The organism is Actinoplanes sp. ATCC 53533, from assembly GCF_003947245.1.
Window position 1 is genome coordinate 1 of record NZ_QHHV01000127.1, and the last position, 41,098, is coordinate 41,098.

Consider the following 41,098-nt stretch of genomic DNA (forward strand, 5'->3'; position numbering starts at 1 on the left):
CACCTCGGTCATGTGCATCTCCGCCACCACCCGCTTCATCACCTCGACCGGGCAGGGCGAGCCCGCCATGATTCCGGTGCGCAGCGACGACAGGTCGTGCGAGCTGAAGTCCGGCAGGCCCAGTTCGGCGATGAACATGGTCGGGACCCCGTACAGGGAAGTGCACTTCTCCTCGGTGACCGCCCGCAGCGTGGCCGCCGGGTCGAAGCCCTGGGCCGGCAGGACCATGCACGCGCCGTGGGTGGTCGCTGCCAGGTTGCCCATCACCATGCCGAAGCAGTGGTAGAGCGGCACCGGGATGCAGATCCGGTCCGACTCGGTGTAGCCGACCAGTTCGCCCACGAAGAAGCCGTTGTTCGCGATGTTGTGGTGCGACAGCGTCGCGCCCTTGGGAAAGCCGGTCGTGCCGGAGGTGTACTGGATGTTGATCGGGTCGTCGAAGGCGAGCGTCGCGGCCCGCTCCGCCAGCGACCGGCCCTCCCCCGCCGCGATCAGGGCGTCCCAGTCCGGGGTGCCGATGAAGATCGTCTCGGTGAAGCCGATCTCGGCGATCATGGCGCGGTAGTCGCTGGTCTTGAAGGCGGCCGCGCTGATCAGCAGGCGCAGGCCCGACTGGCGCACCACGTATGCCAGTTCGTGCGTCCGGTATGCCGGGTTGACGTTCACCAGGATCGCGCCGATCTTGGCTGTCGCGTACTGCGTGATCACCCATTCCGCGCAGTTCGGTGCCCAGATTCCCACCCGGTCGCCCTTTTCGATCCCGCGGGCCAGCAGGCCGCGGGCGACCTCGTTCACCGCGGCGTCGAACTCCGTGTACGTCCAGCGGCGCCCGGACGGCAAGTCCACCAGCGCCTCGCGGTCGCCGTGGGCCGCGACCGTGCGTTCGAGGTTCGCGCCGATCGTCTCGCCGAGCAGCGGCAGGTCGGAGGTCCCGGCAGCATAGGAGAGCATCTCCGCAGCATGAGCCGGTCGAAGCCGCCGCACTACCCCCGTTCAGGGGTGGAGCGCCGTGACATGCTGGTGACGTGCCCGAGACAGCCGACCTGTCCACCGCCGTGGGCCGCGTCCGGCGGGTCACCGGGCTGCCGGTCGCCTTCGGCGGGGCGGTCGCCGCCGACGGGCGCGCCCTGCGGCTGACCGACTTCGCCGGCACCATGACCGGCGCGCTGCACGGGCTGGTGGTCAGCGCCGGCCACGGGCTCGGCGGGCGGGTGGTCAGTTCGGCGCGGCCGGGCCGGGTCGACGACTATGCCACCGACCCCCGGATCAGCCACGAGTACGACAAGCCGGTCACTGTCGAGGGGCTGCGTGCCATCGCCGCGGTGCCGGTCGCGGTGGGCGGTTCGGTCCTGGCGGTCCTGTACGCCGGCACCCGCGAGCCGCTGTCGGTCGGCAACCGCGCGCTCGACGCGATGAGCCGGGTGGCGGCGCGCGTCTGCACCGAGCTGACCGTACGCCGGGAAGTGCAGCGCCGGATCGAGGAGCTGGAGACGACCGCGGTCCTGACCCGTGCGGCGCCGACGGCTCCCGAGTGGGAGGACGTCCGGCAGGCACACGCCGACCTGCGCACGATCGCCCAGGAGGTGGCCGACCCGGCCCTGCGGTCGCGCCTGCAGGAGGTGTGCGCGCTGCTCGCCCAGTCCGGCAGCCCGGCGCGCTCGCCGAATCCGTTGTCGCCGCGCGAGCTGGATGTGCTGGCGATGGTGGCGGTCGGCTGCGGCAACGCGGAGGCAGCCCGCCGCCTCGGCCTGCTGCCGGAGACCGTGAAGAGCTATCTGCGCAACGCGATGCGCAAGCTGGGCACGCACGGCCGGATGGAGACGGTCATGACCGCCCGCCGCCTGGGCCACCTGCCCTGAGATGCGTCTCGGCCGCCCGCGCCGCGGCACGGGCCTGGATCTGCTTGACGAACCTGACGTTCCGCAGGGGCAGCAGCGCCATCGTCGCGGTGATCGCGACGGATGTGGACAGGGCCCAGCACCAGCGGGATCCGGGCGATCGCGTCGAGGAGCAGGCCCGCGGCCCAGGCTGCGGAGTTCGGCCGGCGACACTACGAGCTGCGGCGCGACTGGGCGCGCTGGGTCCTCGAACAGCTGGAGCACATTCGCGACACCGAGGATCTGACTAGGGTCAGCAGGGTGAAGAGACCGACGATCGCCGATATCGCCCGGGAGGCCGGGGTGTCCAAGGGCGCTGTCTCGTACGCGCTGAACAACCGGCCCGGCGTCTCCGACCAGACCCGGGCGCGCATCCTGGCGATCGCCGACCGGATCGGTTTCCGGGCCAGCGCGGCCGCCCGGGCCCTGGCCGGCGCCCCCGCCAACATGGTCGGCCTGGCGTTGCGGCGGCCCGCCAGCACGCTGGGCGTGGAGCCGTTCTTCATGGAGCTGGTCAGCGGGTTGGAGGCCGAGCTGTCCCTCCGCTCGTACGCCCTGCTGTTGCAGTTGGTCCCCGACGACGACCCGGACGCCGAGATCGAGGTCTACCGGCAGTGGTGGATCGAGGGCCGGGTCGACGGGGTGCTGCTCTGCGACGTGCGCGCGGCCGATCCGCGGATCCCGGCGGTCGCGGAGATCGGTGTCCCCGCCGTCGTCATCGGGCCGCCCACCGACGGCGAGCTGCTGCCGAGTCTCTGGTCCGACGACGCGGTGTCGGTCGCCGAGGCGGTGGAGCACCTGGCCGGGCTGGGCCACCGCCGGATCGCCCGGGTGGCCGGCATCCCCGAGCTGGCGCACACGGGCGCGCGCGGCCGCGCGTTCGCCGAGAGCTGCGACCGGTTGGGGGTCGCCGCGGCACCGACGGTCTGGACCGATTACACCGGGGAGGCCGGCGCGCAGGCGACCCGCGAGCTGCTGGCCGGCCGGCCCCGGCCGACGGCGATCGTGTACGACAACGACATCATGGCGATTGCCGGACTGGCCACCGCGCAGGAGCTGGGCTACGCGGTACCGGCCGAGCTGTCCATCGTCGCCTGGGACGACTCGCCGGTCTGTGGGCTCGTGCATCCGCCGCTGACCGCGCTGACCCGCGACATCGTCGCCTATGGCGCGAACGCCGCCCGGCTGCTGCTCTCCGTCATCGCGGGTGAACAGGCGAACAGCCGACTCGACGAGCCCGCCCACCTGATCGCCCGCGCCAGCACAGCGCCCCCGCCAAGGGAGAGGTAGCCCCGCGCAGCGCCCCCGCCCGGGAAAGAGCAGCCCCGCGCAGCGCCCTCGCCCGCGAAACAGCAGCCCCGCGCAGCGCCCCCGCCCGGGAAACAGCAGGCCCCGCGCAGCAACCCGCCGGGGCACGGGATGACCGGGCTCAGGCGGGGAGGTGGGCCGGACCGGTGCTGCGGCGTACCTCGAGACGACCGCTCTCGGCCCGTACCGGCGGCCGGACCTCGCCGTCCAGCGCCGCGAAGAGCTGCGCCGCGGCCAGGCCGCCATAGGCGGCGATGTCCCGCCTGATCACCGTCAACGGCGGGCCCACGACCTGGCAGAGCGGGGAATCCTCGCACGCCACGAGCGACAGGTCCGCGGGTACGGCGAGACCGAGCTCGCCCGCGACACCGAGCCCGGCGACGGCCATGACGTCGTTGTCGTACACGATCGCCGTGGGCCGTTCCCGGCCGCGGAGCAGTTCGCGGGTCCGCTCGGCGCCGGCGATGCCGGTGTAGTCGGCCCGCACGATGGTGAGCGCGATGCCCCGCTCCGCGCAGGCCCGCGCCATCGTGTCGTCGCGGATCGTCGTGTGCACCATCCCGGCCGGCCCGCTGACCCGGGCGACCCGGACGTGACCGAGCCCCGCGAGGTGCTCGACCAGCTCCAGGGTCCAGCCGGTGTCGTCGCACCACGCGCCCGGCAGGCCGTCGTCGGGCGTACTCGCGATCAGCGCCGCCGGCAGCCCCAGCCGGCGCACCACGGCGATCCGTGGATCGTCCGGCCGCGGATCGCAGATCAGCACGCCGTCCACCCGGCGCTCGGCGCTCCACCGGCGGTGGACCCGCGCCTCCTCGTCGAGGTCGGCGACGAGCTGCAGGGCCAGCCCGAAACCGCGCCCGGCCAGCTCGGCCTGGACCCCGGCGATGAGGCAACGCCGGAACACCTCGACGGTCAGCGCGGCCGACGAGCGCAGCAGCACCAGCCCGATCGCGTTGGCCGCGGCGCCGTGCAGGGCCAGCGCCGCGCCGTTCGCGCGGTAGCCGAGCTCGTGGGCGATGCCGAGGATGCGCTGGCGCAGGTCCGCGGAGACGCCGGGACGGCCGTTGAGGGCGTACGAGACGGCGATCCGGGACACCCCGGCGCGCCGGGCGATGTCGGACATTGTCGCTGCACGCACGGTTCAGCGTAAACCCGGGCTCTATGCTCCAGCCATGATGCGCAAGGTCGTCGTGCAGCCGGACGGGGTACGGGTCGTCGAGGCGGAGATCCCGGCACCCGGTCCAGGCGAGGCACAGCTCCGGATGGTGGTGGCCGGCGTCTGCGGCTCCGACACGCACGCGTTGCGCGGCCGGCACCCGAACGTGCACCCGCCGTACGCGCCGGGACACGAGGTGGTCGGCGTCGTCACGGCGGTGGGCGCGGACGTGACCACGGTACGCGCCGGCCAGCGGGCCACCGTGGAGCCGGACCTGCCGTGCTGGGAGTGCAAGCAGTGCTGGGCCGGCCGGCAGAACCTCTGCGAGCGCCTCGGCTTCTTCGGCTGCGGCTCGGCGCAGGGCGGCATGGCCGACACGTTCACGATCGACGTCCGCCGGCTGCACCTCGTGCCGGACGACCTCGACGACCCGACGGCGGCCCTGATCGAACCGCTGTCGACCCCGGTGCACGCGATCCGGCTGGCCGGCGGCGTCCGGGGCCGGACGGTGGCGATCCTCGGCGTCGGGACGATCGGCCTGCTGACGCTGAAGGTGGCCCGGGCCTACGGCGCCCGGCGCATCGTCGTGACGGCCCGCTCGGCGCAGCGCCGCAAGCGGGCGCTGGCCTTCGGCGCGGACGCGGCCGTGGACGCGACCGCACCGGACGCGGCGGATCAGGTACGCGCGGCGCTGGCCGAGAGCGCCGACGTGGTCTTCGACTGCGTGGCCGAACAGTCGACCACGACGCAGGCGCTGGCGATCGCGAACAAGGGCGGCACGGTCATCGTGGTGGGCGTGCCGGCCGGCGAGGTGACGGTGCCGCTGGCGCTGCTGCAGGACAGCCAGCTCAGGATCCAGGGCAGCGCGACGTACCTGCCGGAGGACTACGCCGACGCGATGCGGCTGCTGCGCGACGGGGTGGTCACGGCGGCGGATTTCGTGACGGCGATCCGGCCGCTCCACGAGGCGGCCGCGGCGTTCGCCGACGCGGAAAGCGGCGACCACATCAAGGTTCTGCTCAAACCGCGCTAACCGCGGTGACTAGATCGATCGGCGCCGACGTGGTGAGCTGGGCGGCATGACGGACTACGACATCGTTGTTGTAGGCAGCGGGTTCGGCGGGAGTGTCACCGCGCTGCGGCTGACCGAGAAGGGCTACCGGGTCGGCGTGCTCGAGGCCGGCCGGCGCTTCACCCCCGACACGCTGCCCCGCACGTCCTGGGATCTGCGGGCCTTTCTCTGGGCGCCCGCGCTCGGCCTGCGGGGCATCCAGCGGATCACTCTGCTCAAGGACATCGTCGTGCTGTCCGCGGCCGGGGTCGGCGGCGGTTCGCTGGTCTACGCGAACACGCTCTACCGGCCGCCGGCCACGTTCTTCGCCGATCCGCGCTGGGCCGGGATCACCGACTGGGCCCGGGAGCTGGAGCCGCACTACGCGCAGGCCGCCCGGATGCTCGGCGTCACCGAGCAGCCGTCGATCACCCCCTCCGACGAGGTCATCCGGGCCGTCGCGCAGGACATGGGGGTCGGCGACACGTTCCGGCGTACCCCGGTCGGGGTCTTCTTCGGTGAGCCCGGCCGGACCGTGCCGGATCCCTACTTCGGTGGGGCCGGACCGGCCCGGACCGGGTGCACCGAGTGCGGCGATTGCATGATCGGCTGCCGGCTCGGCGCGAAGAACCGGCTCGACCTGAACTACCTCTATCTCGCGGAACGGGCCGGCGCGGTCGTGCACCCGGACACCAAGGTCTCCGCGCTGCGGCCGGTCGCGGACGGCTGGGAGCTCAGCACCTCGCAAGGCACGTTCACCGCGCGGGAGGTGGTGCTGTCGGCCGGGGCGCTGGGCACCCAGCGGCTGCTGCACGCCATGAAGGACACCGGGGTGCTGCCCGCGCTCTCCGACCGGCTCGGTGCGCTGACCCGGACCAACTCGGAGGCGCTGCTGGGCGCGCAGACTGTGGCCGTACCGGAGAAGCCCTTCTCCCGGGGGGTCGCGATCACCTCCAGTTTCCACCCGGACGCCGAGACCCACATCGAGCCGGTCCGGTACGGGCCCGGCAGCAACGCGATGGGCCTGCTCACCACGCTGCTGGTGGACGGCGGCGGCCGGGTGCCGCGGCCGATCCGCTTCCTCGGCCAGGCGCTGCGCCATCCCGGCATCCTGCTGCGGTCGCTGTCGAAGCGGCGCTGGAGCGACCGGACGATCATCGCGCTGGTCATGCAGACCGTGGACAACTCGCTGACGGTGCGGCGCACCAAGCGCGGCCGGCTCACCACCGGGCCCGGCCACGGCCCGGTCAACCCGACCTGGATCCCGGTCGGGCACGAGGCGGTACGCCGGATCGCCGCCAAGATCGGCGGTCATCCGGGCGGCTCGGTGGGCGACGTCTTCAACATCCCGATGACCGCGCACATCCTCGGCGGCGTGACGATCGGCGCCTCGGCCGGCACCGGCGTGGTCGACCCCTACCAGCGGGTGTACGGCTACCCGGGCCTGCACGTGGTGGACGGCTCGGTGGTCCCCGCGAACCTCGGGGTGAACCCGTCGCTGACCATCACCGCGCTGGCCGAGCGGGCAATGTCGCTGTGGCCCAACAAGGGCGAGGCCGACCGGCGACCGGCGCTCGGCGCACCCTACGAACGCGTCGAGCAGGTCGCGCCCCACTCCCCCGCGGTGCCTGCCGACGCACCGGCGGCACTACGGATCACGCCGGTCCCGCGACCGGCGACCCAACCCGCCGAAACGCCGCCGGCTTAGCTCGCACGGCAGCAGCCTTTGTGATCAGGGCTGGAGTTCGAGGTATTGATGGTGGTGGTCATCGCCCCCTGACGAGTACGGACGGTGGATGGGGTCGCGGACGACTCTGATGATGTTGGGGTGTTGATCAGTCGGCCGGGGTTTGGCTGACGGTCAATCCGGTCAGGGTGCGCCGGACGGCTCACTTCCGCCGGGTCGTGCCGAGGATGACACAACGGATCCAAAGCAGCAGTAACCGCCGCAGCACCAGACGTATCCAGGTAGCCACTCAACCGGACCTGACCGTTACCGAGCGGGCTCAGCGTAAACCCACGCTTACCGTGCGCCTGAGCCTATTGGCCGGCCAGGAACTCGGCTGCGCGCTGCTCAGCGACCTCGGGGGCGACATGCTCCAGGATCCGCGCACCCAGCTTGCCCAAGGCCACCGCGATGCGACGATTGCCGTACCGGGCGAGGCGCGATGCCCACGAAGACCTTCAGGCCGCGCGAAACGGCCAAGGTCTGGCTCGGCCAGCGTCGGCACACCAGGCACGCCGCCTCGACCTCGAACTCCGAACACGATCCCGAACGACGGCCGCCGTACCAGGGAAGCAGAGCTGCAGAACAGGGAAGCAGAGCTGCAAGCCGTACGCCGGCCGCCCCGCCGCCGGGTTGATCGGCGACGGGGCGGGGCATGCTGGGATGCGCGAAGATCAGGCCTTCGTGCAGGCCGACCCGTTCAGGGTGAAGGTCGATGGGCTGGCGAAGCTGCCGCTGTAGGTGCCCTGGAAGCCGAACGACGTGCTGCCGCCGGCCGGGATGCTGCCGTTGTGGGCCACGTTGCGAGCGGTCACCGCGCCGCTGTTGCCGGAGAGCATGGTGTTCCACGAACTGGTCACCGCCTGGCCACCGGGGAGGGTGAAGCCGAGCGTCCAGTCGTTGAGCGCGCTGCTGCCGGTGTTGGCCACGGTCACATTCGCCACGAAGCCGCTGCCCCACGAGTCCGCCGCGTACGTCACCTTGCAGGCCGAGGTCCCCGTCGGAGGCTGGGTGGTGGGCTGGGTGGTCGGACCGCCGCCCCCGCCGTTGACCGACGCGGAGAAGTTCGTGACGGCCAGGCCCGTGCCGCCGATCCACGGTTCGAAGCCGGCCTGGATGCTGGTCAGGTACCACGCGCTGGTGATCGCGCCACGGTTCCGGATGTCGGTGATGAAGTCCAGGACGCTGAAGCTCCAGCTCGTGATCGCCGACGGGGCGACGTACGAGATGACGTTGTTCGCGCCGTTGTTGCCCTGCCAGACCTGCCAGCTGCGGCCGCCGATGGTGGTGCTGCCCACGACCGAGCCGATCGGCTGGATCGAGCCCTGCCGGTTGAACCAGATCATGATCTCCATGGCGTTGACGCCGTCCCGTTTCGGCGACGGGTCGAGCCAGATGTCGTACGCCGCGTCGTAGGTGGCGCCGGAGACATAGTTGTAACTGATGCTGCTGTTCGCGCTGCTGATCGCGCTGACCTGCATCGGCAGGGTGGTGCCGGGTGAGCAGTTCGTGTAATGGCAACCGAGGTAGACGGCCGGGTAGGACACCGGCGCGCCGCTGGTGTTGCCGACGCCCTGTTGAGCGGTGATGGCGAATCCACTGTCGGTGACATTGATGCACTGTTGGGCCGAGGTGCCCCAACGGTTGTTCATCACCACGTAGCGACCGCCGATGGTGGTCGAGCCGTACTGTTCGCAGATCTGCGTGTCTGCCTGGGCGGGACCGGCGACTGCGAATGCCGTGATCGTGCCCGCGGCCAGCAGAGCGGCCGCCGTGACAGCGCGGATGACGCGTCTCATGACTGCTCCTGAAGGTGGGGGATCCCTCGGGGAAGGGCTGCGTGGGAGCGCTCCCACGCAACGTACAACACATTGACGGGCGTGAGAAGTGTTGCCGGGAAGTTTCATGAATTTATCGAGCTGGCGCGCGCACCGGGGCGGGCCACCGCCCGTTTTCGGCCGCGCTCCGCAGGCCGGGCGCGGCGAATGGAACGGATGATCTGCGCGACATGCAGCGCGGACAATTTGCACACCTCGGCACGGACGGACAGAATGAATACGCAGGAATTCTCATAGACAATGGCGCCGTCCCGGGAGCAACCACTCATGGCCAAGCAGGTAATTACCCTTCTGACCGATGACCTCGACGGGGGCGAGGCCGACCGCACCGTCGAGTTCGGACTCGATGGTGTGAACTACTCGATCGACCTGTCGGAGAAGAACGCCGGCAAGCTGCGTAAGGCGTTGGACCCGTACCTGTCGGTGGCGACGCGGGTCGGTCGCTCCGGCGTCGATGCCCGTTCCGGCCGGCGCACGGCCGCCCCGGCGAGCACCGGCCGGGCGAGCCGCGACCAGAACCAGGCCATTCGCGAGTGGGCCGGGAAGAACGGCTACGAGGTTTCCGAGCGTGGCCGCATCCCGAGCTCCATCGTCGAGGCGTACCACAGCAAGCGATAGATTTCGCGGCGCGGAAAATCGGCGCCGCCGGTCCGGCGGCGCCGATTTCTGCTTAGGGGTGGGTTAATTCTCAGGCGGCAAGCCGGCCCGGACGGCGGCAGGCGCCGCAAGGTCAGTTGTGGCCGCCGATGCCGATGTGGACACCGACGCCGACGCTGATGAGGCCGTGGCCGTGGCCGTGCCCCATGCCGCGGTGACGGTGGCTGTGACAGACGCGGCGCCGCATGGGACCCCAGTCGTCACCGTCGTCCCAGTCGTACCAGTCGTTCCAATGGCCGTGCCCGTTGTACCAATGGCAGTGATAGCCGCGGGGGCGGTCGGCGCCGGAGTCCGGGGCGGCCGCCGCGGGGTTCGCCACGGCGAGACCCGCTCCGGTCACGAGGAACATGCCGGCGATCAGGAGGCCTGCACGTCGCATGGTGTGTCCTTTCAGGGTGGAGTGATTGACACCCGAAAGCCTTACTCGCTGTCACTCTTTTTTCCGATTTTTCGGAAAAATATAGAATGCAGGGGAAAAATCTGACGCTGCTCCCGAGGCTGACGTTTCCGCTGGTGCCCATGCAGCGAACTGCCTAGGTCATCCGCCGCGGATGGGCTCAGACGGCAGCGAGGGGCAACGGATTGCGGAGCCAGGCCAGCGCCTCGGTCGCGTCCAGCGGCTCCGAGTAGTAGTAACCCTGCCCCAGCGGACACCCGAGCTGCGCCAGCAGCATCCGGTGCGTAGCGTCCTCGATGCCCTCGGCGACCACGGTGAGGTTCAGCGTCTGCGCCAGGCTGATGATGCCCGCGACCAGCGCGAGCTGCTGCTCGCTGCCGACCATGTCGTCGATGAAGGTCTTGTCGATCTTCAGGACGTCGATCGGGCGCTGGCGCAGGTAGCCCAGCGACGAGTAGCCGGTGCCGAAGTCGTCGATGGCGATCCGCACGCCGGCCTCCTGCAGGGTGGCCAGGTCGGTCCAGATCTGCTCGTCGTCGCCCATCAGCAGGGTCTCGGTGATCTCCAGCATCAGCGCCCGCGCGGGCACGCCGGCATATTCGAGCGAGGCCTTGACCTGCTCGACGAAGCCGGACTGGCGGAACTGGCGGACCGAGACGTTGACGCTGACGTACGGCTGCTGGATGCGTGGCAGGATGCGCCGCCACTGGGCGACCGTGTGCAGGGCCTGGTCGAGGACCCAGCGGCCCATCGGCACGATCAGCCCGCTCTCCTCGGCCACCTCGATGAACTGGTCCGGCGCGATGACCCCGCGCTGCGGGTGGTGCCAGCGCACCAGCGCCTCGAAGCCGACCGCCTCGTCGGTGCCGAGGTCGACGATGGGCTGGTACTGCAGCAGGAAGTGGCCCTCGTTGACCGCGTGGTCCAGCGCCGAGCGCAGTTCGAGCCGGTCCACCATCGCGCTGTGCAGGTGGGACTGGTAGCGCCGCCACTGGTTCTTGCCGGCGCCCTTCGCCACGTACAGGGCCAGATCGGCCTGGCGCAGCAGCGCGTCGGCGGTGTCCGCCTCCGGCGTGGTGGTGATGCCGATGCTCGCCACGGCCTGCAGCGGCCCGCCGTCCACCATGATCGGCTCGGCCAGGGCGGCCAGGATCCGGGTGGCGGTCTCCTCGACCGCGCCCGGGTCCTGCACGTTCTCGACCAGCGCGGCGAACTCGTCGCCGCCGAGCCGGGCGGCGGTGTCGTCGGCCCGCAGCGCGCCCGCGATCCGGGCCGCCACGGCGATCAGCAGCTGGTCGCCGGTCGCGTGGCCCAGGGTGTCGTTGACGATCTTGAAGTCGTCCAGGTCGATGAAGAGCACGCCGACCACCGAGCCGTCGCGGGCGCCGCGAGCCAGCGCGTGCTGCAGCCGGTCGGCGAAGAGCACCCGGTTGGCCAGTCCGGTCAGCGAGTCGTGGAACGCCTGGTGGGTCAGTTCGCGTTCGAGCTGGCGGCGGTCGGTCACATCACGCAGGGTGACGACCAGGCCGGCGACCGTCTGGTCCGCGCGCAGGTCCCGGCAGTGCATCTCGAGCATCACTTCGGTACGGCGCCGCCCGACAGCGCGGAAGTCCAGGCCTTCCGGCGTGCCCTCGCCGCCACGGACGGCGGCTAGCACGTCGGCGAGCCGAAGCCGGTCGCCGGGGTGGATGAGGTCGGGCAGGGAGGCGCCCACCGGGTCGCCGCCCAGCACGTGTCCCGCGGACGGGCTCGCGTACCGGACCCGTTCGTCCTCGTCGACGATCAGGATGACGTCCGAGGTGTTCTGCACCAGGGTGCGGAAGTAGGCCTCGCTGTTGCGCCGGGTGACCTCCTTGCTCAGCCCGATCCGCTCCAGCGCCAGGGCGACCTGGTGGGCCAGCACCTCCAGCGCCCGTTGCAGGCCGAGCAGCGCCCAGGTCGGCCCGCCCACGTGCAGCACCCCGACGAGCGGGTCGCCGTTCGGGCGGTCCCGCAGCACCAACGGGCAGCGCAGCACCATGTTGAAGTGGGTGAGCCGGACCGCGACCGCCCAGTCGACGTCGCGGGTGGCAACGAGGCGGGCGGCCGTACCGGTGGCGCGGTCGAAGTCGGACTGGGCCGCGACCTCGGGGGCGACGGGCCCTTCCGGTTCGGTGATGGCCATGGCGAGCACCACGCCGTGCGGCACGTCGGCGGGCAGGAGCTGGGCCACGGCCGTACGGACCGCGTTGCCGACCTCGTCCGCGTCGGCCGCGGAGACCAGCGCGGCCGAGGCCTCACGCAGGCCGCGCTCGCGGGCCAGGGCCAGCCGGTGGCTGGCCATGATGCCCGCCATCCGCGCCAGGACCAGCAGGAACGTCAAGGCGCTCAGCGCCGCGACCACGGTCAGGTCGGGCACCTCCCCGTCGACACTGACCTGGAAGACCAGCACGGCCGGGGCCACCAGCGAGGCCAGCGCCAGCAGGCCGAGCCGGACCCGGCCCAGCTCGGCCAGCGGTGTGGCGACCGGCCGGGTCAGCTCGGCCATCGAGGGGCTCAGCGCGGCCAGGCCGACGGCCGCGTACATCGGGACCCGCCCGAAGGTGGCCAGGAAGGCGAGGTCGTCGCGCAGCGAGACCAGGTTGCCGCCCACGTCCGCGAGCAGCAGCGCCAGCACACCGGCGGCCAGCCAGCCGGCGGCCGGCAGCCGGCGGCCGGAGGCGGTCAGCAGCCGGGTCAGCAACGCCAGGCAGAGCAGGTCACCGACCGGGAACGCCACCGCGACCCACTGCTGGGCCAACGACAGGTCCGTGTCCCGCAGGTGCGGCCCGATCACGAAGGTCCAGGCCAGCAGGGCCACGCCGGAGGTCAGGGTCAGGGCGTCGAGCAGCCCGCCGGTGTCGCGACGGCCGCCCGTGCGCAGCCGGACGAACCGGTAGAGCACCAGCGCCAGCAGTGGATAGCCGGCGAGCAGGAAGCCGGTGCCGATGGTGTGCATGTGGGAGAAGACGGGCCGGGCGGTGTAGGCGGGGACGCCGGCGAACGAGAGCCCGACCGCGAGGGCGAGCAACTGCCAAGGCCCGCGCCGGATCGGGTAGTGCCGGCGCAGGCCGGCGAGCACGGCCAGTACGGCGGAAGCCCCGGCGAGCACGCCGACGGGCGGCTGCCAGGCCGGCACCACCGCGAAGACGCACCCGAGCAGGGCCATCCAGAGGCCGAAGAGGGCGGCGGTCAGCCTGGTCGGCATGCGGCTCCCTCCGGGATGAACGTCAGACGCTGCCCTGATCGGTCCCACACCGGAGCAACTGAGCAGAATCGGCACGTGTCCACCGACTTCATCCGCGCCAACACACGACTCGCGCCCGTGCCCTTCCTTCCCGAGCTGCTGCTACACCAGGCCGAGGAGCCGATCGAGCTCTGGGAGCGGACCGAGGCGGCGGGCGCCGAACAGCCGCCTCCGTTCTGGGCTTTCGCCTGGGCGGGCGGCCAGGCCCTGGCCCGGCACGTGCTCGACGAGCCGGAGCTGGTCAGCGGGCGCGCGGTGCTGGACCTGGCGACCGGCTCGGGCCTGGTCGCGGTGGCCGCGGCCCGGGCGGGGGCGCGCACCGTCACGGCCAACGACATCGATCCGCTCTCGCTGGCCGCCGCCGAGGCCAACGCCGAGGCCAACGGGGTGCCGATCCGGCTCGTCGAGGGCGACCTGCTCGCCGGCGGGTATCCGGAGGCGGACGTGATCCTGGCCGGCGACGTCTTCTACAGCCGGGAGATGGCCGGGCGGGTGCTGCCCTTCCTGCGCCGCGCGGCCGGGCGGGGCGCGCTGGTGCTGGTCGGGGATCCGGGGCGGGCCTACCTGCCGACGGACGGGATGGTCCGCCGGGCCACCTACGAGGTGCCGGTGCTGGAGTCGCTGGAGAGCGTGCCGGTGCGGCGTACCAGCGTGTGGCAGGTAGTTCCGCAGACCCGGTAATCGCAGATTGTTCAACAACTCTTGTGCGATCGTTGAACAATCCCTACCGTCAGGGGTGCCTCCAATCGAACTACCCCGATCGAGGAGAGCCCATGACGACGCAGACGACCGCGCCCGCCCGCACCCGCCGAACCGCCCTGATCGGTGCCATCTTCCTGATGGCGACCAGCGCCATCGGGCCGGGTTTCATCACGCAGACCACCACCTTCACGGCGGCCCTGGGTGCCGCGTTCGCGTTCGGCATCCTGATGTCGATCCTCGTGGACTTCGTCGTCCAGATGAACATCTGGCGGATCATCTCGGTCAGCGGCAAGCGGGCGCACGAGCTCGCCAACGCCGTGGTGCCCGGGGCCGGCTACCTGCTCGCGGCCCTGGTCATCCTCGGCGGCCTGGTCTTCAACATCGGCAACGTGGCCGGCGCCGGCCTCGGCCTGAACGCGGCCCTGGGCCTGGACCCCAAGCTCGGCGGCCTGATCAGCGCGCTGATCGCGATCTCCATCTTCGTGGTCAAGCGGGCCGGGATGGCGATGGACCGGCTGCTCATCGTGCTCGGCGTGGTGATGATCCTGCTGACCCTGTACGTCGCGATCGTCTCCGGCCCGCCGGTCGGTGAGGCGCTGCGCCAGACGGTGCTGCCCGACGAGATCGACTTCGCCGCGATCACCACGATCATCGGCGGTACGGTCGGCGGCTACATCACCTACTCCGGCGCGCACCGGCTGCTGGACAGCGGCACCACCGGCCCCGAGCACGCCCGCGAGGTCACCCGCGGCGCGCTGACCGGCATCGCCGTCACCGGCCTCATGCGCTTCCTGCTGTTCCTGGCGATCCTCGGCGTGGTCAGCGGCGGCGTCGCGCTGAACACCAAGGGCAACGCCACCGCGCAGGCGTTCGAGTCGGCGGCCGGCGAGTTCGGGCTGCGGGCGTTCGGCGTGATCCTCTGGGCGGCCGCGATCACCTCGGTCATCGGCGCGGCCTTCACCTCGGTGTCGTTCTTCGACGCCTTCTCGAAGCGGTTCAGCGAGCCACGGCCGCGGTCCTGGGCGACGGTCGGCTTCATCGCCTTCACCACGGTGATCTTCCTGCTGATCGGCACCGCGCCGTCGGCCCTGCTGGTCTTCGCCGGCGGGTTCAACGGGCTGATCCTGCCGATCGGGTTCACCATTCTGTTGTACGCCGCCTGGCGCCGTCGGGAACTGCTGCGCGGCTACGCGTACCCGGTGTGGCTGCTCGTGCTCGGTGCGGTCGTGGCGGCCCTGACCTGGTACATGGGCATCACCTCGGCCCGCACGATCTTCGACTATCTCGCCGGCTGACCGGCGCGAGGAGACAGACATGGACCTCAACAGCGATCTCGGTGAGGGCTTCGGCGCCTGGCGGCTCGGTGACGACAACGCGATGCTCGACGTGGTCAGCAGTGCCAACGTCGCCTGCGGGTTCCACGCCGGCGACCCGCGGACCCTGCTGGCCACCTGCGAACGCGCGGTACGCCAGGGCGTCGTCATCGGCGCCCAGGTCGGCTACCGGGACCTGGCGGGCTTCGGCCGCCGGTTCATCGACTACGACAGCGCCGACCTGGTCGCGGACCTGATCTACCAGCTCGGCGCGCTGGACGGGCTGGCCCGGGCGGCCGGCGACCGGGTGCTCTACGTCAAGCCGCACGGCGCGCTCTACAACGCGATCGTGCACCACGAGCAGCAGGCCGCCGCCGTGGTCGACGCCGTCCGCCGGTACGACCCCGACCTGCCCGTCCTCGGCCTGCCCGGCTCGGTCTTCCTGGACCTGGCCGAGGAGGCCGGGCTGACCACCGTCCGCGAGGCCTTCGCCGACCGGGGCTACCGCCCGGACGGCACGCTGGTGCCGCGGCGCGAGCCGGGCGCCCTGCTGCACGACCCCGAGATGGTGGCCGAACGGATGCTGCGGCTGGTCACCGACCGGACGCTGGTCGCGGTCGACGGTTCGGTGATCAAGGTGGAGGCCGACTCGATCTGCGTGCACGGCGACTCGCCGGGCGCGGTCGCGATGGCCCGCGCGGTCCACGACGCCCTCACCGGCGCGGGCGTGCCGATCACCGCGTTCGCCGGATCCGGCCCGTGAGCCCGGCCGCGGAGCAGCGCACCACAGACCCGCGCACCACAGACCTGAGCGCCACAGACCTGAGCGCCACAGACCTGCGCGCCGCGTTCCGGGCCGGGCTGGTCCGGCCGACCGCCGGGCTGGCGCCCGGCGCGGCCCAGGCGAACCTCATCGCGGTGCCGCGCGACTGGGCCTGGGACATGCTGCTGTACGCCCAGCGCAACCCCAAGCCGTGCCCCGTGCTGGACGTGAGCGACCCGGGCTCGCCGGCCACCGTGCTGGCCGCCGGCGCGGACCTGCGCACCGACCTGCCGCTCTACCGGATCTGGCGGGACGGGCGGCTCGTCGAGGAGGTCCCGGATGCCACCGCCGCCTGGCGCGACGACCTGGTGGCGTTCCTGATCGGCTGCAGCTTCAGCTTCGAGGCGTCACTGCTCGCCGCCGGCATCGACGTCCGGCACATCTCCACGGGCCGCAACGTGCCGATGTTCCGTACCTCCCGGGCCTGCCGCCCGGCCGGCCGGCTGCACGGCGAGCTGGTCGTCTCGATGCGGCCGGTCCCGGCCGGCCGGGTCGCCGACGCGGTCACGATCAGCGGCCGGTTCCCGGCCGTGCACGGCGCTCCGGTGCACGTCGGCGACCCGGCCGGGCTTGGCATCAGCGACCTGGGACGGCCCGACTTCGGTGATCCGGTGGAGATCCGGCCGGGCGAGGTCCCGGTCTTCTGGGCCTGCGGCGTGACCCCGCAGGCCGCTGTGATGGCATCACAGGTGCCGTACGCGGTCACCCACGCGCCCGGCCACATGTTCGTGACCGACATCCCCGACACAGAATATGAGCGATGACGAGTTTTCTCCGCTGCGGCCGCGAGGCGCTGCTGGCCGAGGTCGACGACCTCGACACGGCCCTGGCCCTCTACGCCGCCCTACGGACGGCCGCGCTGCCCGGGGTCGTCGACCTGGTGCCCGCCGCCCGGACCGTGCTGATCCGCCTCGACCCGGCGGTCACCTCCCCGGCGGAGGTGGAGAAGGCCACCGCCGGGCTGCACGTCGCCGGGCAGCGCCGCATGGGCACCTCGACGGTGGAGATCCCGGTGCGGTACGACGGGCCGGACCTCGCCGAGGTGGCCGAGCGGACCGGGCTGAGCCCCGACGAGGTGATCGCGCTGCACACCGGTGCCCGGTGGACGGTGGCGTTCGCCGGTTTCGTCCCCGGCTTCGGCTATCTGACCGGCGGCGACCCGCGCCTCGACGTGCCCCGGCGGGACTCACCCCGGACCCGGATCCCGGCCGGCTCGGTCGGGTTGGCGGGCCGCTTCTCGGGCGTCTATCCCAGCGACAGCCCGGGCGGCTGGCAGCTGATCGGCAGCACCACCGCACGCATGTGGGACCTGAACCGGCCGGAGCCGGCGCTGCTGGTCCCCGGCGTCGAAGTGATCTTCAAGGCGGTGGACCGATGACCATGACGATCCTGCGCGCCGGCCCGCTGACGGTCCTCAAGGACGAGGGCCGGCCCGGCCACGCCGGGCAGGGGGTGGCGCCGTCGGGGGCGGTGGACCGGTCCGCGTACGCCCGGGCGAACGCGCTGGTCGGCAACCCGCGCGGCGCCGCGGCGCTGGAATGCACGCTCGGTGGGCTACGGGTCCGCTTCGACGAGCCGGCCGTCATCGTGCTGACCGGCACCGACGCGGTCCTCACCGTGGACGGCACGCGGACGGCGGTGGAGGAGGTCGTCACCGTCGCGGCCGGCGCCGAGGTGGCGGTGACCATGCCGCGCCGGGGTCTGCGCAGCTACCTCGCGGTCCGCGGCGGTTTCGCCGCGCCGGTCGTGCTGGGCTCCCGCTCCACCGACCAGCTCGCCGGGGTCGGCCCGCCCCGCCCGGCCCCCGGCGACACCCTGCCGATCGGTCCCGCCCCGTCCTCGCCAGCGACTGGCACGGCCGCGGATGACACGGTCGCGGACGGCACGGTCGCGAGTGGCATGGTCGCGGTCCCCGACGAGGACGGCCCGCTCGAGGTCGATCTCGGACCGCGCGACGACTGGTTCACCGCCGCGGCGATCGAGACGTTCCTGAGCGCGGAGTTCACCGTCTCCCCGGCCAGCAACTCGGTCGGGCTGCGGCTGGACGGGCCGGTCCTGGCCCGCGCCCGCACCGAGGAACTACCCAGCGAGGGCGTGGTCCGCGGCTCGGTGCAGGTGCCACCGGACGGGCACCCCATCGTCTTCCAGGCCGACCACCCGGTGACCGGCGGCTACCCGGTGATCGCCGTGCTGACCCCGGCCGCCGCCGATCGCGCCGCCCAGGCCCGCCCGGGCGCCCGGCTGCGGTTCACGGTCGCGCCCGCGTGACGGGCCCGCGCCGGCGGCTGATTGACTGACCGGGTGACGACGGTGGAGAAGCCGGGCTCCGCGACCAGGGCGGTGGAGCAGCTGCGCAATTCGATGATCAACGGCGAGCTGGCGCCGGGCACCCGGCTCTCCGAGTCATCGCTGACCGGCCCGCTCGGCGTCTCGCGCAACACCCTGCGCGAGGCCTTCTCGACGCTGATCGAGGAAGGGCTGCTGGTCCGCCAGCCGCACCGGGGCGTCTTCGTGGCGACCCTGACGTCGGCGCAGATCGCGGACATCTACCGGGTGCGCGTCCTGCTGGAATGCTCGGCCCTGGAGCAGGCCCCGACCGATCCGCCCCGGGCCACGGGCATGCGGGCGGCCGTCGACGAGGCCGGGCGCGGCGTCGCGGCCGGTGACTGGCGCGCGGTCGGCACCGCCAACATGCACTTCCACGAGCAGATCGTGGCGCTGGCCGGCAGCCCTCGGCTGGACGCCTGGATGCGCCAGCTGACGGCGGAACTGCGGCTCGCCTTCGTGGCGGCGCCGGACATCGAGGCGCTGCACCGGCCGTTCGTGGCGATGAACGCCGAGATCGCCGCGAGCTACGAGGCCGGCAAGGCGCACGAGGCGGCGGAGATGCTGCGCGACTACCTGCTGACCTCCGAACGCATCGTCCTCGGCCACCTGCCCTAGCGAGTCCCCGGCCACCTGCCCAAGCGAGTCCCCGGCCACCTGCCCAAGCGAGTCCCCGGCCACCTGCCCTAGAGAATCCTCGGCCACCTGCCCTGGAGCGGGCGCCTAGAGGAGCAGGTCGCGCAGGCCGAAGCCGTCCTCCACCACGGCGTCCGGCTCCGGGAGGCCGGTCGGATCCTCCCGGTCGGTGCGCGGGGAGCGCATCAGGACGGCGGCCGCGGCGTCGGCCCGCCGGGCGCAGACGATGTCGCGCCGGCGGCTGTCCCCGACGAACCAGCATCGCTCGGCCCGCACCCCCAGCTCGCGGGCGGCCTTCCAGATCATCTCCGGGTTCGGCTTCCGGACGCCCGCCTCGTCGCTGTAGACCTGCGCGGCGAACAGACCGGCGACGCCAGCCTTGGCGAGGAAGTCCCGGTGGGCGGCGCCGCAGAGCGTGTTGCTGACCACGGCCAACGGCAGTTCCGCCGCCCGGGCCGCGTGCAGCGCCTCCGGGATGCCCGGGCGCAGCGCCCACGTCGAGCGCCAGGCCCAGTCGTAGCTGAGCTTCGCGGCGTGCAGGCGTACGGCGTCCCGGGCCCGCGGCGGCCAGCCGGCGGTGACGAAGCGCTGCCAGACCTCGGCCTGGCTCAGCTCGTCGGGGTGGTCTTCGTCGCGCCAAGCGGCGTACGCGTGGTCGCCCGCGGTCAGCGCCCGGTTGATCTCGCCCGGCGTCAGCGTGCCCCCGGTCAGGTTGTAGAGCCGCAGCACCAGCTCGGGCGGCGCCGGATCCTGCCGGGGCGCGTCGGCGAGCACGCCGCCGAAGTCGAGCAGCAGGGCGGCCGGAACGCTCAGCATGCCTGCCAACCTATCGAGCCGAACCTACCGGCTGTCGTCGGCCCGCAGGGTCCAGGCGCGGACCCCGCCGACGATGCCGGCCGTGTTGGGCACCACCACGACGTCGTCGCCCATCCGGGCCAGCTGGGTGGGCGTGATCAACCGCGAGTTTCCGCCGCCCAGGTAGATGCGGTCCCAGAGGAAGACCGGGCGCAGCCCCTCCACCACGTTGCGGACCCGCCGCGACCAGAGCGCGTCGCCCAGCCGGCGCCGCTCGTGCTCGCCGATGTAGGTGTCGTAGCTCATCCCCCATCGCACCGGCGCCTGCGACATCTCCAGGTGCGGGGCGAGCTGGCCGCCGTCGAACAGCGCGCAGCCCAGGCCGGTGCCCAGGGTCAGGATGAGCTCACAGCCGGTGCCCGCGACCACCCCGGCGCCGTGCACCTCGGCGTCGTTGAGCACCAGCGTGGGCAGTCCGAACGCCTCGGCCAGCGCGGTCCGCGCGTCGAAGCCGTGCCAGGCGTCGACCAGCTCCGGGTCGACCTTCGTCCGGGGGCCGCTGCGGGTCACGTAGTGGGGCGTCGCCACCACTACGCCGTGGCGGAGCATCCCCGGCATGCCGACGGTGACCCGGTCCGCGGTCGGCAGCCGGGCGCCCAGCTCCACGAGCGTCTTGACGAACAGGTCGGGGGGCAGCGGATACGGCGTCGGCACCCGCAGCGGATGCGCGCGCATCGTGCCGGCCTCGTCGAGGACGGATCCCTTGATCCCGCCGCCACCGCAGTCAATCGTTAACGTGAAAGCCACGCCCAAGTGTGCAACGCGCGTCCCGGAGGCGACACCTAGAACCGTGCGAAGGATCTGACCGGCATCCGGGGGCCGAAGCGGGGCGCGCTGATCCCACCGGCCGCCAGCAGCTCGCACACCCGCCCCCGCTGGCCGGTGAACGGTTTCAGCAGCTCAAGCATCCGGGCATCGGTGCCGCGTGGCTCGCCGGCCAGCGCCCACGCCACCGTGTTCGGGATGTGGTAGTCACCGACGCTCACCGCGTCCGGGTCGCCGTATGTGGTGCGGATCACCTCGGCCGCGGTCCACGGGCCGATGCCCGGGATCGCGGTGAGCCGGCGGGTGGCCTCGGCGCCGTCGGCGCATCTCTCCAGCCGGTCGGCGACCAGCGCGGCCCGCTGCAGGGCCTGGGTGCGGCGCTGCTCCACGCCGAACGGGTGGAAGGCCCAGTACGGCGTCGCGGCCACGGCCCGCGGGTCGGGCGGCAGCACCAGGCCGGCCGGTCCGGGCGCCGGCTCACCGAAATGCCGGACGACCTTCCGGTACGCCCGGTGCGCCTCGACGCCGGTCACCTTCTGTTCCAGGATCGCCCGGATCAGCCGGTGGAAGATCTGCCCGCTGGCGGGGAAGCGTACCCCCGAGAAGGTCTTGGCCAGCCGCGCGACCAGCGGATGCGCGGCCGCGAGGGCCGGGAAGTCGCCGAGGTCGTCGCGCAGGCCGGCGATCGCGTCCGCGCGATCGACCAGCCAGGCCGCGCCGGGTCCGTGCCCGGTCGCGGTGAGCTCCGCGCCCACGCGGGCGAGGTGCAGGGCTCCAGGACCTTCAGGGGTACGGGCGGAGAGCCGGAAATCGCGGTCGTCGAGCGTGCCGCAGGGGTCGTGGCCGACGACGAGCAGGGAACGCAGCGTACGGGTGAATTGGTAGCCGTCCGGCAGCTGCAGCCGGCGCGTCGTCATCACCCGGGCCACTGTGCCACCTTCCCATCGCCCCGCCAACCATTCGCCCCGCCAACCATTCGGGGCATAGACGTGCCGATGGCCCTGACCGCGCTCCCGGTCAGGGCCATCGTGCGGGTTGGCGGACACCCGAGTCGGTCCGCGTCACCCGTAGCGGAGCTGCGTAGCTCGGCTCGAGCGGTCCCGCGCCTCCTTTCGTCAGCCGTTTCCTTACTCGTGCCGCCTGCCGCAGGTCTTGCCGTCCTCAGGGGGGTGGACGGCGGCCGGTCCCGACGGGGGGTCCCACACGGGGGCGTCACCTGGGCGACGCTCCCCCGCGGGGGTTCGGTACCGGATGCGGCAGGGCTCCGTACTCAGTTGTTCAGGTTCTGGTCGTACTAGTTGTTGTTCTGGCCGTTGTTGTTGCCGCCCTGGTTCTGCTGCTGGTTCTGGTTCTGCTGGTTCTGGTTCTGCTGCTGGTTGCCCTGGTTGCCCTGGTTGCCACCGCCGCCGCCGACCTCGATGCGAACCGCGTCGAAGGCGGGGGTCTGGTTGGCGCGCTCCATCATCGGGATGCGGTGCGAACCGTCACCGGCCCAGGAAGCACACTGCGCGGTGCCGTTCTGCGGGAGCCCGGCGACCTGGATGGTCACCACGTCCGGCGCAGCGCCGCCCCTCTGGTCCTCGGTCGCCACGAAGAACGCGGGGGCCGGGGCGGGGTCGGGAGCCTCGTCGGTGTTCGCCAGCATGCGGCAGGCGGTGTGGAAGTGACCGCGGACGATGCCGCCCTGCAGGATCGAGCTCTCCACGTAGTAACCACCCTGGCCGGCCGCGAGGAAGCGGTCCCGGATCAGGTTGCGGGTGCTGACCTTCAGGGTGAACGCCTGGTTCACGCCGACCTGCTCCGGAGCCTCGGTGATCAGCAGCGACGCGTTGTTCGCCGCGGCACCGACCTCACCGAACTCGGTGGAGACGCAGCGGTTGCCCTTCTGGAAGCCGTCGTGCGGCTCCAGCTGGCTGCCCTCGCAGCTGTTGGCCAGAACGCCCAGACCGGCGCCCGGAGGCGGAGTCACGGCGCCGCCGTTGTTGCCACCGTTGTTGCCGGCGTTGCCCCCCGCGTTTCCACCGCCGGCGTTGTTGCCACCGTTGTTACCAGCGTTGTTGCCACCGTTGTTGTTACCGGCGTTGTTGTTGCCGCCGTTGTTGTTGCCACCGTTGGCCTCACCGGCATTGGTGTTCCCACTGACAGCCGGCGCCGGGCTGGCCGCGCCACCGTTGTTGTTGCCACCGGTGTTGTTGCCGGCGTTCTGCATGACCCACTGGCGGCAGCGGTTGCGCATCTCCGCAGCGGTCGGCACGCTTCCCGCGCCGTCGTCCGCGTGCTGGGTCACCTTGCCACCGTTGGTGGTGTAGGTGCCCTTGCGGGTCTTGCTCGACAGCTTGGTCGACTTCGGAGCCTGGAGGTTGTTACAGGCGGCCAGCGCGCGCTGGGTGGACTTCTTGGTGCTCGCGTCCGAAACCTGCGTGACGGTGACGATGCCGCCGAAAGCAACCAGAGTGGCTACCGCGGCGATGATCCGGCGCCGACCGGTGAACCACTTTGACTTCGAGGATTCGCGCCGGTACTGGGACCTTCGCATGGTGACACCTTTCTCTGTCGCACACGTGGCGGGCGGTGGAGCAGCCGCCTGGGGTGATGCCGTACGGCCTGGTCGGCTGGCCAGGTCGGACCGTTCGCGGGCTATCGCGTCCGGAAGATGCGCATTGTGGTAATCACACCGGCGACCAGGGCGCCGGCGAGAACAAGGAGGATGACCGAGGTGTTGACGCCGGGGACGCCACCGGCGCCGGCTGCCGCGAGCATCTGGTTGTCGACCGGCACCGGACCACCGGCGGCCGCGGCCGGAGCCGGAGCGGTCGGCAGCGAGCCGAAGTCGACGATGCCGCTGCTCTCCAGCAGGGTCATGTGGGTCATCACGAACTGGTTCGTCTGCTGCGCCAGCTTGCGGACCGAGTCGTTGCGGGTGCTGGCCCGGATCGTCGCGATGGCCGGGAAGATGTTGCCGTGCGCCGCCCGCAGCCGGTCGATGTAGATCTGGTTGAACGTCTCGCTGGACGTGGCGTTCTTCATCTCGTTCAGCCAGCCCTGCTGGTTGCTGTTCGGCTGGTTCGGCAGCGCGACGCCCAGCTTCTTGGCGACCGCGATGTCGAGCTTGTCGAGCACCACGTGCTGCTGCGCGATCGTCCGGCCGATGCTCACCACGCGCGGGTCTTCCGACTTCTCGATGGCCATGTTGCCGGCCGGGATCTCCCAGAGCCCGGCGAGCCGGACCTTGATGATGAAGTCGCGATCCGCGGCGCTGACCGCGCCGGCGCCCTTGTCGGTGAGACCGGTGTTCGGCGGTACGGGTACGGGGGTGGCGTCCGCGGCACGGGCCATTCCGGCGGGAGCCAGCAGGACCGTCAAGGTCATTGCCAAGACCCCCACCGACCAGCGGTGCAGCCGGCGCTTGGAGCGGGCGGCAATCATCTCTCACACCTCCGACGTCGGTTCGGATAAACAATTCCGGTGGCGGCCGGGCGGTCTAGCGAAATGCTATAAGAAACATTTCCCGCCAGGCCGTTTGTACGGAATACTTAGGCCCGATTTAACGAAGACTTATGGACTCTGATCATGAGCGGCGGTGGCCGGCCGACGCCGGTTGGGGCATCGACCGGCCGCACCCATGCAGTCGATCAGTAGCTGTAGTCGGAACCCTCGTCAGCGGCCGCGTCGCCGCCGGACTCGTTCGCGGCGCCCTCTTCCTCGTCGTCCGCGGGCGGCGCTACAGCCTTGGACGGTGCCGGGAGGCAGGTGAGGTTCTTCTTGCCGTCGGGGGTGATGACGAACCACTTCTTCCCGACGTTCTGGCCCTTCCACTGCCCGGCCTCGGTGTCACCGATGTAGGTGTACACCGGCCACTTGTCGATCGTCAGCTGCAACGTGCCGTCCTTGCGGGTCACTGTGCCCACAGCGCTGGCCTCGACACCGTCGAGCTTCGGCTTCTCGCCCTTGTTGATCACAGCGGGCGGCCACACCTTGGCGCAGTCGTCGTTGCAGTTGGAGACGACCTCAGGCTTGACCTTGTCGTCGTCGAAGCGGTAGAGCACGAAGCCGTCCTCGTTCTGGACGGTCTCGCCCATCCGCTTCACCTTCGCGGCGTTGAGCTCGGTGGTGACCTCGTCGTCACTGAGCTCGGGACCCTCGGCGGCGTCGTCGTCGCCCTCCGCGGCGTCCTCCGGCTCCGCACCGGGGCTCGGGGTAGCGGCCGCGTCGACGGCGTTGGCGGCCGGCTCCGCGCCATAGTCACTCGCGTTGTCCAGTCCCGCCGGGGCGCAACCGGTCAGCGCAAACGCCGCCGCGATAGAGGCGCCGACGACCTTCAACTTTCGCTTCTCCGGTACCACTGGGTGCCCTCCAACTGGATCGTCGATCTCTGTGTCCGGGCTGTAGTACGCAACCGCGCTGCCAGCGGTTGAAGAATCGGGCCAATCAATTTCCTGGAATTTAGATTGAACCGAACGGCCGCGCGGTACGTAATTGACTGGCCCACCTGCGGCTTTGTCGCACAGCGTACCGAGCTGATTAGCAACGAGTAATTGCGTAGCGGCTCCGCTACTTCATACGCGGAGGACATTCGCCTTACGCACTCACGCAATCACCTCGGTCGACGTCCCGGCCCCCGCATTCCCACCCTGCCGGGCCGGCCGCACCGTCCCGCGTCTCCGGTCGACTGCACGATCTTGCGTCGTCCAGGCGAGCTCCCGGGGCCCACCGCCGCGGGCGGCCGTCCCCGCGCACCCGGCAGTCCGACCCGGCAGTCCGTCTGTGGGAAACGGCGAAGCCCGGCCGCGTTCCCGCGGCCGGGCTTCGTGGTGCTGGTGTCCTTGGTAGTGCTGGTGTCGCCTCGGATCAGGGGACGCGGACCAGGTTTTCGCTGGCGCCCTTGCTGTCGACGGCCTGGATCTGCAGGTGGGCGATGTCCTCCCGCGGCAGTGCCGTGACGGCCTGCAGCAGCAGCGGGTCCGGCTGAGCCGCCGTGCCCCAGCCCTTCTCGCCGACCTTCCAGGTCGACAGGACCTCGGACGCGCCGTCGGTGCGGACCACCACGAGCCGGCAGAGCAGCGGGCCCTTGATGTTCGCGACCGCGAACGAGACCTGGGTGCCCCAGTCCTTGCGCTCCAGGCCCACGTCGGCGGTGACCCCGCTGCGCGGGTCGGTGCCGGTGAGGTGCTCGCCCGGCAGCTTCGTGCCACCGAGGCCGGTGCCGCCCTCGGCGATCGGCAACGGGTCGAGCTGCTTGCTGGACCGCGCCGCCTGCTGGGACGGGGCCTGGTCGTCGGAGCTCCCGAGCCACTGACCGCCGGCGAAGAGCGCGCCGATCGAGAGCATCGCGAAGACCACGACCGCCGCGGCCAGCGAGTAGAGCCGCCGGCTGTTGGCCCGCCGGCGCTCGCGCTTCACCTCGCCGATCATCGTCTTGAGCATGAGCCCGTCACGACGGGACTGCTCGGTCGCGACCAGTGCGTCGGCGTCGACATCCGAGAGGATGTCCACCACCGGCAGCAGCGACTCGAGCTCGATGGCGCAGCTCGGGCAGTCGATCAGATGGTCCTCGAAGCGGGAGGCGTCTCGTTCGTCGAGCACACCCAACGCATACGACGCGACGTCGAAGTGCTGTTCCTGTGTCATTCCGTCACCCCCCGCTGCTGCAGAGCCGTACGCAGGGCCCGCAGGGCGTAGTACACACGAGACTTGGCAGTGCCCAGCGGCAGGCCGAGCACCTCGGCCGCCTCCGGGACAGTCTTGCCGCGAAAATACGTCTCGACCAGGATCTCACGGTGCGACTGGCTGAGCGTACGCAGCGCGTCGGTCACGGTCATGAGCTGCAACACGCGGTCGGTGTCGTCGGCCGTGCTGGGGAAGCTCTCCAGTTCACGGTCGTACGTTTCCGGCGGTCGGGCGCTGACGCTGCGGTGGTCGTCGATGGCGATGCGCCGGGCGACGGTCACCAGCCAGGGCCGGAGCGACTGCTGACCCTGGGCACCGAGCCGGTGCGCGTTGCGCCAGGCCCGCAGGAGCGTCTCCTGCACGATGTCCTCGGCCCGCTGCCGGTCGCCGCCGGTGAGCCGCAGGACGAACATCAGCAACGGACCCGCATGCTCCTCGTACAGCATGCGGACGAGCGTGTCCTCGTGGCTCGCCGCTTCCGACGCAGCCCCGTGCCGGGCCTGTCGTGGGATCACGGCATCATCATTGTCCGCACCACGGCCTCCGTCGAGAGCCTGCCACCTGCCACCGGACCGCTGCTGCGTCATCGCGCACACCCTGTCCGGCGTGAGCCGCTCCATGACCAACGCATGCATCGATTCCTCCAGCCGGTGCTTTCCCCGTCGCCTGTCATACGGCTGGGGGCACCGGCCGGGATCAAAGCGAACGGGAAAATTTCCGGAAGCCCCTGGGGCCGGCCGGCATGGACGAGCAGTTGCAAGAGATTCCTCCGGGCTCAAGCCGCGAGAGCGCGCGACTTTCATGCATAGACACCGATATGTACTCGGGGGCACGCGAATAATACTCAGCAAGCCTGCCCGTACGACAGACGCGGAGTGCGCCACCCACCCGGAAGAAGGAGGCATTCGTCGCAGCAGGTGCGGTTACCCTCACCCACTGTTGGCGATTGGCCAAGAAGGCGACCGCCGCCTGAGCCGGCCGCGACCCCGGCGGGGACACCTGGCCAGCGGAAACGATCCAACCCGCCAACGGTAGGGAAGCGAACGGCCGACCGCACGGTCATCCTGGAAAACTCGCAAAAAAACCTAATCGCCCACCACCATGCCCAAGCCCGGACACCGGGCAGCGAAAACCGGGCATCGGATACGGCCGCGGCCCGAAACCGGCCAGCCCCCCGACCCCGCACGCACCGGCAGAAACGCGACCAGAACCGGCCGGCACCGACCAGACCCGAAATCGCCGGACCCCCAACCGGAACCGACAGGACAGCGACCGGGACCGGCAGCCCCCGCGAGGACAGCGACCGGGACCGGGCAGCCCCAGCGAGGACCGCATCCACGACCGGGCCAGCGGGCCCCGAGCAAGACCGGCAGCCCCGGGCAGAAGCGCACCAACGACCGGGCCAGCAGGCCCCGAACAGGATCGACAGCCCCGGCCAGGAGCGCACCAACGACCGGGTCAGCGGGCGGCAGGGGCGGTCAGCGGGTCCTGGCGGTGGCGATCGCCAGGGCGCGGTGCAGCACCCGGGCGTCGCCCAGCATCCCGCGCAGGCGCCGTTCCAGCCCGGCGATCGGCACCAGATTCTGCGGCGCCCGGGGGTCCTTGTACGACGACGAGGCGAACCGCGGCAGGGTCGCGGACGACAGGTCGGCCAGCTCCACCGCCTCGGCCGGGGTCAGATCCGGCGAGCACTCGATCCGCACGATGCCGGACCACGGCGCTCCCGAGGCGCCCGGCAGCCGGAGATACCACGACCAGCCGCCCCAGACCGTGCCCAGCTGAAACACCGGGGTCCGCTGAGTGGGCCGCAGGGACGTGACCACGGCCGTCAGCGCCGCGGGCAGATATTGCTTCTGCTGGGTCTTCACATAGCCGATCGTGCGGGGCAATTGCCGCCTGTTGCGCAGCGGCCCGTCCACCACCAGCAGGTCTGCGCCGTCCGAGCCGCCGTCGCGGGCCGCGCCGGAGATGTCGATCTCCAGCGCCGTCAGCGGCGCCTGGACCGCCGCCGGCAGTTTGCTCGCCTCGCCCGTGCCGCTGACCCGGTGCACCTCGTATCGCACCGATCCCGCCTGCAGGTCCTCCGCGCTCGGCGAGGCGGTGAACAGGCCGCGGGCGACGCGCGCTCCGGCCAGCTCCGCCACGCCGTTACGCAGGTCGCACCGCACCACGCCGGCGGCGTAGGAGGCGGCGAGCCCGGCGTAGGACAAGCCGTCCTCCTCGGCCGTCCAGAGGCCCGCGTCGTTGCGGCGGACGCCGTCGACTAGGAAGACCACGTCGGGGCAGCGGACCCGGGACGAGACGTCGATCGGCGCCCACTGGCCGGCGGGCACCTCGACATCCGTGTCGACCTGGGCGCTGCTGGGCGACGCCGGCCCGTCCGACGAGTCGCCCTCGAACGACGCACCGTACGACGGATCCCAGGCGTCGACGAACATCCGCGTCACAGACCAACCCTCTCTACATGAGCCGTTCGGGCGTCCTTGTGCACCTCGAAGCGGACCGGCACCCGTTCCGCCAGGGCGTTGACGTGCGTGACCACCCCGACCATCCGGTCGCCGCGCGCGGCGAGGTTTTCCAGGGTCGCCGCGACCACGTCCAGCGTCGCCGCGTCGAGGGTGCCGAAGCCCTCGTCGAGCACGATCGACTCCAGGCTCGCCGCCGTCGTCGACATGCCGGCCAGCTGCTCCGAGAGAGCGAGCGCCAGCGCCAGGGACGCCTGGAACGTCTCCCCGCCGGAGAGCGTGCGCACCCCGCGCCGCAGCCCCGCGTCGTGGTGGTCGACGACGAAGAACTCGCCCTTGTCGTGCATCAGGTCATATTGGCCGCCGGTCAGCTCGCGCAGGATCCGCGACGCGCCGCCGACCAGCAGATCCAGCGCCTCCTCGAGCAGCCAGCGCTCGAAGTTGTTGGCCCGCAGGTGCCCGGCCAGGGCCTTGGCGACCCGGCCGTCGCGCAGCAGCCCGGCCCGCTGCTCGTTGAGCTCCCGGGCATGCTCGCGGCGGTCGACCAGCCGCTGCCAGGCCGCACCCGCCCGCTCCGCGGCCACCGCCGCCGAACGGATCAGGTCGGCGTCGGCGCCCCCGGACGGCGCGCTGACCCCGGCGCCGGTGAACAGCGCCAGCACGGCCGCGCGGGCCTGCTGGGTCTCCGCGTGCGCGGCCTCGACCGCCGCTGCCGCCTCGACCCGGGCCTGCTCGCGCTGCCGGGCCGACGTGCGGGCCCAGTCGACCAGGGTGGACCAGGCCGCGGCGAGGTCGTCGCGCTCGGCGGGCGGCGGGGCGAAGCGGGCCACCGCGTCCCGGATCGCGTCGAAGGAACGCCAGGCCGTCCGCTGCTGCTCGTCGGCCGCCGCGACCGCCGCCTGGGCGTTCCGCTGGGCCTCGCGGGCCTCGCGGACCGCCGCACCCGCGCGGTCCAGCTTCTTCTGCAGCGTGGTGAGCTCGGCCAGGCGCCGGCGCAGGGCCTCGACGCCGGGTGAGTCGGTCAGCGCGGCGCGCACCTCGGCGAGCCGGGTCCGGTGCTGTTCGAGCTGGGCGCGCTTGCGGTCGAGCCCGCGCTCCAGCTCGCGGGCCACCGCGTCGCGCTGCTTGAACGCCGTCGACGCGACGTCCGCCGCCGCCCGGGCGGCCTTGCCGGTGCGCTCGGCCGCCTGCACGGCCGAGCCCTCCGGCACCGGCGGCACCTCGGCGACCGGCTGGGCGCAGACCGGGCAGTCGTGGCCGGCGGTCAGGTGCGCCCGCAGGGCGGCGGCGCGGTCCAGGGTCTGCGCCTCGGCGTATTCCAGCCGGGCCTGCTCCAGGAGCTGCTCGGCGCCGTTGTGCGCGGCCCGCGCGAGGTCGGCGGCCGCGACGGCGTCCTTGTGCTCCACCTCGACGACCGAGACCTCGCCCGCGAACCACTCGGCCTGCCCGGTCAGCCTCTCCAGCTCGATGTGGCGGTCGAGCAGCAGCCCGAGCGAGCCCGCGTCGCCGGCCGCGGCCAGCTCCCCGCGGACCTTCTCCTCGCGCTCCTCGGCCGTGCGCACACCCGCCGCCGCCTCGGTGGCGCCGGCGCGGGCGGTGGCCGTTGCCTCGGCGACCTTGGCGCTGCCCGCCGGCATCTTGACCCGGGCGAGCGCGGCCAGCTCCCCCGCGATCGCGTCGCGGGCCGCGGCGAGCTCGGCCTCGCGGCCGCGGACCGTGCTGAGCTGCGGCACCGCCTGCTCGACCGCCTGGGTCAGCTCGCGCATCGCGGTCAGCCGGGTCTCGGCGGCCTCGACCGCGTCGTCGTCGGCGTCGGCCAGCCCGGCGAGCACCTGGTCGACGGTGGCGAGCTGGGCCTCGGCCTTCGTCGCGCGGGTGGAGGCCTTCGCCTGCACCTCCTCGTAGACGTGCAGGCCGAGCAGGTTGACCAGGATCTGCTGGCGGGTGGCCGGCTTGGCGTGCAGGAAGTCGGCGAACTGCCCCTGCGGCAGCACCACGCAGCTGGTGAACTGCTCGTACGGCAGCCCGACCGCCTCGACGATCGCGCTGTCCATCTCGGCCGGGGTCCCGGCGAGCACGTCGCCCAGGTCTTCCAGGCTCATCCCGGTGTCGAGCCGGGTGACGTCGAAGCCCGGCGGCATGAGCTGCAAGCCGGCGCCGGCCGTCTTGACGTTGCCCCGGCCGTCGCGGCGCACCACCCGGGTGGCCACATACCGCGAGCCGGCGGACTCGAAGACGAGCCGGACCCGGGCCTCGGTGGCCGAGGGGGCGAGCGCGTTGACGATGCCGCGGCTGCCACCCCAGCGGGGCACCGTGCCGTAGAGGGCGAAGCAGATGGCGTCGAGCACCGTGGATTTTCCGGAGCCGGTCGGACCCACCAGCGCGAAATAGTCCGCGTCGGTGAAGTCGACAGTGGTCTCCTCGCGGAAGACCGTGAATCCGGCCATGTCGAGCCGCAGCGGCCTCATGAGTTGGTGCTCACCTCGTCGTAGAGCTCGTCGAAGAGTTCCCGGACGCCGTCCTCGGCGGTGCCCCGGCTGTCCAGATAGTCGCCGAAGAGCTGGCGTGGGGACCGGCCGGCGCGCTGCGCCATCCGCTCGCCGGCCCGGTCGGGCACCATGTCGGGATCGATGCGCACCTCCAGGGCGTTGGGCAGCAGCTCCTGGACATCCTCGCGCAGCCCCACCCGGGGCGTCTCGCGCACGAAGACCCGCAACCAGGCGTCCGGAAGCTGCACCGTGGCGAGCTGGTCGAGGGATCCGCGCACGGTGCGCAGCGTCTTCGCCGAGGTCACCGGCACGTCGCGGACCTGGGCCGCCTTCTCGGCCGACACCTCCACGATCGCGACGGAGCTGACGTTTTCCTCCTCGCCGAAGTCGACGGCCAGCGGGCTGCCGCTGTAGCGCACCGGGCACGGGCCGATGACCGACTGCGAGCGGTGCAGGTGGCCGAGCGCGACGTAGTGCGTGCCGGGCGGGAAGACGGTGGCCGGGACCGCGTATCCCATCACGGTGTGCGCCTCGCGCTCGCCGCCGCCGGTGCTGGCACCGATGACGGTGAGGTGGGCGGTCACCAGGTTGACCACGCCGGGCTCGTCGAACCCCTCCGCGAGCCGCCCGATCAGCCGGGCGATGTGGTCGGCGTAGGTCTGGCTCGCCTCGGCGGCGGTCAATTCATACATCTCCACCGCGCGGATGGCGTAGCGCTGGGAGAGGAACGGCAGGGCGGCCAGCCGCCACCGCTCGCCGCCGGCGGTCGTCCCGGTCAGGATCAGGTCGTCGGGCTTGTCGCGCACGGAGCCGCGCAGCATGATGCCCGCCGCGTCGGCCCAGGGCCGCAGCGCGTCCAGGGCCTGGCCGTTGTCGTGGTTGCCGCCGATCGCGATCACCTCGGCACCGGTCTGCCGCAGCGCCGACAGCGCCCGGGTCACCACGCGCACCGCGTCCGGCGACGGCGCGGCTGTGTCATAGAGGTCACCGGCGATGATCACGAGGTCGGGCCGCTCGGCGCGGGCTATCTCCACCACCTGGCCGAGCACCCGGATGTGTTCCTCGTGCCGGGTCCGGCCCTTCAGGACCTTCCCGACGTGCCAGTCGGACGTGTGCAGGATGCGCATCGCTCATCTTCCGCCGTTTGGTCTTGATCCGCGCCGTAGGCGCCTGAGGAAGGCTAGAACGGAATGTCGTCGTCGGACGAACCGCCGCGGCCGCCGACCACCGCGAACGGATCGACGCCCTGCACGATCGAGCGCATCGTGGCTGCCGGGGGCGGTCCCGACTCGGATTTGCGGGTGGCCCAGGCCGGGAAGGGAAACTCGACACAGAGTGGGACGGGGATGTCCGGCTGGTTGACGAACATCGTGCCGGGCCGGGCCAGCAGGGCCCGCTGGCGCATCGCCGGGGGCAGGAAACCGTACTCCGGGCGGGAGGCCTCGGCCGGGTCGAGGCGGCCCACCACGCGGATCGCGGAATTCGTGACGATGCGGCGCTCGACCTCGCTGGCGGTCTGCTGGGCGCCGATCAGGATCACGCCCAGCGAGCGGCCGCGCTCGGCGATGTCGAGCAGCACCTCCTTGATCGGGGACGAGCCCTCGCGGGGTGCGTATTTGTTCAGCTCGTCGAGCACGACGAACAGCAGCGGGCGGCCGGTGCCCGACTTCTCCTTGTCGTCGAACTCCGTCTTGAGGGTCACGCCGACCACGAAGCGCTGCGCCCGGTCCGGGAGATTGTGCAGGTCGACCACGGTGACCTGGGCGCTCTCCGCGGTCTTGATCTGGTGCGGGCGGCGGGCGGCCAGGTCGCCGCGGATGAGCCGGGCCAGGTCGCGCTTGCTGCCGATCAGCCGGCGGGCGAACGCGTTGACCGTGCCCATGTTGACCGCGCTGCCGGCCCAGGTGGAGCGGGTCTCGTCGTCGGTGAGCTGCTCGACGACGTGGTCGACCAGGTCGCCGTACGACGACAGGCGCCGGCCGTCGATGCTGACGCCGCCCTCGGCGGGCACCGCATACCGGGCCAGGTGTGCGGTGACCGAGTGGACCACCATCGTGTATTGCTGGCGCTCGTCGTCGGCGTCGGCGAAGACATACGGCAGCAGCCGCGTGGAGCAGAACTCCTCCAGCGTCCAGTAGAAGCTGTCCACCCCGGTGAGCCGGCTCTGCACGTCGGGCGCGCCGGAGGAGTCGCCGGCCCGGGGCGGGGCGTAGACCCGCACGTCGGGGAATGGGGTCGCGGGCAGGCCGAGCCGGGCATACGCCGCCTCGGTCGCCTCGTCGAGCTTGGTGTTGGGGTGGTCGAGGAAGAGCAGGTCCTCGCCCTTGACGTTGAAGATCAGGGCCCGGGCGTTGACCGCGTCGCCGCCGAGTTGGCCGGAGCGGAACACGGAATAGAGCAGGAAGGTCGCGAAGCTGGTCTTGGTGGCGACGCCCGAGATGCCGGAGATGGACACATGCGCGCCCCGGGTGCCGTCGAGAAAGTCGGCGTTGAGGAAGACCGGCACGCCGTCCCGGCCGGTGCCCATCGGGATCCGGCGCTCCATCCGGTCGAAGTGCAGGGCCGCGTCGCGGGCGGCGCCGGAGGCACGGTGCACGACGGCGCCGGGTGAGGGCGGCACGTAGAGCTCCGGGTCGACCCGGGTCGTGGTGATCTCGGCCGCCTCCTGCACCAGGGCCGGCAGCGTGCCCTCGGCGATGGCGAAGACGTCGGAGTCGAACTGGGCGCCCTCGTGCCGCGCGCGGACCTGGGTCACCACGCCGGCGATGGTCACCGGCTCGCGCCCGGGCAGCTCGCGCTCGGTCACCACGACGTCGTCGAGCTGCAGATAGCTGCCCGGGGTGACCGCCGTCCAGAACTGCAACGGGGTGGCGTCGGCCGTGCCGAGGACACGCCCGACCGGTTCGTTCACTTCGACCACTTCGTCAGACACGCCGATCATGTTGCACCAGACGTATGACAACCGACGCACGGCACGTCGGTCGGACGAGGGGTTGGCACGGGTTATCCACAACTTCTAGGGGTCATCCACAGGTTTGTCCACAAGTCCTAGCGGCTGCGGGCGTACCGGAGAAAAAGCATGGGTCCGTCGGCCAGGATCCCGGCCAGTGCCATCTCCCGCGGCGGGCCGTCCGGGCCGGCCGCGATGCGGCCGGCGGCACCGCCGACCAGCCGGGGCGAGACGGTCAGGCACACCTCGTCGACCAGATCGGCGGCGATCATCGCGCCGAACAGGTGCGGGCCGCCCTCGCAGAGCAGCTGGGTCGCGCCCCGCGCGTGCAGCTCGCGGATCGCCGCGGGCAGGTCGACCGCTTCCTCACCGACGGTGATGATCTCGGCGACCTCGGCCAGCGCCGCCCGCCGGCCGGCCGGCGCACCGGCGTGGGTGACGACCAGCGGCCGAACCGGCGCGTCCGAGAAGACGAGCTGCTCAGGGTCGAGATCGAGGCTGCCCGAGACGACCACCATCAGCGGGAACTCGGGCAGCCCGTGCGCCCGGCGCCAGTCCCGGGCGGGCGCGGTGAGCCGCAACGCATCGTAGTTTTCCGCCCGGACCGTGCCGGCCGCCACCACCAGCGCGTCGCAGACCATCCGCAGCGAATCGAAGATCAGCTTGTCGCCGGGGCCGCCCAGCCCGCCGGACTTGCCGTTCACCGTGACGGCACCGTCGACGCTGGCCACGAAGTTGACCCGCAGGGTCGGCGCGGAGTGACGCGGGTAACAAGCGACCAGGTCGGCGTCGTGGACATCGATCATGGCCCGGGCGGCCCGGTCACGGGCGGCGTGGGCTCGACGGGGCGATGCTGGCAGTCGCACCACGACCCGCCCCGGCAATCCTCGTGGCGCCGCTCCCGGCAGGCATGACAGATCATTCCTAGAGCCTAGGCCGACGCTCCGGGGACGGCTGCGGACAGGCCAAGGTCAAAACTGACAGCGTACGGGCGAGACATCGGCGGGCCTGAGCGCGATAATGCCCGGATGACCAGGCAACCCGTCCGTGCACCGGGCCGACCGACGCTCGACGCCGTGGCGGCGCGCGCGGGCGTCGGCCGCGGCACCGCATCGCGCGTCCTGAACGGGTCCACACAGGTTAGCGCGCAGGCCAAGGCCGCCGTCGAGGCCGCCATCCAGGAGCTCGGCTATGTCCCCAACAGGGCGGCGCGCTCCCTGGTTACCCAGCGTACGGACTCGGTCGCGCTGGTCGTCTCGGAGTCGCAGGAGCGCGTTTTCGGCGAGCCGTTCTTCGCCGGAGTGCTGCGCGGCATCAACGCGGCCCTGCTGGAGACGCCCCTGCAGCTCTGGCTGGCGATGGCCGCCTCGCCCGGGCAGCGCGAGCGGGTCGAGCACCACCTGACCGGCCAGCACGTCGACGGCGTCCTGCTGCTCTCCCTGCACGACGACGACCCGCTGCCCGCCGTGCTGCGCGAGCGCGGCATGCCGTTCGTCTTCGGCGGCCGGTCCGCCCGGGCCGCCGACAGCGACTTCTCGGTCGACGTGGACAACTCCGCAGGCGCCCGCAAGGCGGTCGAATATCTCCTCGGCAACGGCGCCCGCCGGGTCGCCACGATCGCCGGCCCGCAGGACATGGAGGTCGGCCGGGCCCGGCTGGCCGGCTACCGCACCGCGATGAGCGGGCCGGAGCTGGTCGCGTACGGCGACTTCAGCGAGGCCGGCGGCGTCAAGGCGATGCGGGAGCTGCTGGATCGCGAGCCCGACCTGGACGCCGTCTTCGTCGCCTCCGACCTGATGGCCAGCGGGGCGCTGCGGGCCCTGCGCGACGCCGGTCTGCGCGTGCCGCAGGACGTGGCGGTCATCGGTTTCGAGGACGCGCCCGTGGCCCGCCAGTGCGAGCCCCCGCTGACCACGGTCCACCAGCCGGTCGAGGAGATGGGCCGGCGGATGGCCGAGCTGCTGGTCTGCCGGATCCGGCGCGAACCGGTCGCGAATTCCCACGTTCTGCTCGACACCCATCTGGTCCGTCGCGCCTCGGCCTGACCCGCCCTAGGCTGGCGTGATTCAGGGCATACCTCTGCGTCTTGACGATCGGGACACGGCCTCGCAACGGGTGCGAAACGCCGCTTCGGCAGTCTTGGCGCGTGGGACGGCACCGCCGTGCCGTCTTCCAGCTGGAAGGAGTCGCATGTTGCTGCGGGTACGGGTCACTCTGCCGGACCGCCCTGGTGCCCTCGGTCAGGTCGCGCGCACGCTCGGCGTCGCCGGGGCCGACATCGTCCAGGTCGTGGTGCTGGAGCGACTCGGCGGGCGGGCGGTGGACGACTTCACCGTCGTCTGGCCGGGCGCCTCCCGCGTCGAGCGGCTCCTCGCCGGCCTCTCCACCATCCCCGGCGTGCAGGTCGACGGCGTCTGGCGGGCGATCGGCGCGCCGGTCTCCGGCGGTCACGACGCCGAACTGCTGGCCCAGGTCGCGGCGAACCCGGCGGACGGCCTGGCCACCCTGGTCGACGCCGTGCCCGCCCTGCTGGCCGCCGACTGGGCCGCGGCCGCGGTCGTGCCGGCCGACTGGGCCGCGCGCACCGCCGCGCCCCGGCCGGTGCCGGCCGACGAGCCGGACCTGCGCCTGCCGACCGGCAGCGAGCCCACGGTGACGTACGCGAGCTGGCGCGCCCCGTCCCCGCTGCACCTGCCCGAGGTGACCCCGCTGCGGGCCCGGCCGATGATCGGCGCCGACAACACCCGCTACGCGGTGGCCCCGTTCGGCCGCGCGGGTCTGGTCCTGGTGATCGCCCGGTCCGACGACGCCGAGCTGCCCGCCGCCGCCTTCCACATCACCGAGGTCGACCGGATCGCCCAGCTGGTCCGCGCCGCCGCCGTGATCCTCGGCGACCGCCTCGACCGGGCCGATGTGCCGTCGGTCGCCACGGCTGTGATCGACCCCTCATAGTCGTCCCAGCTCAGGCAATGCGCAGGTAACACCGGCGAGGCACGCTTAAGTTCGAGGCAGGGCGAGTCGATCCGGAGAGGAAGTGCCGAGCATGGCGCTGTGGCGCATCAGGGCAACGGTCGACGACCGTCCGGGCTATCTCTCGGTGCTCACCGCGAGCCTCGCGCTGCGGTCCGTCAACATCCTCGCCGTCCAGGTGCACACCACCGAGGGCGGCGCGGTCGACGACTTCCTGGTCGACGCGCCGGACACCATGTCGGAGCAGGAGCTGCAGGCCGCGATCGCCCGGGGCCGGGGCCGCGAGGCCTTCGTCACCCGCGCCGAGGCCCAGGGCCTGGCCGACCAGCCGACCCGGGCGCTGGCCCTGGCCGGCCGGCTGGTGCACGATCCCGACACCCTCGGCGAGGCCCTGGTCGCTTTGCTCGACGCGGCCGAGGTGCGCTGGCGCCCCGAGGGCACGGTGGTCCTGCACGGCTTCGACGAGGAGCGGATGACCCTGATCGACCCGACCGGCGGCACCTACGAGGTGCTGCGGCCGGCGCCGGCCTTCACCCCGGCCGAATATGCCCGGGCGCAGGCCCTGGTCGAGGTCAGCGGCGCCCTGGTGCGCCGCGCCGGCGAGCAGACCACCCTGCTGTTGCCCGACGGCGCCGAGCTGCTGATCCGCGCCGCGACCGGCGACGACGCCGAGGGCGTGCGGCGACTGCACTCGCGCAGTTCCCTGCTGTCCCGCCAGCGCCGCTACCTCGGCGGGGTGCGGATGCCGTCGGAGGCGCGCCTGCGCCGGCTGCTCGAGCCGGCCGGCGGCCTGACGCTGCTGGCCCTGCACACCGACCCGGCCAGCGGCGAGGAAAGCGTCGTCGCGATGGCCAACCTGCTCACCGAGGGCGATCTGGGCGAGGTGGCGCTGCTGGTGCAGGACGCCTGGCAGCGCCGCGGCATCGGCACGGCGCTGCTGCGCCGGCTGACCGCCCGGGCGGCCCGGATGGACGTCTCGGCCCTGGTGGCGCACACCGGCGCCGACAACGTGGCGATGCTGCGCACGCTGCGCCGGTTCGGCGTGGCGGATCGCGGCGACCGCGACGGGACGCTGCTGACCCTGACCCTGCCGGTGGCCGGCCGCCGCCGGTCGGCGAGTGATGAGACTCCTGCCACCTCCGGGTGACGGGTGAGAGCGGCGACGGCGGGCCTTTCGCGAGGCCCGCCGTCGCCGATGGGTAAGGGGTGCGCTCAGGAGCGGCGGATGCCGTGCTCGACGCAGGTCGCCGTCCAGCCGGCCGGCACGACCTGCACCTTCATCCGGCGCCGGCAGTCGGGGCAGAAGCGTGGTGGCTCCAGCTCGCGGGCCGCCGCGCACGCCGCGTGGTCGCCCACCGCGGCCGCCTGCCCGCACCGGTCGCAATACACCAGCAGCGTCACAGCGTCGCCGAGAGCGCCTTGACCGGCATCTTCAGCTCCCGCAGCAGCTCCAGGTCGGCGGTGGCCGGGCGGCCCAGCGTCGTCAGGTAGTTGCCGACGATGACCGCGTTGATGCCGCCGAGCAGGCCGTCGCGGGTGCCCAGGTCGCCCAGGGTGATCTCGCGGCCGCCCGCGTATCGCAGGATGGTCCGGGGCATCGCCAGCCGGAAGGCGGCGATCGCGCGCAGCGCGTCCTTGCCCTCCACCACCGGGCGGTCGCCCAGCGGGGTGCCCGGGCGCGGGTTGAGGAAGTTGAGCGGGACCTCGTGCGGGTCGAGCTCGGCCAGCTGCGCGGCGAACTCGGCGCGCTGCTCGATCGACTCGCCCAGCCCGAGGATGCCGCCGCAGCAGACCTCCATGCCGGAGTCGCGCACCATCTTCAGCGTGCCCCAGCGCTCTTCCCACGAGTGGGTGGTCACCACGTTGGGGAAGTAGGACTCGCAGGTCTCGAGGTTGTGGTTGTAGCGGTGGACGCCCATCGCGACGAGCTCGTCGACCTGCTCCTGGGTGAGCATGCCGAGGCTGGCCGCGACCTGGATGTCGACCGCTTCCTTGATCGCCTTGACGCCCTCGCGCATCTGGGCCATGAGCCGCTCGTCGGGACCGCGCACGGCGGCCACGATGCAGAACTCCGTCGCACCGGTCGCCGCGGTCTGCTTCGCCGCCTCGACCAGCGAGGGAACGTCGAGCCAGACGGCCCGCACCGGCGAGGTGAACAGGCCGGACTGCGAGCAGAAGTGGCAGTCCTCGGGGCAGCCGCCGGTCTTGAGCGACACGATGCCCTCGACCTCGACCTCGGGCCCGCACCACTTCATCCGGACGTCGTGCGCGAGCTGGAGCAGCTCCGGCAGATCCTCGTCGGGCAGCCGCAACACCTCGAGAATGCCCGCCTCGTCGAGCCCGGCACCGTCGGCAAGAACCCGGGCCCGGGCCCGGTCGAGGATCTCTGGCATGCCCGTACCCTACAAGGCGTTCCGCGCGGCCGGGATGTCGGAGCCGGGTGATAGTTTGCCCGGCGGACGGGGTTCCGGCGATGAGGGCGAGGGTGCTTTGGCGGGCTGGCAGGAGGCGCTGGAGCGCCAGGCCCGCACGCGGGCCAAGGCCGGGCTGACCAGGACCTTGCGGCCGCGGTCCGCCGGCGACCCGGTGATCGATCTGGCCGGCAACGACTATCTCGGCCTGGCCGTGCATCCCGAGGTGATCGCGGCGTCGGTCCGGGCCCTGCGGGCGTACGGGCTGGGCGCCACCGGTTCGCGGCTGGTCCGCGGCTCGACGGAGGCGCATTCGGCCCTGGAGACGGAGCTGGCCGACTGGCTCGGCGCGGAGCAGGCGCTGGTCTACTCCTCGGGTTACCTGGCCAATCTCGGCGCGGTCCGGGCCCTGGCCGGGCCCGATGCCGTCATCGTCTCGGACAGCTACAACCACGCGTCCCTGATCGACGGCTGCAAGAGCTCTGGCGCGCAGGTCGTGGTCGCCCCGCACGCCGACCCGGCCGCGCTGGCGGCCATCCTCGGCGCCCACCCCGGCCAGGCATGCGTCTATGTCACCGAGTCGGTCTTCTCGGTGGACGGCGACCTCGCGCCGCTGGCCGAGCTGCACGCGGTGACCGCGGCCCACGACACGCTGCTGCTGGTCGACGACGCCCACGCGGTGGGCATCCTCGGCGCCGAGGGCGCGGGCGGCGTCGCGGCGGCGGGGCTGGCGGGCGAGCCGGACGTGATCGTGACCGCGACCCTGTCGAAATCTCTCGGCGGCGCGGGCGGGGTGGTCGCCGGCCCGGCCGCGCTGATCCGGCACCTGGTCGACACGGGACGCACGTTCATCTACGACACCGCGCCCCCGCCGGCGGTGGTGGCCGGCGTGCACGCGGCGCTGCGGGTCACCCGCGCGGCCGACGACCGCCGGGCCGTGCTGGCCGCCCGGGGCGAGCTGACCGCCCGCCGGCTCGGCGCGGCCGGCTTCCGGGTGTCCCGGCCGGCGGCCGGCGTGCTGTCGGTGCTGGCCCCGGGCCCAGAGGCGGCGGTGACCTGGGCGGCGGACTGCCGCGACCGGGGCATCGCGGTGGGCTGCTTCCGGCCGCCGTCCACGCCGGACGGCTCGTCCCGGCTGCGGTTGACCCTCAACGCGGGCATCCCGGCGGCGGAGTTCGAGCGAGCCCTGGACGTGATCGTGGAGTGCGCACCATGACCCCGCACCAGACCGCCGAGGCCGGCAGCTCCCCGGAGACGGCCCACGCCACCGAAGCCGGCAACTCCCCAGAGACGGCCCACGCCACCGAAGCCGGCAACTCCCCAGAGACGGCCCACGCCACCGAAGCCGGCAACTCCCCAGACGACGGCCCACGCCACCGAAGCCGGCAACTCCCCAGAGACGGGCCCACGCCACCGAAGCCGGCAACTCCCCAGAGACGGCCCACGCCACCG

The 41,098-nt window shown here is 72.1% G+C and carries 36 protein-coding genes; 16 read left to right on the top strand and 20 right to left on the bottom strand.

Annotated features, from left to right (window positions below):
- The coding region (locus DMB66_RS36040; RefSeq protein WP_148112790.1) for an AMP-binding protein at positions 1 to 951 on the bottom strand (951 nt) is incomplete at its 3' end.
- Between the two features lie 74 nt (positions 952 to 1,025).
- Here DMB66_RS36040 and DMB66_RS36045 point away from each other — a divergent pair.
- Entirely contained in the window at positions 1,026 to 1,859 is an 834-nt protein-coding gene (locus DMB66_RS36045; RefSeq protein WP_125808607.1) for a LuxR C-terminal-related transcriptional regulator, read from the top strand.
- Positions 1,860 to 2,138: 279 nt separating this feature from the next.
- Positions 2,139 to 3,167 carry a LacI family DNA-binding transcriptional regulator gene (locus DMB66_RS36050; RefSeq protein ID WP_125808608.1) on the top strand — a complete coding sequence of 343 codons (1,029 nt, stop codon included), beginning with the start codon at positions 2,139 to 2,141 and terminating at the stop codon, positions 3,165 to 3,167.
- A 139-nt stretch (positions 3,168 to 3,306) separates the two neighbouring features.
- Here the strand turns inward: DMB66_RS36050 and DMB66_RS36055 are convergent, their stop codons facing one another.
- A complete protein-coding gene (locus tag DMB66_RS36055; protein WP_125808636.1) occupies positions 3,307 to 4,308 on the bottom strand; it encodes a LacI family DNA-binding transcriptional regulator in 1,002 nt (333 codons plus the stop codon).
- Between the two features lie 49 nt (positions 4,309 to 4,357).
- Here DMB66_RS36055 and DMB66_RS36060 point away from each other — a divergent pair, with 49 nt between their 5' ends.
- Together DMB66_RS36060 and DMB66_RS36065 are read left to right on the top strand one after the other, a co-directional pair.
- Positions 4,358 to 5,374, top strand: a complete 1,017-nt coding sequence (locus DMB66_RS36060) for a zinc-binding dehydrogenase (protein ID WP_125808609.1) — start codon at positions 4,358 to 4,360, stop codon at positions 5,372 to 5,374.
- 46 nt (positions 5,375 to 5,420) lie between these two features.
- Positions 5,421 to 7,100 carry a GMC oxidoreductase gene (locus tag DMB66_RS36065; RefSeq protein ID WP_125808610.1) on the top strand — a complete coding sequence of 560 codons (1,680 nt, stop codon included), beginning with the start codon at positions 5,421 to 5,423 and terminating at the stop codon, positions 7,098 to 7,100.
- Positions 7,101 to 7,792: 692 nt separating this feature from the next.
- Here DMB66_RS36065 and DMB66_RS36070 read toward each other — a convergent pair.
- Positions 7,793 to 8,917, bottom strand: coding sequence for a cellulose binding domain-containing protein (locus DMB66_RS36070; RefSeq protein WP_125808611.1), 1,125 nt, complete (start codon positions 8,915 to 8,917; stop codon positions 7,793 to 7,795).
- Between the two features lie 306 nt (positions 8,918 to 9,223).
- On the opposite strand from DMB66_RS36070, the gene DMB66_RS36075 reads away from it, so the two are divergent.
- Positions 9,224 to 9,574 carry an Lsr2 family protein gene (locus DMB66_RS36075; protein WP_125808612.1) on the top strand — a complete coding sequence of 117 codons (351 nt, stop codon included), beginning with the start codon at positions 9,224 to 9,226 and terminating at the stop codon, positions 9,572 to 9,574.
- Between the two features lie 112 nt (positions 9,575 to 9,686).
- Here DMB66_RS36075 and DMB66_RS61610 read toward each other — a convergent pair whose 3' ends face one another.
- Positions 9,687 to 9,992 (bottom strand): hypothetical protein, encoded by a 306-nt coding sequence (locus DMB66_RS61610; RefSeq protein WP_158647486.1) that lies wholly within the window; start codon positions 9,990 to 9,992, stop codon positions 9,687 to 9,689.
- Positions 9,993 to 10,170: 178 nt separating this feature from the next.
- Complete coding sequence (locus tag DMB66_RS36085) at positions 10,171 to 13,236, bottom strand: bifunctional diguanylate cyclase/phosphodiesterase (RefSeq protein WP_125808614.1); 3,066 nt, start codon at positions 13,234 to 13,236, stop codon at positions 10,171 to 10,173.
- A gap of 75 nt (positions 13,237 to 13,311) precedes the next feature.
- Between DMB66_RS36085 and DMB66_RS36090 the strand changes: the two genes are divergently transcribed.
- The 7 genes from DMB66_RS36090 to DMB66_RS36120 all read left to right on the top strand — a co-directional run bounded on the left by DMB66_RS36090 (position 13,312) and on the right by DMB66_RS36120 (position 19,056).
- On the top strand, positions 13,312 to 13,956 hold the full coding sequence (locus DMB66_RS36090) for a methyltransferase (protein ID WP_125808615.1): 645 nt from the start codon (positions 13,312 to 13,314) through the stop codon (positions 13,954 to 13,956).
- 92 nt (positions 13,957 to 14,048) lie between these two features.
- The gene (locus DMB66_RS36095; protein ID WP_125808616.1) at positions 14,049 to 15,272 is read left to right on the top strand and encodes an NRAMP family divalent metal transporter; all 1,224 of its coding nucleotides are present in this window, start codon (positions 14,049 to 14,051) and stop codon (positions 15,270 to 15,272) included.
- Positions 15,273 to 15,291: 19 nt separating this feature from the next.
- Positions 15,292 to 16,053 carry a LamB/YcsF family protein gene (locus tag DMB66_RS36100; protein ID WP_125808617.1) on the top strand — a complete coding sequence of 254 codons (762 nt, stop codon included), beginning with the start codon at positions 15,292 to 15,294 and terminating at the stop codon, positions 16,051 to 16,053.
- Positions 16,050 to 16,877, top strand: a complete 828-nt coding sequence (locus tag DMB66_RS36105; RefSeq protein ID WP_233625085.1) for a putative hydro-lyase — start codon at positions 16,050 to 16,052, stop codon at positions 16,875 to 16,877. Before DMB66_RS36100 ends, DMB66_RS36105 begins: the two co-directional genes overlap by 4 nt.
- A complete protein-coding gene (locus DMB66_RS36110) occupies positions 16,874 to 17,491 on the top strand; it encodes an allophanate hydrolase subunit 1 (protein ID WP_125808618.1) in 618 nt (205 codons plus the stop codon). The genes DMB66_RS36105 and DMB66_RS36110 overlap by 4 nt, the downstream gene beginning before the upstream one ends.
- Positions 17,488 to 18,381 (top strand): biotin-dependent carboxyltransferase family protein, encoded by an 894-nt coding sequence (locus tag DMB66_RS36115; RefSeq protein ID WP_125808619.1) that lies wholly within the window; start codon positions 17,488 to 17,490, stop codon positions 18,379 to 18,381. The genes DMB66_RS36110 and DMB66_RS36115 overlap by 4 nt, the downstream gene beginning before the upstream one ends.
- A 33-nt stretch (positions 18,382 to 18,414) precedes the next feature.
- Positions 18,415 to 19,056: a GntR family transcriptional regulator gene (locus DMB66_RS36120; RefSeq protein ID WP_125808620.1), complete on the top strand. Its 642-nt coding sequence runs from the start codon at positions 18,415 to 18,417 to the stop codon at positions 19,054 to 19,056.
- A gap of 105 nt (positions 19,057 to 19,161) precedes the next feature.
- Here the strand turns inward: DMB66_RS36120 and DMB66_RS36125 are convergent, their stop codons facing one another.
- From DMB66_RS36125 to DMB66_RS36185, 13 genes are all read right to left on the bottom strand, one after another.
- A complete protein-coding gene (locus DMB66_RS36125) occupies positions 19,162 to 19,890 on the bottom strand; it encodes an HAD-IA family hydrolase (RefSeq protein WP_199752825.1) in 729 nt (242 codons plus the stop codon).
- 24 nt (positions 19,891 to 19,914) lie between these two features.
- Positions 19,915 to 20,676 carry an ROK family protein gene (locus tag DMB66_RS36130; protein ID WP_125808622.1) on the bottom strand — a complete coding sequence of 254 codons (762 nt, stop codon included), beginning with the start codon at positions 20,674 to 20,676 and terminating at the stop codon, positions 19,915 to 19,917.
- Between the two features lie 35 nt (positions 20,677 to 20,711).
- Positions 20,712 to 21,611, bottom strand: coding sequence for a DNA-3-methyladenine glycosylase (locus DMB66_RS36135; protein ID WP_125808638.1), 900 nt, complete (start codon positions 21,609 to 21,611; stop codon positions 20,712 to 20,714).
- Positions 21,612 to 21,988: 377 nt separating this feature from the next.
- A complete protein-coding gene (locus DMB66_RS36140) occupies positions 21,989 to 23,230 on the bottom strand; it encodes a Pecanex-like protein 1 (protein WP_233625086.1) in 1,242 nt (413 codons plus the stop codon).
- 101 nt (positions 23,231 to 23,331) lie between these two features.
- Positions 23,332 to 24,120, bottom strand: coding sequence for a DUF4142 domain-containing protein (locus DMB66_RS36145; RefSeq protein WP_125808623.1), 789 nt, complete (start codon positions 24,118 to 24,120; stop codon positions 23,332 to 23,334).
- A gap of 206 nt (positions 24,121 to 24,326) precedes the next feature.
- A complete protein-coding gene (locus DMB66_RS36150) occupies positions 24,327 to 25,016 on the bottom strand; it encodes a hypothetical protein (RefSeq protein ID WP_233625087.1) in 690 nt (229 codons plus the stop codon).
- Positions 25,017 to 25,542: 526 nt separating this feature from the next.
- A complete protein-coding gene (locus tag DMB66_RS36155) occupies positions 25,543 to 26,322 on the bottom strand; it encodes a zf-HC2 domain-containing protein (protein WP_125808625.1) in 780 nt (259 codons plus the stop codon).
- Positions 26,319 to 26,996, bottom strand: coding sequence for a sigma-70 family RNA polymerase sigma factor (locus DMB66_RS36160; RefSeq protein WP_125808626.1), 678 nt, complete (start codon positions 26,994 to 26,996; stop codon positions 26,319 to 26,321). The genes DMB66_RS36155 and DMB66_RS36160 overlap by 4 nt, the downstream gene beginning before the upstream one ends.
- An 843-nt stretch (positions 26,997 to 27,839) precedes the next feature.
- A complete protein-coding gene (locus DMB66_RS36165) occupies positions 27,840 to 28,808 on the bottom strand; it encodes a hypothetical protein (RefSeq protein WP_199752826.1) in 969 nt (322 codons plus the stop codon).
- Positions 28,805 to 31,294: an AAA family ATPase gene (locus DMB66_RS36170; protein WP_125808627.1), complete on the bottom strand. Its 2,490-nt coding sequence runs from the start codon at positions 31,292 to 31,294 to the stop codon at positions 28,805 to 28,807. The genes DMB66_RS36165 and DMB66_RS36170 overlap by 4 nt, the downstream gene beginning before the upstream one ends.
- Positions 31,291 to 32,442 carry an exonuclease SbcCD subunit D gene (locus DMB66_RS36175; protein WP_125808628.1) on the bottom strand — a complete coding sequence of 384 codons (1,152 nt, stop codon included), beginning with the start codon at positions 32,440 to 32,442 and terminating at the stop codon, positions 31,291 to 31,293. Before DMB66_RS36175 ends, DMB66_RS36170 begins: the two co-directional genes overlap by 4 nt.
- A gap of 53 nt (positions 32,443 to 32,495) precedes the next feature.
- Positions 32,496 to 34,256 carry an ATP-binding protein gene (locus tag DMB66_RS36180; RefSeq protein WP_370319865.1) on the bottom strand — a complete coding sequence of 587 codons (1,761 nt, stop codon included), beginning with the start codon at positions 34,254 to 34,256 and terminating at the stop codon, positions 32,496 to 32,498.
- 107 nt (positions 34,257 to 34,363) lie between these two features.
- Positions 34,364 to 35,125: a pyrimidine reductase family protein gene (locus DMB66_RS36185; RefSeq protein ID WP_370319870.1), complete on the bottom strand. Its 762-nt coding sequence runs from the start codon at positions 35,123 to 35,125 to the stop codon at positions 34,364 to 34,366.
- A 168-nt stretch (positions 35,126 to 35,293) separates the two neighbouring features.
- On the opposite strand from DMB66_RS36185, the gene DMB66_RS36190 reads away from it, so the two are divergent.
- From DMB66_RS36190 to DMB66_RS36200, 3 genes are all read left to right on the top strand, one after another.
- On the top strand, positions 35,294 to 36,310 hold the full coding sequence (locus DMB66_RS36190) for a LacI family DNA-binding transcriptional regulator (RefSeq protein WP_125808631.1): 1,017 nt from the start codon (positions 35,294 to 35,296) through the stop codon (positions 36,308 to 36,310).
- 145 nt (positions 36,311 to 36,455) lie between these two features.
- A complete protein-coding gene (locus DMB66_RS36195; protein ID WP_125808632.1) occupies positions 36,456 to 37,217 on the top strand; it encodes an amino acid-binding protein in 762 nt (253 codons plus the stop codon).
- Between the two features lie 91 nt (positions 37,218 to 37,308).
- Positions 37,309 to 38,382, top strand: coding sequence for a GNAT family N-acetyltransferase (locus DMB66_RS36200; protein WP_125808633.1), 1,074 nt, complete (start codon positions 37,309 to 37,311; stop codon positions 38,380 to 38,382).
- Positions 38,383 to 38,447: 65 nt separating this feature from the next.
- Here the strand turns inward: DMB66_RS36200 and DMB66_RS36205 are convergent, their stop codons facing one another.
- Both DMB66_RS36205 and bioB read right to left on the bottom strand, forming a co-directional pair.
- A complete protein-coding gene (locus tag DMB66_RS36205; protein ID WP_125808634.1) occupies positions 38,448 to 38,636 on the bottom strand; it encodes a hypothetical protein in 189 nt (62 codons plus the stop codon).
- The gene (gene bioB, locus DMB66_RS36210; protein WP_125808635.1) at positions 38,633 to 39,628 is read right to left on the bottom strand and encodes a biotin synthase BioB; all 996 of its coding nucleotides are present in this window, start codon (positions 39,626 to 39,628) and stop codon (positions 38,633 to 38,635) included. Before bioB ends, DMB66_RS36205 begins: the two co-directional genes overlap by 4 nt.
- A 97-nt stretch (positions 39,629 to 39,725) precedes the next feature.
- On the opposite strand from bioB, the gene DMB66_RS36215 reads away from it, so the two are divergent.
- Entirely contained in the window at positions 39,726 to 40,862 is a 1,137-nt protein-coding gene (locus DMB66_RS36215) for an 8-amino-7-oxononanoate synthase (RefSeq protein ID WP_125808640.1), read from the top strand.
- The last annotated feature ends 236 nt before the right edge of the window (positions 40,863 to 41,098 follow it).

Coding starts and splice junctions, on each gene's coding strand:
- DMB66_RS36075 (WP_125808612.1), top strand. CDS start 9,224: ATGGCCAAGCAGGTAATTACCCTTCTGACCGATGACCTCGACGGGGGC.
- DMB66_RS36055 (WP_125808636.1), bottom strand. CDS start 4,308: ATGTCCGACATCGCCCGGCGCGCCGGGGTGTCCCGGATCGCCGTCTCG.
- DMB66_RS36100 (WP_125808617.1), top strand. CDS start 15,292: ATGGACCTCAACAGCGATCTCGGTGAGGGCTTCGGCGCCTGGCGGCTC.
- DMB66_RS36135 (WP_125808638.1), bottom strand. CDS start 21,611: ATGACGACGCGCCGGCTGCAGCTGCCGGACGGCTACCAATTCACCCGT.
- DMB66_RS36065 (WP_125808610.1), top strand. CDS start 5,421: ATGACGGACTACGACATCGTTGTTGTAGGCAGCGGGTTCGGCGGGAGT.
- DMB66_RS36200 (WP_125808633.1), top strand. CDS start 37,309: ATGGCGCTGTGGCGCATCAGGGCAACGGTCGACGACCGTCCGGGCTAT.
- DMB66_RS36085 (WP_125808614.1), bottom strand. CDS start 13,236: ATGCCGACCAGGCTGACCGCCGCCCTCTTCGGCCTCTGGATGGCCCTG.
- DMB66_RS36180 (WP_370319865.1), bottom strand. CDS start 34,256: ATGATCGGCGTGTCTGACGAAGTGGTCGAAGTGAACGAACCGGTCGGG.
- DMB66_RS36140 (WP_233625086.1), bottom strand. CDS start 23,230: ATGCGAAGGTCCCAGTACCGGCGCGAATCCTCGAAGTCAAAGTGGTTC.
- DMB66_RS36195 (WP_125808632.1), top strand. CDS start 36,456: ATGTTGCTGCGGGTACGGGTCACTCTGCCGGACCGCCCTGGTGCCCTC.
- DMB66_RS36175 (WP_125808628.1), bottom strand. CDS start 32,442: ATGCGCATCCTGCACACGTCCGACTGGCACGTCGGGAAGGTCCTGAAG.
- DMB66_RS36155 (WP_125808625.1), bottom strand. CDS start 26,322: ATGACACAGGAACAGCACTTCGACGTCGCGTCGTATGCGTTGGGTGTG.
- DMB66_RS36095 (WP_125808616.1), top strand. CDS start 14,049: ATGACGACGCAGACGACCGCGCCCGCCCGCACCCGCCGAACCGCCCTG.
- DMB66_RS36060 (WP_125808609.1), top strand. CDS start 4,358: ATGATGCGCAAGGTCGTCGTGCAGCCGGACGGGGTACGGGTCGTCGAG.
- DMB66_RS36125 (WP_199752825.1), bottom strand. CDS start 19,890: ATGCTGAGCGTTCCGGCCGCCCTGCTGCTCGACTTCGGCGGCGTGCTC.
- DMB66_RS61610 (WP_158647486.1), bottom strand. CDS start 9,992: ATGCGACGTGCAGGCCTCCTGATCGCCGGCATGTTCCTCGTGACCGGA.
- DMB66_RS36170 (WP_125808627.1), bottom strand. CDS start 31,294: ATGAGGCCGCTGCGGCTCGACATGGCCGGATTCACGGTCTTCCGCGAG.
- DMB66_RS36110 (WP_125808618.1), top strand. CDS start 16,874: ATGACGAGTTTTCTCCGCTGCGGCCGCGAGGCGCTGCTGGCCGAGGTC.
- DMB66_RS36160 (WP_125808626.1), bottom strand. CDS start 26,996: ATGCATGCGTTGGTCATGGAGCGGCTCACGCCGGACAGGGTGTGCGCG.
- DMB66_RS36115 (WP_125808619.1), top strand. CDS start 17,488: ATGACCATGACGATCCTGCGCGCCGGCCCGCTGACGGTCCTCAAGGAC.
- DMB66_RS36145 (WP_125808623.1), bottom strand. CDS start 24,120: ATGATTGCCGCCCGCTCCAAGCGCCGGCTGCACCGCTGGTCGGTGGGG.
- bioB (WP_125808635.1), bottom strand. CDS start 39,628: ATGCCAGAGATCCTCGACCGGGCCCGGGCCCGGGTTCTTGCCGACGGT.
- DMB66_RS36070 (WP_125808611.1), bottom strand. CDS start 8,917: ATGAGACGCGTCATCCGCGCTGTCACGGCGGCCGCTCTGCTGGCCGCG.
- DMB66_RS36190 (WP_125808631.1), top strand. CDS start 35,294: ATGACCAGGCAACCCGTCCGTGCACCGGGCCGACCGACGCTCGACGCC.